Here is a 49,908-nt window from a genome sequence, read left to right on the forward strand (position 1 = left end):
CGCTCTTCTTGTCGGTCATCGCAGGTTATCCTTCACAGAACGGAGTAGGCGGCGTCGATCAGCCGCCGCGCGCGCGGGCCGTTGGTGCCCACCGCATGCATCTGGTTGCAGCAGTAAGAGAAGCCGAGTTTCGCATCGGGATCGCCGAACCCGATCGACCCGCCAAGACCGTGGTGGCCGAAGCTGCGCATATTCGGCCCCATGTACACCGCTTCCGGCGTGTTGAGCAAAACCCCCAGCCCCTGGTGATAGGGGCGTTCCTGCAGCAGTTCTGTCTGGTTGTGCTGCTCGGTAATCATGGCCTCAAGCCTGTCCTTCGACATCAGCGACACGCCATCGACCTCGCCCACGGTCGCGCCATAGATCCGTGCCACGCCGCGGGCATTGCCGTGGCCCGATCCGCTGGCGATCTCGCAGGTGCGCCAGACGGGGCTGTTCATCGTGGTGTGCCACGGCTCTGCGGGGTTCTGCAGGAAAGCGAAGCTGCGCAGCACGGCGCCATCCTGCCAGCCTTCGGGCGTGGTCGGCTTGTCCGGCACGGCCTGGTCCTTGGCCGCGAACAGCCGTGCGCCGGTGTTGGGCAGCACTTCGGCCACGTGCGCCTGTTCGCCCTCATCCATCCCGCCGATGGCATATTCGGCATGGAGCGGCCCGGTGACGTTCTCGCGCAGGAAGGGACCCACGGTCATGCCCGTCACCCGCCGCATGATCTCGCCCAGCAGGAAGCCCTGGTTGTGGACGTGATAGGCCGCACGGGTGCCCGGCTGCCACAGCGGCTCCTGTACTTCCAGGGCCTTGATATAGGCGGCATAATCGAAGAACCCGCCGGGATACATGGTGTCGGTGGTCAGCACCGGGATCGCCGCCAGGTGATCGAGGCACCAGCGCACAAGGATGTCCTGTTTCCCGTTCTGGGCGAATTCGGGCCAGTAATGCGCCACCGGCTTGTCGATATCGATCAGGCCCTTGTCGACGCACATGTTGAAGGCGATGCCGGTCACGCCCTTGGCCACGCTCATCATGCAGACGGTTGAATGGGCGTCCCATTCGCGGGTGCGGCCCGCATCGGCCCAGCCGCCCCACAGGTCCACCACGGTCTCACCATCGACCTCGACCGAGCAGCCCGCGCCCAGTTCCTCTTCCACGGTGAAATTTTCGACGAAGGCTTCCCACACCGGCGTGAACTTCTCGTCCACGATCCCGTTCAGGGTGTAGCTGCCGCCGCGCGCCTCGAAAGTTTCGCAGAAGTCGTAATGACCCAACAGTTCTCTCCCCGGTGCCGTCTAATGCGGCTCTAACGATCGTTAATGCTAGGCCAGCGGGGCGACAAGTGAAAGGGGCTTAGGCAGCAGAATCGCTCCACCCGTGGTCGAGGAACCGCACGGCGCAAGCCGCGAGGAAGGCCGCGCCCTTGGGCAGGGCGGCTTCATCCACCATCATCCGGCTGGAATGGATGCCGCAACAGCTTTTCCAGTCCGACCCGTCCTTGGCCACGCCGAGGAACAGCATCGCGCCGGGGACTTTCTCCAGCACATAGGAAAAATCCTCCGCCCCCATCAGCGAGTGCGGCAGGCGCTGCCAGCCGTCTTCTCCGCCCATGTCCTTGGCCACCGTTTCGGCCAGCGACACGGCGCGCGGATCGTTGAGGGTGACAGGGAAACCCGGTGTCACGACCACGTCAGCCTCGCAACCGTGGGCCCGCGCGGTGTGCTCAGCCACATCGACCAGCGCGGCGTGGACCGCCAACCGCCGTTCGGCCGACAGCGTGCGGATCGTGCCGCGCATGTGAGCCATGTCGGGAATGATGTTGTGCGCCGTGCCCGCCTCGATCATGGAAACCGTCACCACGGTCGCCTCGGCCGCGGAAAAGCGGCGGGTGACCATGGCCTGGATCGCCATTACGATGGCGGCGGCGGCAGGCACCGGATCGGCCGTATCGTGCGGCAGACTGGCATGGCCGCCGCGACCGGTGATCTCGATGTCGAACTGGTCGGCCGCCGCCAGCATGGCGCCATCCTTGCCCGCGAGCACGCCGTGCGGCGAATTGGGCATGATGTGGAGCGCGAAAGCGGCGTCGGGCCAGGGATCCAGCAGTCCGTCGTCAATCATGAAGCGCGCGCCGTGCCAGCCTTCCTCGCCCGGCTGGAACATGAAGCGGACCTCGCCCGCCAGCTCGTCCTGCCGCTCGGCCAGGATGCGCGCGGCGCCGGCCAGCATGGCGGTGTGGGTATCGTGGCCGCAGGCGTGCATGCGGCCGGGGATGGTCGAGGCGAACGGCAGGCCGGTGTTTTCCGGCATCGGAAGCGCGTCCATGTCGCCGCGCAGCAGGACCGACGGACCGGGTTTTGCGCCCTTCAGCGTAGCGACCGCGCCGGTGCACGACGTGCCTGTCCGCCATTCCAGCGGCAGGTCCGCGAGTTCGGCCCGCACCTTGGCGAGGGTCAGCGGGGTGTCGAGGCCAAGTTCCGGCTCGGCATGGATCGCGCGGCGCAGGGCGGTGATGCGCGGCTCAATGGCGCGCGCGGCTTCGAGGAGGTTTTCGGTCAGCATGGGCGGGTTGTATCGCGCCGCCGGTTGATGCGCCAGCCGCCATCGCAACCGGTGTATGGCCTGATGAACGGTTCCCCAAGTGCGACAGAAATGGGCCAGACACACATTTGGCGTGGCATTTTTCCCCTTGGCGTGGTTTAGGCGGTTCGACATGCATGGCGCCATCCATCTGTTCGACCGCCTGCCACAGGTCGACGTCCCGCAGCCGAGTGCCGAGGGACGTCCGATTGCCGCTGTCCGCAGCGAACCGCTGGTCGGCCTGATCCGCAATCCGCACAGCCACGGCAACGAAGGCTCGCCGGTCGATGTGGGCGACGTGCCGGGCGTGATTGTCGCCTCGCCATCGCGGCGCAACGAACTGCCCGAAATCCTCGCCAATTTCGCCGCCAAGGGCGTCGATTTCATCGCTATCGATGGCGGTGACGGCACGGTGCGCGACGTGCTGACGACCGGCGCTGGCGTGTTCGGCGAAAGCTGGCCGGCACTGATCATCATGCCCAGCGGCAAGACCAATGCCCTGGCCCATGACCTTGGCATCCGTTCGGGCTGGACCCTGGCCGAAGCGCTCGATGCCGCCCGCCGCGACAAGACCGTGGTGCGCCGTCCGCTGGTCGTCGCGCAGCATGATAACGAAAGCGCCCAGGTGCGCGGCTTCGTGTTGGGCGCGGGGGTCTATACCCAGGCGATCAGCCTGGGTCAGAATGCCCACGACTTCGGCGTTTTCAATGCTGCCGGAGTGGGTGTGACCGCGGCATGGAGCCTGTTGCAGGCCCTGTTCGGCAGCCCCGGCAACGTATGGCGCCGCGCCACCCGCATGCGGTTGCGCGATGCCACAGGGGCCGACCTGCCGCACGCTGGCGGCTCACCGGCGGACGAGCGTTATGCCCTCTTCGTTTCCACGTTGGAGACCTTCCCCGCTGGCCTGCGTCCGTTCAAGGGCATCGAGGCCCCGCTGCGCCTCGCCCTGCTCGACAATTCGCGCTGGCGGGTACTGCTGCGCCTGCCGCTGATCTTCCGCGGCAATGCCGGCAAGGGCACGCAGCGCATGGGCTATCAGGCACTGGGGCTGGAAGCGTTCGATTTCGATATCGGGGACCGGTTCATCCTCGATGGCGAGGCTTTCCCACCCGGTTCCTACCGTGTCACCCCCGGTCCGCGCCTGCGCTTTATCGTTCCGTGACAAGCTCTCTCGACGCGCGCCTCGCCACAGTGCTTGCACGCGAAGTTCATCCCGCCATCGCCCGTTTCGCCGCGCAACTTGCGCTGGATGCAGGCGCGGTGGCGGTGCTGTTCTACGGCTCCAACCTGCGCACCGGGTCGCTCGACGGAGTCATCGACTATTACGTGCTGCTCCCGGGCGAACCCGAAACCGGGCTGTGGCCCCGCGTCTCCTATCGCGAGTGGGAGAATGAAGGCGACATGCTGCGCACGAAGATCGCCACAATGACCCTGGCCAAGTTCGCCGAGGCCTGTCGCGGCGAAACCATCGACACCACGATCTGGGCGCGCTTTGTCCAGCCCAGCGCGCTGGTCCATGCCGCCGATGCGGCAACCGGGCAAGCCGTGGTCGATGCTCTTAAGCAGGCGGCACGGACAGCTGCGCGGGTGGCGACGCTTGTCGGCCCTGCCAGGGGAACAGAGGAAAGCTTCTGGCTGGCCCTGTTCCGCGCCACCTATCGCGCCGAATTGCGGGTGGAAAAGCCGGGCCGCGAAAAGGCGATTCTCATGGCCGAAGCAGACCATTTCTCGGGCCTGCTGCCGGCAGCCCTGGCCGCCGACGGGATCGCCGTGACCAGGGATGGCGAGTTGCTTGAACCCCGGCTGGACGATGACCGGCGCCGCGCCATCCGGCGCTGGTGGAAACGCCGTCGCCGCATGGGCAAGCTGCTGAACGTGGCCCGCCTGCTCTATGCCACGCAGACCTTCGATGGGGCCGGCCGCTATGCCGCGTGGAAGGTGGAGCGGCACACCGGGGTGAAGGTGGAAGTCACACCCTGGCGCGAGAAGCACATCTTCCTGTGTACGCCGGGCGTGCTGTGGGACATCTGGCGCGCCCGCCGGAAGGCCTGATCCCCTTACATATAGCGCATGTTGACGTTGATCGTGGTCACGCCCGACACGTCGAACCGCGTGCGGTTTACGCTGGGGCGACCGAGGTTGAGGATGTTGATCGAAGGATTGTTCGACATGGCCCCGCCATCGGTGCGGATATCCGTCCTGTCGTTGCCGTTGACGTCATGGCGCACGGCCACGGCATAGGAACCTGCACTGGGCACCGGCAGGCAGAAGGTCATCGACCCCGCGCGCGCAGGCACTTCGATCCGGTAAAGCCATTTGCCGCTGGTGAGCCAGTCTTCGCGCGTGCCGTGATAGATCTGCACCCGCATATTGCCCGAGGAGCTTTCGATCCCGGACACATTGACACGCACGGCCGGGCCTGCGCCGCGGCAGCGCGCCGGATCGTTGCGGATTTCCTGCTGGTAGGCGAGCGCCGGCGTGGCCGTAGCCAGCATGCCTGCGGCTGCAGCGGTAACGGCCAGGGCAGGTAGTGCGCGGCGGAAAGTGAAATGCATGGATGATCCTAACAAGGCAATTTCTGTCGTCGTTCGGGAAGGGCGCCAGGCCCCTTGTGGCGGGCCTGATGGCAATTTGCCAGTGAATGGGGTGTGAAGATGTTACTCAGGAAGGGGCAAACCGGTTCCTGGCCCCTCGCTGTCGCGTTCGGTCGTGTGGAAAATACCCCTTTGCGGGTTGTTGCGCGAATCAGGGCGGCCTATCGCTTGGGGCTATCATGACCGCACCACTCATTTCGCCATCGATCCTGTCTGCCGACTTTGCCCGGCTGGGGCAGGAAGTGCGTGCCATCGACGCGGCCGGCGCGGACTGGATCCATGTCGATGTGATGGACGGCCACTTCGTGCCCAACCTCACCATCGGACCGGGCGTGGTCAAGGCCCTGCGCCCGCACAGCGCCAAGCCGTTCGACGTGCACCTGATGTGTGCCCCGGTGGACCTGTGGATCGGCGAATTCGCCGCCGCCGGTGCCGATATCATCACCGTCCACCCCGAAGCCGGCCCCCACGTCCACCGCAGCGTGCAGGCCATCAAGGCACTGGGCAAGAAGGCCGGTATCTCGCTCAATCCCGCCACGCCTGCCAAGATGCTCGACTACCTGATCGAGGATATCGACCTGGTGCTGGTGATGAGCGTGAACCCCGGCTTCGGCGGGCAGAGCTTCATTCCCAGCCAGCTCAAGAAGATCGCCGCGATCCGCAAGATGATCGACCAGCGCGGGCTGGACGTGCTGATCGAGGTGGATGGCGGGGTGAATGCCGAGATCGCCCGCCAGTGCGTCGATGCGGGGGCTGACGTGCTGGTGGCGGGATCGGCCACCTTTACCGGCGGGCCCGAACGCTATGCCGCCAATATCCGCGCGCTGAAGGGCGAATAGGATGGATGACCTGTCGAACCGGCTGCACCACGCCTCGGACGACAGGTCGCCGGACCATACCGGTGACAACGATTCTGCCCGCGAAGCACCCCGCCAACTGGCGATTCCGCTGGGCGATGACCGGCCCGAACAGCTTGTGCTGAGCGAGGCGGACGTGGTGCCAGGCCAGCCGGTCCCAGCGGCCGCCGCGCCGCCTTCTCCTCCGCCTTCTCCGGGCCGCGCGCTGACCCTCAGCGATTTCAACCCGCCCGAGATCGGCGCGGGAGAGCGGCTGATCCGGCTGGCCTACCGGCTGGGCATCCCCGGCCACACACTTGCTTCGCCGTTCCGCAAGCCCCTGCGTCCCCGCCTGCTCGCCACGGTGGAAAGCCCGGTCGAGGGTGATCGCGTGGCCGGCATGGCCCTGCGCGCCGGGCATTTCCTGATCCACGGGGTCAAGGCCCCCATCGGCCAGATCGATTTCGCGCCCGCCGCCAAGCTGACCCCGCCGTTCGAGCGGGCGGTCCACGGTTTTACCTGGCTGCGCGACCTGTCGGCCAGCGGCACCCTGCCGCAGTGCGCGCCCACCGCGCAGCGCATCTTCTCCGCCTGGCACGCAGCCAATCCCCATCCCGGCCAGCGGGTAGGGCGCGGCGCGGCGTGGAAGGTGGACAACGCCGGCCTCAGGCTGATGGGCTGGCTGGTCCATGCCCCGCTGCTGCTGTCGGCCGGCAACCGCGACGAGCGGCAGCAAATCCTCGACATGATGGCCGAAACCGCCCGCTGGCTTGATCGCCATGTCACCCGCGCGGATGACCGGCTGGCCGAAGTGGCCGGCTGGTGTGCCATTACCGCTGCGGGCCTGCTGCTGCCCGAAGGCAAGCCGCGCCGCCTGTTCGGCGAGGCCGGGCTGGTCCGCGCCCTGGGTGACCTGGTGGGCGATGATGGCGGCGTGCTGTCGCGCAGTCCGCTGGGCCAGATGGAGGCCATCGCCCTGCTGGTGGACCTCGCCGCCTGCTACCGCGCGGTAAAGCGCGATCCGCCGCGCGCGCTTGAAACCATGCTCGGCCTGCTCGTGCCGCCGCTGCTGGCGCTGACCCATGCCGACGGGTCGCTGGGCAACTGGCAAGGTGCAGGCGCGGTGAGGGCCGACCGGCTCGCCGCGCTGATCGGTGCCAGCGGCGTGCGCACCCGGCCTTTGCGCGATGCACGGCAATGGGGCTACCAGCGGGTTTCGGCGCGTGGCGCAGGACAGGTGGCGGTGCTGCAGTTCGATACCGCGCCCCCGCCGCTTGCCCGCCATGCGCGCAATGGCTGCGCTTCCACCCTGGCGTTTGAATTCAGCCACGGCGACTATCGCCTGATCACCAATTGCGGCGGATCAGGCTTTGCCGGCGGCCAGGTGCCGACCCGGATCGAGCAGGGGCTGCGCGCAACCGCCGCCCATTCGACCATGGTACTGGGCGATGCCAATTCCACTGCCGTGCTGATCAACGGCAAGCTGGGTTCGGGCGTCAGCGAGGTCGAGGTCGATCGCCGCACCATCTCGCTTGACCGTTCCGGTTCGGGCTCGGGTTCGGGCCGGGGCGGCGCCACACGGATCGAGGCGAGCCATGATGGCTATGCCCAGCGCTTCGGCCTCGTCCATCGCCGCATCGTGATCCTGCGCGACGACGGCAGGGAACTGCGCGGCGAGGACCTGCTGGTGCCTTCGGGGCGCGGGGGCAAGCGCGGCAAGGTGCCGTTCGCCATCCGCTTCCACCTTGGCCCGCAAGTGAGCGCAAAGCTGGCCGAAGGCGGGCGCGGGGCCACCCTGTCGCTGCCCGATGGCAGTTACTGGCAGTTCCAAACCGGCGCCGCCAGCGTCGAGATCGAAGAAAGCCTGTGGGTCGATGGCGAAGGCCGCCCGCATGCCATAGAGCAACTGGTGATCCAGGGCCTGGTGTCGCGCGGTGGCGGCAATTTCGGCTGGCTCCTGAAGAAGATGGGATAGCATAGACAATGACTACGGTGGCGATCAGGCGGGCACTCCTTTCGGTGTCCGACAAGAGCGGTATTGTCGATCTGGCGCGCGCGCTGGCGGGCATGGGGGTGGAGCTGGTCTCGACCGGCGGGACGGCCTCCGCGATCCGCGATGCGGGCCTGCCGGTGAAGGACATTTCCGAACTGACCGGCTTTCCCGAGATGATGGACGGCCGGGTAAAGACGCTGCACCCCGTGGTCCATGGCGGCCTGCTGGCCGTGCGCGACAATGCCGAACACGTCGTCGCGATGGAGGCCCACGGCATCGGGCCGATCGACTTGCTGGTGGTCAACCTCTACCCCTTCGAGCAGACCGTGGCGCGCGGCGGCACGCGCGAGGAGATCATCGAGAATATCGATATCGGCGGTCCGGCCATGGTCCGCTCTTCGGCCAAGAACCACGACTTCGTCACCATCCTGACCGATCCCGCCGACTATCCCGAACTGCTGGAGCAGATGGAGCGTGATGGCGGCACTGCCCACGCCTTCCGCATCCGCATGGCGGGCAAGGCCTATGCCCGCACGGCCGCCTATGATGCCGCCATTGCCAGCTGGTTTGCCATGGCCGACGCATGGTCAAACCCGCTCGGCCCCGACGCGCTGAAAGCCACGCCCTTTCCCGATACCCTGCCCATGGCCTTCGCCCGCAAGGATGTGCTGCGCTATGGCGAGAACCCGCATCAGCAGGCGGCGGTCTATGTGCCGCGCGGGCCATCGACCCCCGGCATCCCGCAGGCGCGGCAGGTGCAGGGCAAGGCGCTGTCATACAACAACTATGCCGATGCCGATGCCGCGCTGGAACTGATCGCCGAGTTCCGCGACGCAGAGCCGACCGTGGCGATCCTCAAGCACGCCAACCCCTGCGCCGTGGCAACGTCCGGCAACCTAGCAGAAGCCTATCGCAACGCCTTCGACAGCGACCGCGCCTCGCCATTTGGCGGGATCGTCGCGCTCAACCGGGCGATCGACGGGCCGACCGCAGAAGCGATCACCGGCATCATGACCGAAGTGGTGCTGGCTCCGGGTGCTGGCGAGGACGCACTCGCCATCTTCGCGCGCAAGCCGAACCTGCGCCTGTTGCTGCTCGACAGTCTGCCCGATCCGCGCCGTCCCGGCCTGCAACTGAAGCAGGTAGCAGGCGGCATGCTGGTGCAGTCGCGCGATGGCGGTTCCATCACCGCGACCGACCTCAAGGTGGTAACCAAACGCGCGCCGACCGAGCGCGAGCTCACCGATTGCCTCTATGCCTGGACAGTCGTGCGGCACGTGAAATCGAACGCCATCGTCTATGCCCGCGACGGCGCGACGGCGGGAATCGGCATGGGCCAGGTCAATCGCCGCGATTCTGCGCGCACGGCCGCGATCCGCGCGCGAGAAGCGGCAGAGGAGGCCGGCTGGCCCGAACCGCGCACCGTGGGCAGCGTCATGGCGTCCGAAGCCTTCCTGCCTTTCCCCGATGCGCTCAGCGCCGCAATCGAGGCAGGCGCGACTGCCGTGATCCAGCCGGGTGGCGCGCTGGGCGATGACAAGGTGATTGCTGCTGCCGATGAGGCCGGGCTCGCCATGGTCTTCACCGGAATGCGCCATTTCCGCCACTGATGCGGCAAAGCGTTCCCGATAGTCGCCCAAGCACACAGCCTGAACGCAGCTAAACCGCCCGTTCAGTAGGTGGAAACCTGTGCGTGATATCAGGGGGAAACCAGTCAGACGAAACGAAAGGCAGCCATCATGGGCCTGTTCAACGGCGAATTTTACCGTTCATTCTTCCTCGGCTTCGGTGTAACTGCTGTTGTGCTGGCCATGAACATCATCCCCCAGCTTGGAGCTGCCTGACATGAAATTCAAAGCCACCATGCTTGCCTTCGCGCTCGCCGCCATGGCGCTGGTGGCGACCCCGGTCATGGCGGACGAGGTGTTCGACGCGCCCGTCGCCGCGCGCCAGGCGGATGAAAGCGGCATGCAGACCGCGATCTTCGCCGGTGGCTGCTTCTGGGGCATCGAAGGCATTTTCAGCCACACCCGCGGCGTGCAGAGCGCGGTGTCGGGCTATCATGGCGGCACGGCCCAGACCGCGCGCTATTCGCTGGTTTCCGCCGGGCGGACGGACCATGCCGAGGCAGTCCGCGTGGTCTATGACCCGTCGATCGTGCGCTATGACCAGCTGCTGCAGATCCTGTTCTCGGTCGGCGCCGATCCCACCCTGCTGAACCGCCAGGGCCCCGATCGCGGGCGGCACTATCGCACGGCCATCGTTCCGCTCAATGCCGAACAGCGCGCCGTGGCGACATCCTATCTTGCCCAGATGAGCCGTTCGGGCGTGTGGAGCGATCCCATCGTCGTCGCCATTGAAAACCCGATCCGCTTTTATGAGGCGGAGGAATACCACCAGGACTTCATGCACAAGAACCCCAACCAGGCCTATATCGTGCGCTGGGATGCGCCCAAGGTAGCGGCGCTGCGCGAAAAGTTTCCCAATCTCTGGCGCGCCGCGTTTCGCACCGGATAATTTGCCGCCGCGCCCCATTGCGCCTATATCGGCCCAATGACGGCACTGCAGCACCATGACCATCACCACGACCACAGTGGCCACGCCCTGATCGAGGAGGCCGAGCGCGTGCTCGAAGCCGCCGGTGAACAGTGGACCGCGATGCGCGCCGACGTGTTCGGTGTGCTGTCGGCTTACGACAAACCCGCCAGCGCCTATGACATTGCCGAAGGCGTGGGCCTGGTGCGCGGCAAGCGCGTGGCGGCCAACAGCGTATACCGCATCCTCGACCTGTTCGTGCGGACTAACCTCGCCAACCGGATCGAAAGCGCCAACGCCTATCTCGCCAATACCCATCCCGGCTGCCGCCACGACTGCATATTCCTGATCTGCGACGATTGCGGGCAGGCGAGCCATCTGGATGACGACAAGCTGACCGGCGCCTTGCGCAAGGCAGGCGAGGAAGCAGGCTTTTCCAACGTGCGTCCGGTGGTGGAACTGCGCGGCCTGTGTGCCGATTGCACCTCCTAATTGCCGTATTCTCGTTCATCGACAGGCACGCATTGGCACGGTAAGGCACTGCAATGACATTGCGTCCCGCAACCCCGCTGCTCGATACGGTCGCTACGCCGCCCGACCTCCGCAAACTCGAAGCCGGACAGCTGCGCCAGCTCGCCGATGAACTGCGGCAGGAGATGATCGACACCGTCGGCACCACCGGCGGCCACCTCGGCTCCGGCCTCGGTGTGGTCGAGCTGACCGTGGCGATCCACTATGTGTTCGACACTCCGACCGACCGGCTGGTGTGGGACGTGGGCCACCAGGCCTATCCGCACAAGATTATCACCGGCCGGCGCGACCGCATCCGCACCCTGCGCCAGGGCGGCGGCCTGTCGGGCTTCACCAAGCGCAGCGAGAGCGAGTACGATCCGTTCGGCGCGGCGCACTCGTCCACTTCGATTTCGGCGGGCCTCGGCTTTGCCATCGCCAACAAGCTCAATGGCGTGCCGGGCAAGGCGATTGCCGTGATCGGCGACGGCGCGATGAGCGCGGGCATGGCCTACGAGGCGATGAACAATGCCGAACAGGCTGGCAACCGGCTGGTCGTGATCCTGAACGACAACGACATGTCGATTGCGCCTCCGGTGGGCGGCCTGTCGGGCTATCTGGCGCGACTGGTAACATCGGGCCAGTTCCTGGGCCTGCGCGAACTGGCCAAGCGGTTTGCCCGTAAACTGCCCAAACCACTCCACGTGGCGGCTCGCAAGACCGATGAATATGCCCGCGGCATGGCCATGGGCGGCACCCTGTTCGAGGAACTGGGCTTCTACTATGTCGGCCCGATCGACGGGCACGATCTCGACCAGCTGATCCCGGTGCTGGAAAACGTGCGCGATGCGGCCGAAGGGCCGTGCCTGATCCATGTCGTGACCAAGAAGGGCAAGGGCTATGCCCCGGCCGAGGAAGCGAGCGACAAGTACCACGGGGTGCAGAAGTTCAACGTGGTGACGGGCGAACAGTCCAAGCCCACTCCCGGCGCGCCCGCCTACCAGAACGTGTTCGGCGAGACTTTGGCCAAGCTGGCGCAAAGCGATCCGAAAATCTGCGCCATCACCGCCGCCATGCCCAGCGGCACCGGAGTGGACCGCTTTGCCAAGGCCCACCCGACCCGCGCCTTCGACGTGGGCATTGCCGAACAGCACGCGGTGACTTTCGCCGCCGGGCTTGCGGCACAGGGTATGCGCCCGTTCTGCGCGATCTATTCGACTTTCCTCCAGCGCGCCTATGACCAGATCGTGCACGACGTGGCGATCCAGAACCTTCCGGTGCGCTTTGCCATTGACCGCGCCGGACTGGTGGGTGCAGACGGCGCGACCCATGCGGGCAGCTTCGATATCACCTATCTCGCCAGCTTGCCCAACATGGTGGTCATGTCGCCTTCGGACGAGGCCGAGCTGGTCCACATGACCTATACCGCATCGCTCCACGACAGCGGCCCCATCGCCTTCCGCTATCCGCGCGGCAACGGCACCGGCGTTGCCCTGCCCGAGGTTCCGCTGCAGCTCGAAATCGGCAAGGGCCGGGTAGTACGCGGCGACGAACGCGGCGGCAAGGTGGCGATCCTGTCATTGGGTACACGGCTGGCCGAAGCGCAGAAGGCGGCCGATGCGCTGGAGGCCAAGGGCCTTGCCACCACCGTGGCCGACCTGCGCTTTGCCAAGCCGCTCGACAGCGCGCTGATCCGCCGCCTTGCCACCACGCACGAAGTTGTCGTGACGGTGGAAGAAGGCAGCGTCGGCGGCCTGGGCGCCCATGTGCTGACTCTGGCGAGCGACGAGGGCCTGCTCGATGCCGGCCTGAAAATCCGCACCCTGCGCCTGCCCGACCTGTTCCAGGACCACGACGCACCGGACAAACAATATGACCAGGCGGGCCTCACCGCGCCGCATATCGTCGAAACGGTGCTGAACGCGCTGCGGCACAATTCGGCGGGGGTCGAGGAAGCGCGGGCCTAGTTCAGAGGCTGCGAGCCGCCTTCTGGAGGCTTGCCTATCATCACTATGGAACACGCATTCCGGCCAAGGCCTTGGAGATGATGGCAGTCTGGTTCGCGCAGATTTCGATCATCGTCCTGCTCTGTCTGGTCGCGCCGACTGCCGGGCTGCTGAGCTATGATTTCCTCTTTCTGGCGACGACCTGCGTCGCTCTCCCTTTGCTGTTCGCGCTACCGCACAGAAAGATCAGGAAAGTGCGCCAGCAAGGTCGGGAAGCCTTGTATCGGCGGATGATCGACCCTCAGCGATAGTCCTCTCGCGAAGTCACCCCCGCCCGCCCGGCTTCATACCCGCCGCTTCCGGCTCGCCCAGTTCGGCGCGGCCCGGCAGGTCTTCATCGGCATCTTCCAGCGTATCGAGGTGCATCCAGCGCTTCACGATGGGGCTGAGGGCCAGCACCGCCACGCCCACGCCAATGGCGATCCAGCCGATCTGGCCGTAGATCGCCAGGGTCAGTTCCTTCGACATCTCGCCGCTTTCGCCGCCGGTCGCTTCGCCGATCTTGCCAGCCACGAAGCTGCCCACCGCCGTCATATAGAACCACGCGCCCATGATGAGGCTGGCCATGAAAGTGGGAGCCAACCGGTTCATCGCGCTGAGGCCGACCGGGCTGAGGCACAGCTCGCCGGTGGTGTGCAGCAGGTAGATCAGGAAGATGAAGATCACCGGCGTCATCACTTCCATCCCCGCAGCCGTCGCGCCCCAGGCAAAGACCAGGAAGCCGAGGCCAACCTGGAACAGCGCCAGGGCAAACTTGGCCGGGGCCGATGGCTCCAGCCCGTGCTGGCCGAGCCATTGCCACAGCATGGCGAACAGCGGGGCGAAGAGGATGATGTAGATGGGATTGATCGACTGGAAGATCGCCGCCGGCACGTTGCCGATATCGGTATAGCGGTCGGTATAGAGGTTGAGGCTGCCGCCGCTCTGGTCGAACAGGCCCCAGAACACCGGGTTCAGTGCGATCAGGAACAGGATGGCGAAGATCCGCTCGCGCGGGTGCTTGGGCAGCTTGAAGGCCTGGAACAGGACATAGCCCAGCAGGCCAATGCCCGATACGATCAGCAGGGTCTGGATCGCCTCGCGGTATTGCATCAGCAGCCACATGACCCCGACCGATGCCACCGACACGCCATAGATCGCCAATGTCTTGGCACGTGTCAGCACGACCGGGGCCTCGCCCGCACCGCGCAGGGCCGCCTTGCCGAGCACGAAGACGATCAGGCCTGCCACCATGCCGATACCCGCGAGGCCAAAGCCATAGGCCCAGCCCATGACCAGCCCGAGATAGCCGACCAGGATCGTGCCCGCCGCCGCGCCTACGTTGATGCCCATGTAGAAGATCGTATAGGCCGCATCGCGGCGCACGTCGGTCCGCCGGTAGAGCTGGCCCACCATCACCGAGATGTTCGCCTTCAGGAAACCCGAACCGACGATGATCAGCGCAAGGGCCAGCCAGAACACGTTGATGGTCGGATCGTCCTGTCCGCCCGCGCCCTCGAACGCCATGAACAGGTGGCCCAGCGCCAGCAGCACCCCGCCGAACAGCACGGCCTTGCGCTGGCCGATATAGCGATCGGCCAGCCAGCCGCCGAGGACCGGGGTGATATAGACCATGGCGCCATAGGCCCCATAGACGACGTTGGCCTCGCCATCGGAAAACAGCCAGTGCGCAGTCAGATAGAAGATCAGCAGCGACCGCATGCCGTAGAAGCTGAAGCGCTCCCACATTTCGGCGAAGAACAGCATGTAGAGGCCCTTGGGGTGGCCGAATGCTTCGGGCTTGCGGCTGGCGGCGATCATCGCGCCCATGGTGAGGAACAGCGCCAGGATTACCGTGGCAATGGCGGCGACCCAGTCACCCTCGTTCCACAAGCCGATGTCTTTCATGCGCGGTCCTCATCCCGTCGATCTCGGGCGCCTGCGGCCCGCCAAAGCGCGCACCCTAGCGGTTGCGGTGGCCATGTGAAGCCACTTCGTTGCAAGAGAAACCGCCATCTGGCTGGCCACCGCAGGCTTGACCTGCGGCGCTGTATTATGGCACTGCATCACCCGATGAGCGAGACCAAGCCTGTTTACCTCCGCCTGCGCGAGAGGATCGCCGCAGCCATCATGGCCGGGGACTATGCCGAAGGGCAGATGCTGCCTTCGGTGCGCGCTTTCGCGGCGGAACAGGGGGCCAATCCGCTCACCGTGGCCAAGGCCTATCAGCAGTTCCAGGCCGACGGTCTGATCCGCGTCCAGCGCGGCGTGGGCATGTTCGTGCGCGAAGGGGCGGCAGATCGCCTGCGCCAGTCTGAACGCGAGCAGTTCATGGCCGAGGAATGGCCGCGGATCCGGCGGCGCATGGCGCGGCTCGACATCCGCCTGGCTGACCTGGCCGACCTCGTCTGACGCCGTCACGCAAGATCACTGCGGCCAAGCATTATCCCTCCGTAACAATCAGTTAAAAATTTGTCTTGCTGCAACATGAACAGACAATTGCGCGAACGTGCCGCATCTGTCATGTTGACGCGCTCTTGCAGGCATTGCCTTGGGGGTCGCACGGTGCATGCGCAACTATCGAACAACACGGACGTTTAGTCCGGTCTGAAGGTGCGACCATGATAAGATCAGAACTTCTGCAATCGCTATGCGCCGACAACCCTGACCTGAGGCCCGAGGAAATCGAGCAGGTGGTGGATATCTTCTTCGAGGAGATCACCACCCGCCTGGCCGAAGGGGGCCGGGTCGAACTGCGTGGCTTCGGCACGTTCTCCACCCGCGGGCGCGATGCCCGTACCGGGCGCAACCCGCGCACCGGCGATGCGGTGGACGTGCCGGCCAAGCGCGTGCCCTATTTCAAGCCGGGCAAGGAAATGCGCGAGCGGCTGAACGCCGACAGCGAGTAATCGCCTGCCCGCCAAAGGCCACGAAAAAGGGGCGCGGATCGATGTGATCCGCGCCCCTTTTTCTTGGCTCAGCGCCAGATGGGGGTGCCCGACCACTTGGCCGGGCACCCCCACCTGATCAGAAGCGGCGTTCCAGCGCGACCGAGAAGGTGCGCGGACGGCCCGGCACACCGGTGACAACGCCAAGGGCATTGGCCGTCGTGTCGCTGACCGACATGAAGTAGTACTTGTCGAACACGTTCTGCACTTCGAGCGAAGCGCGCCAGTCGCCATCCGCCGTGGTGTAGCTGAGGCGCGCGTTGCCGAGGAACCGGCCATCGACCCGTGCCCACGAGGTGTTCTCCGCGTTGGAGAACGTGCCCCCCTGGTACGATCCGTCGAAGCGGCCGCTGATCGTGCCGGATTCGATTTCGTGATCGTACTGGATGCCGAAGGCATAGGCGACTTTCGGGGTATACGGCGTGATGTTGTTGCCGTTGATGCCGGTGCCCACCAGGTTGCCAGCGCCATCGACGGCCGAGGTATACTCGAAATCGAGGAAGCTGATCGAACCATCGAGCGACAGGCCGTCAGCCGGATAGATCGCCAGTTCGAGTTCGGCACCCTTCACATCGGCCGAACCGATGTTCTCCGGTCGCAGACACGGTGAAGGCAGGCTGGATTCCGGACAGATCTGCTTGCCCAGCGTGATGTTCTCGTACTTGTTGAGGAACACCGCACCGTTCAACCGCACTGTGCGATCAAGCAGGTCGGCCTTGAAGCCGCCTTCGTAGGTCGTCAGCGTTTCCGGATTGAACGGCAGGGCCTGGTCACCCACGAACGGACGCGGGTTCACGCCGCCGCCCTTGAACCCGGTCGAGACCGAGGCATAGGCCAGCAGTTCATCCGAGAAGCGGTAATCGGCGACAACGCGCCAGTCCCACCGGTTGCCGCGGAAGGCACCCGGGACGTTGAACAGGCCGTTGAGGATGCAGTTGGGCGAGCTGTCGAGCGAGCTGACCACGGCACCGGGCGGTCCGATCGGGCTGCCATCCGGGTTGAACCCGGCAAAGCCGCCCGGATTGGAGAAGCACAGCGCCGCGTTGGGCAGGGTGCCATCCGGGTTGCTGCGGAAGTAGGTGTAGATCTTTTCGTCCTTGGTATAGCGCAGGCCGCCGGTCAGGCTGAAGCTGTCGGTGGGACGCAGGGTCAAGGTGCTGAACACCGCCTTCGTCGTGCTCGGCGTGGTATCCGGGCCGTGGATGAAGTCGATCGTGTGGCCCACATAGTTCAGGTCCACGCGCGCGGTATAGGTGCCGTTCTGGTCGAGGTAGTACCCGCCAACGGTGCCTTCCAGCATGCCGTTGAGCGCATCGAAGTTCAGGCGGACTTCCGAGCTCCACGCCTCATGGTTCAACTCGTTGTCGAGCTGCGCTACGGGGATCGGCGTGTTGTCCTGGTCCTGGCCCCACTTGGAAACATAGGTGCGGTACGAACCGATATAGACCAGCTGGGCATTGTCCGAGATGTCGAACGTCAGGTTGCCCGACACGCCCCAGCCTTCGAACTCCTGGATCGGCAGCGCGAAATAGGGCTTGAAGGGAGCCTGCGGATTGGGCTCCATGCCATCCATGAAGTTGGCATAGCTGACGAAACGCGGGTCATAGCCCAGGCTGCGCAGGTTGGCGGTGTCGCAGCTGTACTGCCCGGCAGGAACGAAGCGACAATCGAGCGTGACGGCATTGCCGTCGGTGCCACGAAGCCACGGGATCAGTTCGCCCTGCGAACCGATCGAGACCGAAGGGTTGGGATCGAACGGATCGAACAGTTCGGCCGACCCGCCAGCCGGCACGGTGTTGCCCGCGGCGATCAGAACGGTCGGACCCGCGCTGGAATTTTCGCGGGTGTAGTCACCCGAGATGTTGATCTCCAGCCGGTCGCTCGCTTCCCACCGCAGGGCGGCACGGCCCGCGACCAGGCTTTCGTCGCCCATGGTGCTGTAGTCGGGGTTGCCACGACCGCGCGCCAGGTTCGACGGCACATTGTCGTTATGCAGCATGCCATAGTCCAGCATGTCCACATAGCCATCGCGGCTGCGGCTCATGCCCGAGATGCGGACTGCCACGTTGTCGGTCACGCCGATGTCGGCCATGCCGCGCATCGAAATCATGTCATACGAACCGTATTCGAGGCGGAACGAGCCCGAATTGTCGCCACGCGGACGCTGCGAGAACAGCTTGATCGCGCCACCGATGGAATTCTTGCCCGCCAGCGTGCCCTGCGGACCGCGCAGGACTTCGATGCGGTCAAGGTCGATCAGTTCGAGCAGCGAAGACGACAGGGTTGGGATGAACACGTCGTCCACATAGACGCCGATGCCCGGATCGAGCGCGAAGTTGAAGTCGGTCTGGCCGACGCCGCGGATAAAGGCGATCAGGCCCGAGCCGCCGTTCTGCGGCTGCGGACGCAGCGACACGTTCGGCGCCTGGGCTGCAACCTGGGCAATGTTGGTCTGGCCGCGTGCTTCGAGCATCTCGGCATTGACCGCGGTAATCGCGATCGGGGTGTCCTGCAGGTTGGCTTCGCGGAATTCCGCGGTCACCACGATGACATTGGAGCGATTGCTATCGCTATCACTGTCCTGGGCGTGGGCTGGCGCGGCCATCCCGGCCACAATGGCCAGCGACGACACGACGCTGAGCGTCTTGAACTTCATCAGGTATCCTCCCCTTGCTGCATCCTTTGTGGATGCGGCTTGTTTGCTTGTAGCGACCCGTGCCCATCCCATGATTGGATGATGCCCAGGCTCGAATTCGGAAAGGGAAGTTTGCCGCGCACATGCCAGTGGCCGCATTCTCCTCTCCCACCTTCAACATTACCATTTGTTACAATTGCGGCAAGCATTGTGCGCCAGCGAAAATCCAAATAGCTATCGCTGTCGCAATCGGGCAACACCGTGATGCAAATCATAATAGTGCATACAATTACGCCTTGTAACGGATAACAAGTCCGTCCTCGGCGGACCGGGGAGGGAATATGACCGACACGACCAGCCCGCCAGGCGGCGTGCACCTGCGCGGATACGAACTGACAGTGCTGCTGCTGCTGGGCCTGGCCTATGGCTTTGCCTATTTCGACCGCATGGCGATGACCTTCCTCGGCCCCTACGTGCAGGTCGAGATGGGGCTGTCGAACGAGCAGCTTGGCTGGCTCGGCTCCGGCCTGTCGCTGACCTGGGCGCTGGGGGCCTATTTCGTGGGGCGCTGGTCGGACCTGATCGGCAAGCGCAAGCCGTTCCTGCTGGCGGCCCTGGTAATCTTCTCCTTCGCCTCTGTCATGTCGGGCCTGGCCTGGAGCTTCGGTTCGCTGCTCGCCAGCCGCATCGTGATGGGCGCGGCGGAGGGGCCGTTCCTGCCGATTTGCCTCGCCATCATGGTCGCCGCCAGCGCGGAAAGCCGCAAGGGCCTGAATGCGGGCGTGGTGCAGAACGTGTTCGGATCGATCATCGGCACGGCGCTCGCGCCCATCGTGCTGGTCTGGATCGCCGAGACCTGGGACTGGCGCGTGGCCTTCTATGTATCGGGCATTCCCGGCCTGATCCTGGCCGTGCTGATCTGGCGCTTCATCAAGGAGCCCGAGGCACCCCCGCAGCCCGCCGAGACCGCACCTGTCCAGCGCCCCTCGTTCGGCGCGCTCCTGGCCCGCGAAGGGCGCGAAGTACGCTCGCTGATGGCGACGCGCAACATCGCCCTGTGTTCGCTGGTGAGCATCTTCGGCGTGGGCACGGTGGTGGTCGGATCGATCTTCATGCCGCTCTATCTTGGCGGGCCGCGCGGCATCGAGCCGGCGACCTGGGCAGGGATGATGTCGGTGCTCGGCTTCTCGCCTGCCGTGGGCGCGGTGGCTGCGGGCCTGCTGTCCGAGAAGGTAGGCCGCAAACCCGCGCTGGTCCTGTTCTGCGCCCTGTTCGCCATTGCCCCGGCCACGCTATTGTGGGTCGATGGTTCGCCCACCCTGCTGGCGGCAATGATGTTCGCCAGCTGGATGGGCCTCGGCTCGTTCCCGCTGTTCATGGGGGTGATCCCGGCGGAAACGCTGGGCCGCCTGCGCGCCGCCACGGCGATGGGCGCGGTGGTGGCCGTGGGCGAGATCTTCGGCGGCTTCGCCCTGCCGCCGATCACCGGGCGGCTGGCCGACAATTTCAGCCTGGACGTAGCGCTCTATGTCCAGATGGTCCTTGGCTTGCTTGCTGCGCTGGCTGCGCTGTTCGTGGCCGAAACCAACCCGCGGATCACCGGGCGGTCGGCAATCGCCTGAAGCGTCAGGTCCGGTCCCATCGCCGGGCGGTACCAAAAGTGATTGCCGACAGCACGGCCGGGACCGCCATGATCATGCAGACCGAAGCGATCGTCAGGGTCATCGGGAAGCTCATGCCGGCGATCTCGAACGCGCCGGTCTCGCGCGTGTTGAGCAGCAGGCCACCGATATAGGGCCCGCCCACCGCTCCCACCCGCCCGGCGGTGGTCGCAAAGCCCAGCCCGGTGGCGCGCAATTGCGGCGGGAAGGCATAGGTGATCGTCAGCCAGTTCGCCGTGGCAGAACCGAACAGCATGCCCCCGATCAACGGCGCGAGCAGCACCAGCGCGCCGGGATTGCCCGACAGCTGGCCGAAAGCGGCGATCGAGGCACCCAGGCCCAGCATGGTGAACCACATGACCCGGCGCACCCCCCACAGGCCGCACAGGTAGCCCGCGGTCAGCCCGCCCGCGATCCCGCCAAAGGATACCCACTCGGAAAAGTTGGCGCCGGTCACGCTGGAACCGGTGCTTTCGGCCACCAGCGGAGTGCCCCACTGGAGGATAAAGTACCAGGCGAACATGTTGAGCGAATGGGCAAGAAACAGCTTGAGCAGTTCGCGCACGTGGAAGCCTTGCGAAATTTCCGCCAATACCGCGTCTTTCGATCCCGCCGGCTTGGGCGGCAGGCTGTCGATCCGGGCAATGCTCATCCGGTCGAGCATCCGGTTGGTCTTGGCCAGCGCCCCCTTGGGTTGCCGGTTGAGCAGGAAATCGAGGCTTTCAGGCAGCAGCACAAAGGCAATCGGGAACAATAGCGCCGACAGCGCTGCGCCGGTCCAGAAGATGACCCGCCAGTCGAGCCCGTCAAGCGTGGTGGCGGCCACAGAGGCGCCGATGATCACGCCGACCGGATAGGCGCTGGCCACCGCGCTCGCGGCAAATTCGCGGCGCCGGAAGCTGGCATATTCGAGCGCGATCATCCCTACCGTACTGGTCATCCCGCCGATGCCGACCCCTGTCAGAATCCGCGCGGCGACCATCTCGGCATAGCTTTGCGACAACGCGGCCCAGGCCATGCCCACGCTCATCAACAGCAGGCAGAACAGGATCGCAGGCCGCCGGCCCCACTGGTCCGCCACCGGCGATACCGACAGTGCGCCAATCGCCATGCCCACCAGATGCATCGCGAACAATGTGCCGAGCGCTGCATCGGACAGGCCCCATTGCGCCTTCAGTGCTGCGCCCGCCAGCGAGATGGCGAGGATATCATAGCCGTCGATCATGTTGACGAGGATGCAGATCGCCACCACCAGGTATTGCGCCGGAGTCATCCGGCGGTTGCCCAGAATTTGCCGCGGATCGTCCGCCGGAAGCGGCGCTTGCGCACCTGCCTGCATCGTGGCCACTTTACTCTCCCCACCCTACCGCTCGACGGCGGCTTGGATTGCTTGCTATGCTGCGCGCACGAACCCGTCAAAAGAATAAGGGCGCGAGAGGAATGACCATGGCCGGGAGCGGGATCGGGGCAAGGGCCCGCGATATCACCGCGACGATGAAATATGTGCAGCGCGGCGAGAAGGCCACGTTCTATGCCGGCGACCGCGAACGCAGCTACTGGCCGGGCGAGGAGCACCATGTCACGATCCACGACATGCGCCCGCAGCTTGGTGACCTGGCGCTGGAGCGTAACGGCTTTGCCGTGGCGGAAGGCTCCAGCGGCATTGCCGACTACACCGATCCGGACCAGCTCGCCCGCTATTGCCGCGATACCGAAGAGCTGGTCGGCCGCATGACGGGGGCCCGCAAGGTCATCAGCTTCGGCCCGATCCTGCGCACCAGCAGCGCGGGCACCCACGGCCACAACCAGCCGGCCTTCGGCGCCCATGTCGATTATGGCGCCAGGACCGTGGCAGATTTCTCGCGGAAGATCCTGGGCGATGAAGAAGCCGCGCCATTGCTGGCGGGCCGCCACATGCTGGTCAACGTCTGGCGCCCCATCGCGCCTGTCGAAAGCACGCCGCTGGCCCTGTGCGATGCCCGCTCCGTGCGCCGCGAAGACCTGTTCGACAGCGAGATCGTGGGCGGGCTCGGCGGGCTCGACTTCTCGCTGTGGGGTTTCAACCTGGCCTGGACGCCCGATCACAAGTGGTACTGGCTGCCGCAGATGCAGCCGGACGAGGCCATGGTGTTCAAGCTGTTCGACAGCGATAGCGATGCCGTGCAGTTCACCGCCCACTCCGCTTTTGAGGACCCCACCGCCGCTGCCGACGCCGCCCCGCGCGAGAGTGTGGAACTGCGGACCATCGCCTTCCTGGATTAGGTCTGCGCGACGACAGGCGGCGGCAACCGATACGATCGGGCTTCCGGGTTGCAAATCAACGTTTGTGTGAAACCAAGAATGACGGCATGGTAATTTGCATGATGATATCCAACGCAACCAGAATCGTCCGCCTCGCCCTCTCCACCATGTTCTGTTCGCTGCTGCTTGCTTGCGGCGGCCCGACCGAGGCTGACCAGGCGGCACAAGACGGCATTCTGCTGGTCGGCAATGGCTCGGAGCCCAAGGGTCTCGACCCGCACCTGGTGACCGGCGTTCCCGAATCAAGCCTGCTGCGTGCCCTGATGGAAGGGCTGGTGGCGCCCGATGCAGACGATGACCTGGCACCTGCCCCCGGGGTTGCCGAAAGCTGGGAGAGCAACGACGATTTCACCGTCTGGACCTTCAACCTGCGTGACACGCAGTGGACCAACGGCGATCCCGTGCTGGCCAGCGACTTTGTCTATTCATGGCAGCGCATCCTCAGCCCCGCGCTGGGTGCCGAATATGCCGAGATGCTCTATGTCATCAGGAATGCAGACGATTTCCACCAGGGCCGCACCGAGAATTTCTCGCAGGTTGGCGTAAGGGCAATCGACGATCGTACGCTGGAAGTGACCCTGGAAGGCCCCACACCGCATTTCCTCGGCATGCTGATGCACACCAGCTTCCTGCCGGTGAATCCCCGGGCGGTTGAAGAGCACGGCGGCATGACCGATCGGCAGAGCGGTTGGTCCACGCGCGAGAATTACGTCGGCAACGGGCCATTCCAGCTCAAGGAATGGGTCACCAACCAGGTGATCGAGGTCGAGCGCAATCCCGCCTACTGGGATGCCGCCACCGTCCAGTTGAACGGTATCCGCTTCTATCCGATCGACAATGTCGGAACGGAAGAGGCGATGTTCCGCGACGGGCGCCTGCATCTGACCAACACGGTCTCGCCCGACAAGATTCCCTCCTTCCAGTCCGAAATGCCCGACCGTTTGCGGATCGAGCCCTATCTCGGATCATACTTCTACCGCATCAACACCACGCGCCCGCCGTTCGACGATGTGCGGGTCCGGCGCGCGCTGGCGCTGGCGATCGACAAACAATTGCTGGTCGATCGGGTAACGCAGGGCGGGCAGACTCCGGCTACCGGCTTTACCCCTTCGGGCATTGACGGATATCCGGCATCCGACGCCGTACAGTTCGACGTCGCCGAAGCACAGCGCCTGCTGGCAGAGGCCGGTTATCCCGGCGGACAGGGCTTCCCCAATGCGGAAATCCTGATCAACACCAACGAAGGGCATCGCAAGATTGCCCAGGCCCTCCAGGCGATGTGGCAGAGCACGCTGGGCATCAACGTCGGCATCTACAACCAGGAATGGAAGGTCTATCTCGATAGCCAGTCAAACCTTGATTACGACATCTCGCGCGCCGGATGGATCGGGGACTATGTCCACCCCACCTCGTTCCTCGACATCTTCACCTCGGGCAACGGCAACAACGACACCGGCTGGGCCAACCCGCAGTATGACGCGCTGATCGGCCGGGCCCGCGTGGCGCAGAGCGAGGATGAACGGATGGACCTCCTGCAGCAGGCCGAGGCTATCCTGCTGGAAGAAATGCCGATCGTGCCGATCTACTGGTACACCCGGGTCTATCTGAAGGATCCGCGGGTCCAGGGGTGGGAGCCCAAGCTGCTCGACAACCATCCCTACAAGCACGTTTCGCTGCGCGTGGACTGATAGCACGATGGCCCTCTTAAAGGCGCTCGCCTCATGGTGAAGTTCATCGGTTTACGCCTGCTGCAGGGCGCCATCGTCCTGCTGGCGATCTATGCTGTCACCTTCTTCCTGGTGGCCATGACGCCGGGCAGCCCGTTCAGTTCGGAACGGGCCATTCGCCCGGAAATCCTCGCCCAGATCGAGGCATTCTATGGCTATGACAAGCCTGCTCTCGAGCGGTTCTGGCTGTCGCTGGTCAATATGCTGCAGGGCGAATTCGGCCCGAGCGCCGTCTATGCCAACCGGTCGGTGACGGACATTATCGGCGAGGCTTTCCCCGTATCGCTGCAATTGGGCGGGATGGCCCTGGTGATCGCGCTGCTGCTGGGCATCCCGGCGGGCATCATCGCCGCGGTCAAGCGCAACACCTGGCTCGATTACCTGCCGATGTCGCTGGCCATGGCGGGCATCTGCCTGCCCAGCTTCGTGATGGGGCCGATGCTGGCGCTGCTGTTTGGCATCATCCTGCGCTTGCTGCCGGTAGCAGGCTGGTTCGGACCGGAATACTGGATCCTGCCCGCGGGCACCCTGGGACTGGTCTATGCCGCCTACTTTGCCCGCCTGACCCGTGGCGGAATGCTGGAAATGCTCAACCAGGACTGGGTTCGCACGGCCCGGGCCAAGGGCGTTCCGGAGCGGCAGATCATCTTCAAGCACTGCCTCAAAGGCGGGCTGATCCCCGCGATCACCTTCCTCGGCCCGGCACTGGCCGGGATCATCTCGGGGTCCTTCGTGGTGGAAACGATCTTCCAGGTCCCCGGCCTTGGCCAGTGGTTCGTGCGCGGGGCGCTCAACCGCGACGATTTCCTGATCCTCGGGCTGACCTTGCTGTTTGCCGCGCTGATCGTGGTGATGAACCTGCTGGTCGATATCGCGCAGGTGGCGCTTAATCCCAGGCTGAAACATGGCTGATCTGGCATCGAAACTTCCGCTTTCCCCCGCTCCCATCACACCGGAGCAGTTGGAACAGGGCTCGTCGCTGTGGAGCGACGCCTGGGCGCGGCTGCGCAAGAACAAGCTGGCACTGGGCAGCCTGTTCATGTTCATCCTGATTGGCCTGTTCTGCGTCGTGGGGCCGTGGCTTTCGCCTTATGACAGCCAGGCGCAGAACCTGTTCGCCGGGGCCGAGGGGCCGTCAGCCGATCACTGGTTCGGCACCGATACGCTGGGCCGTGACCTGATGGTGCGCGTGATGGAAGGCGGCCGCATCTCGCTGCTCGTTGGCCTGGTCGCTACCAGCGTTTCGCTGCTGATCGGCGTGGTTTACGGCGCCACTGCCGGATATATCGGCGGCAAGGTCGATGCGGGAATGATGCGCTTTGTCGACCTGCTCTATGCCCTGCCGTTCACGATCTTCGTGATCCTGCTGATGGTGGCATTCGGCCGCTCGTTGTGGCTGATGTTCGTCGCCATCGGCTGTGTCGAATGGCTGACCATGGCGCGCATTGTCCGTGCCGGGGTGATCGACCTGAAAAAGCAGGAGTTCGTCGAGGCGGCAGTTTCGCTCGGCCTGTCCAACCGCCGCATCATCCTGCGCCACCTGATCCCCAACGTGCTGGGTCCGGTAATCGTGATCGCTACCCTGACAGTACCGGCCGTGATGCTGCTCGAAGCCTTTCTCAGCTTCCTCGGGCTCGGCGTGCAGCCGCCCAATGCCAGCTGGGGCGTCCTGATCAACGAAGGCCAGCAGAACATGGAAATCTTTGCCTGGCTGCTGATCTTCCCGGCCTTCTTCTTCGCGCTCACGCTGTTCTGCCTCAACTTCCTGGGTGACGGCCTGCGCGATGCCCTCGACCCCAAAAGCGCAGGAGACTGAGCAACATGGCCTTGCTCGAAGTTTCCGGACTGACCACCCATTTCCACACCCGCAATGGCGTGGTGCGCGCGGTCGATGGCGTGTCCTTCTCGGTCGATCGGGGCGAGACCCTGGGCATTGTCGGCGAATCCGGGTCCGGCAAATCGGTCACCTGCTATTCGCTGCTGCGCCTGATCCCCGAACCGCCCGGCCGCATCGAAAGCGGCACCGCGATGTTCGACGGGCAGGACCTGCTGCAAATGACGCAGGCGCAGTTGCGCCAGGTGCGCGGCAAGCGGATCAGCATGATCTTCCAGGATCCGATGACCTCGCTCAATCCGTACCTGCGCATTTCGACCCAGCTGGTCGAGGCATTGCAGGTCCACAGCGATATCGATGACAAGGCAGCGCTCGCCAAGGCCATCGCGGCGCTGGAGGAAGTCGGCATCCCCGAAGCCTCGCGCCGCGTGCGCAGCTATCCGCACGAATTTTCCGGCGGCATGCGCCAGCGGGTGATGATCGCGATGGCGCTGATCACCGATCCCGACCTGCTGATTGCGGACGAGCCGACCACGGCGCTGGACGTGACCGTGCAGGCTCAGATCCTCGAAATCATCCGCCAGCGGCAGGAAAAGCTCGGCACCGCGGTCATCCTCGTCACCCACGATCTGGGCGTGGTGGCGGGCACCTGCGACAAGGTGAACGTGATGTATGCCGGCCGGATCATGGAAAGCGGCACGGCAGAACAGGTGTTCTACGAAGCGCGCCATCCCTATACCCGCGCGCTGCAGAAGACGATCCCGTCGCTGCAGAAGAAGGGCCAGAAGCTGTTCACTATTCCCGGCCTTCCGCCGGATCTTGCCAAGCCCATCACCGGTTGCGCGTTCTATCCCCGCTGCCCCTATCCCAAGGTGGCAGGGCCGGTAGGCGATGTGCCCGTGCTGCGTGACCTCGGCAATGGCCACTGCCATGCCGAATGCCATTTCTGTGACAGCACAGCGCCCATCGAAAGCGTGCTGCCCGAAGACCTGGCAGAAGACGCGGTGGTCGGCGATGCAGCGCCGGCAGAAGGCGGCGCGGCATGAGCGCGGCAATCGGCGATCCCGCCACCGATTTCCTGGTGCTGCAGGACGTGCGGACCCATTTCGACCTGGGGCGCGATTTCCTCACCCGGCAAAGCAAGGGTGTGGTGAAAGCGGTCGATGGCGTCTCGCTGACAGTCCGCAAGGGCGAAGTGCTGGGACTGGTGGGCGAATCCGGCTGCGGCAAATCGACCCTCAGCCGCACGATCATGCAGTTGATCCGCCCGACTTCCGGCCAGATCTGGCTGGAAGGCGAGGAATTGAGCGCCATTTCGGATCAGGACATCCGCGAGACGCGCAAGAATTTCCAGATGATCTTCCAGGATCCCTACGCCTCGCTCAACCCGCGCATGACGGTGATGGATACCCTGGCAGAGGCAATCCGCACCCGGCATCCGGGCCTGAATGCCGAAGAAATGCGCGGCCGGGTTTCAGACCTGCTGCGCACAGTCGGCCTCAATCCGGTCCAGATGAAGCGCTATCCGCACGAGTTTTCCGGTGGCCAGCGCCAGCGCATCGCGATTGCCCGCGCCCTGGCACCCGAGCCCAAGCTCATCATCGCCGACGAACCGGTGTCCGCCCTCGACGTTTCGATCCAGTCGCAGATCCTCAATCTGCTGAAGCGGCTGGTTCGCGAGATGGGGCTGACGATGATCTTCATCTCGCACGATCTGTCGGTCGTGCGCTATGTCGCGGACCGGATCGCGGTGATGTACCTGGGCCATATCATTGAGCTGGGCAGCGCCGAGGCGGTGGTGGACAAGCCGCTGCACATTTACACCAAGGCCCTGATGAGCGCCATTCCGCTGCCCGATCCCAGGGCGGAGAAGGCGCGGACGCGGATCATCCTGCCGGGCGATCTGCCATCACCGCTCAACCCGCCAAGCGGCTGCGTGTTCTGGCCCCGCAGCCCGGTCGAACATGACGAGCGCCTGAAAACCGTCCCGCCCGGTTTTGCCGAGGTCTATCCCGATCACTGGGCGGCAGACTGCCCCTTCTGCGTGGAAAAACCGGCCTGAACCCCGCGTCCAAACCTCAGGAACTTCTGTAATTGCTTGCGTGCCGAGCTGTCAGCCTTTGACCACTTGCTGGTCGATCACGCCGAAGTGCCGGCCATACGCGAAATGATGCAGCACCATGCTGCCGTCGGTTCGGCACCGATACCTACGATGACGAGGTCAGCTCCAGGACCTGCACCCAGCGGAGAATGACTGGACGACGGATCGACGAAGATCAACCCGGGCACTTTCAGCCGCCGCTTCAAGGCCTGCACGAAAGCCGCAGCGTCATAGCCGTCAATCACGCGGTGGTCGCAGCTCATCGACAGGTTCATCATCTGTCGGGGGACGAAGCGGCCATCCTGCCACACGGGGCGGGTGACGATCTTGTTTGGGCCGATGATACACACTTCCGGCCGGTTGAGGATCGGCGTCGCCGCGATCCCGCCCAGCTTGCCGAGCGAGATGACGGTGATGGTCGAACCGCGAAGGTCATCGCGCGCAATGGTCCCCGATCGCGCCAGTTCGGCGCGTGTCGCCAGCGCGGCAGCCAGCTTGTCGAGAGACAGCGCATCGGCGTGCTGGATCACCGGCACCATCAGGCCCGCATCGGTCTGTGCCGCCACGCCCACGTGCACGCTGCAAAAGCGGCGGATTATCTGGCTGTCGTCGTAGTAATGCGCGTTGAACTGCGGCAGATCGCGGCGATCAGCAGCGGCAGGATCGTCTGCTTGGAGGCGCGGTCCGCAGCATTGAGTTCGGCGCGCAGTCGTTCCAGCTCGATCATGTCGATTTCCTCGACACAGGTGAAGTGCGGAATGGCGCGCTTGGCCTCCTGCATCTTCTGCGCGATCATCCGGCGCATACCGACGACTGGCAGTTCCTCGTCCTTCAGCGAGGGGGTGCAGGCCGGGCCGGGATCTGCGCGCGGGGGCGTTCTTGCCGCCAGCATGAACGCTTCAAGATCGGCATTGCGCACCCGCTGCCCCTGATGCGGCACGCTGGCGAGATCGACCCCAAAATCGCGCGCGCGCCGCCGCGCCAGGGGCGAGGCCAGCACCTTGCCTGCGTCGGGCGGCGGTGGGGATGGCGCCGGTGAGGGTGGCGGAACCGGCGGAGGCGATGCAACTGCTGCCACCTCCACAACCGGTTCAGCAGCCACTTCCGGTTCCCCCGCACCGGTCCCTTCGGTCTCGAACACCAGCAGCACCGTGCCCACGCGAACCACGTCACCAACCTGCGCCTCCTCGTTGCTCCCCAATGAGGTCCTGCCCTAGTTCAGGCGCCACTGGCCGGGAGTTATGAGGTACCGGTTCTTGAAGGCGCGGGTGAAATGCGCGACATTCTCGAAGCCGTTGGCAAAGGCAATCTGCGCGATCGGCTGATGGAAACCCTGGGGGTTGCGGAGGTCTTCCGAAGCACGTTCTAGCCTACGACTCCATATCTGGCGAGAGATGGACCGACCGAGCTGCTGCTGCATGATCGCATCCAGCCGGCGACGGCTGATCCGCTGATCGCGCGCAACGGCTTCCGGCGACAGGTCCTGTTGTTGCAGGTTTTGCTCGATGAAATCTATAGCGCGGCGGATGCGCCAGTCGGTCGGGGACAGCTTGCCCTCGGGCAGGCTGGCGAGGCCCAGCATCTGGATCACTCCGCCAAGGGCGGCGTTGCGTTGCGCATCGCCAAGCTTCGGAGCATCCTTGCCAAGTCGCAAAAGCAGGTCTGTGAGCAGGCTGGTGCCCGTGTCCGACGAAGACAGCGTTTGAGCAACCAGGCGTTGAAGAAGAGGATGTCGACCCAGTGCCTGCGCACGCGGCAGGCGCAGAAAGTAGATCCTCCCCCATTCTTGCGACACAATCCTGAATCTGCTGCTCTCGTCCAGAAGGCAGATATCGCCCGGCTCCACGACGGCTTGGAGGCCATTCTGGTGGACCTGTGTTGCACCCTCGACTTGCACCATTACGGAAAGGAAGGCGTTGCGCGTGCAGGACGATTGGGTTGGATGGAAATCCACGTCAGCAGCTAAGCTTTCCACTTCGAACAAGTCACCAGCACCCAGCGGCACGCGTTTGATCGATCCGCCTGACGGCAGAGGAGAATCCAGCGTAACCGTGATCCCGGGCCAGGAATCCCGCGCTGCTGAGTTCCACATCAAGGTGCGGCGATTTTGATCGACCTCTCGCAAGTCGATAACCGAGTCAGCCTCTGGCAGCAGCCCGGCTTCCACTTGCGGCAAGCCATTTCTCCACATCAGTCAACGCATCCCAGCCTTAAGTAACGTAAGGTAATTCGCAGGGTTTGGCGTGTTGTAGCCCTGCCCGCCGAGAGGCCGCAAGCCGTTCGGAAGAAAGAAGTGAGGCAGCCTCAGCAGGGCGACCCGTGCACTGCACGGCAAGCGCCTGCTGTGGGAATGATAAAATGTGGGGAGAGATATCGATGTCCAGAAGAGTTTTCACGGGTCGCCGTGCAGGTCTGCTATTGCGCATTTCGGGCCCCGCGTTGGCCGTCGGCCTGGCCATGACGGCCGTTCCCGCGCTGGCGCAGTCGGGCACAGAATCCGAAAATGACGTGATCGTCGTGACCGCACAGCTGCGCGAACAGAACCTGCAGGACATCCCGCTGTCCATTACCGCTGTCAGCGGTGAGCAGCTCGAGGCGCGCAGCCAGACCACGCTGACCGATATCGCGGCCCAGGTGCCCAACCTACTGCTGCAAAGAAATCCGGCCGGCCAGGGCAATTCCGTACGCGTTTTCATTCGCGGCGTCGGCCAGTCAGATCAGAGCCCCTCGGTCGAGCCGGGCGTGGGCACTTATATCGACGATATCTATTATGGCACGGTCCTGGCCAGCGCCTTCGACCTCACCGATCTGGAACGGATCGAAGTCCTGCGCGGACCGCAGGGTACGCTTGCCGGCATGAACACGCTGGGCGGGGCGATCAAGGTCTATTCCCGCAAGCCCGAAGGCGAAGGCGGCTATGTCGAGGCAACGGTCGGCACGATGGGCCGGGTCGACGTGAAGGCCAGCGCGGACTTCTCGATCGTGCCGGACGCGGTGTTTGCGCGTATCACCGGCGTTACCCGCAATCGCGATGGCCATGTCACCCGCTATGACTATGGCTGCCTCAACCCGACCGATCCCGATGTGGTTTCCGGCGCCCTCCCCAGCCTGGCTTCAGGCGGAGACTGCGTGCTGGGTGAAATGGGCAACCAGCAGATGTACGCCGTTCGCGGATCGCTGCGGATCGCACCTGTGGATAGCCCGTGGGAAGTGAACCTGGTGGCCGATTACACCAAGGACTCCTCGGAAACCCAGGCCTCGGTCCTGATCGCCAGCGCAGAATCGGCCAATGCCGGTTCGGCTGCTCCGGTGAACCGGTCGGGCCTGTCGATTCCCTACCAGGGCGCGGCCTACGATGACCGCTTCGTGACCTACGGGACCTATCGCCGGGCCAATTCGGTGCTCAACGATCCCTACGCCAGCTATGCCAACTTCTTCGATCCGGGCGTAATGCATTCGGCCATCGGTGCCCCTCCGGGCCCGCCGTCGGGCTATATTGCAGGCGACTCGCTCGGGCCGTTTATCGCTCCTTCGGCAGGCGGAGCAGAAGCCTGGGGCCTTTCGGCCACGATCGACATCGAGCTATCGGACAACATCGCGCTCAAGTCGATAACCGGCTATCGCCACATGTTCAGCGAAACCGGATCGGACAACGACCATTCGCCGATCGTGTTCATCATGGACGATTCCGACTATTCGCACGAACAGTTCAGCCAGGAATTGCGTCTCAACGGCGTGTTCCTCGACGATCGCCTCGATGTAGTCCTGGGGGCATTTTACTATGACGCCGCCACCCGCTACAACGCGCGGATCCATACGCCGTTCTCGGGCTTCTGCGCGGCTGCCACACCCTGCTTCTCGTTCATCAACGACGACACGGCAGATCTCACCTCCTATGCGGGCTTCGCCAATGTCGCCTTTGCCCTGACTGACAGGCTGACGGTGGAAGGCGGCTTGCGGATAAGCCACGAGAACAAGGAATACCTCTACAACCGCCTGAACCCGGACGGCAACGGCGACTACCTGCCGCTGAGCAATCCGGGCAATCCGCTGACCGGGTTTGTCGGCATTTACGAGGAAACGATCACCGATTACCGCGCCGCGGCGTCCTACCAGGTGACCGACGACCTGATGGTCTATGGCCAGTTTTCGACCGGCTTCAAGGGCGGCGGCGTGGCGCCGCGGCCCTATGTCTTCCAGCAGATCCGCCCGTTCGGCGCCGAAAAGCTGAGGGCCTACGAAGTCGGCTTCAAGGCCGAACCTTTCGATCGTGCCATGCGATTGAACGGCAGCCTCTTCCACATGGACTACTCTGGCTACCAGGGCACGCCCACCACTTGCCTGGGGCTCGACGACCAGCCCCTGCCGGTCGATGCGGGCGGCGTGCCCGGCCTGTGCGGCCAGTACCTGAACATCGGCGATGCACGGGTGCGCGGGTTCGAACTGGAAACCACCATCCGCCCGGTCGCCGGCCTGTCGATCGACGGGGCAATGAGCCTCACGGATTTCGAATTCACGTCGATCAACTATCCCACGACCGCCATCATTGCCGGAGCCAAGCGCCCCGGTATCGGCGAATTCAAGTGGAGCGCAGGCATCCAGTACGAAGCCTGGCTGGGCGACAATGTCGGTTCGCTCACCCCGCGCATCGATGTGAACTACACGCCCGGCTATTGCGGCAATTTCAACTGCGATCCGAACGTCACGGTGGACAGCTACACGCTGGTCAATGCCCGCCTGACCTATCGTTCACCGGACGAGGAATGGTCGGTTGCCCTGGAAGCCACCAACCTGTTCGACAAGTTCCATTACCTGAACAAATTTGCCACGTTCTACGTCAACGGCCAACCCGGCCGTCCGCGAGAAGTTGCGTTGAGCCTGCGCAATCGGTTCTGATGGTCGGGGCCCGGGGTTACAGGCAACCCTGGGCCCCGTTCCTCCGTTGCCAGCCCATATCGACGAAGACGGTTTGCTGCTTCGAACCGGGCGCAAGTCCGGGATCGACCGATCCCGGGCGCAAGTCCGGGATCGGTCGACAATTGCTTAGGATGAACAACGCCGGGGTCAGTCCATTGGCCCCACCTCGCCCTTCCCCTCACCGCCAAAAACGCTTCGCATCAAGCAGGACTTCGATGGAATCGGCGGCTGCCGCAAGGAGGCGATGCTTGTCCTTCTTCCGGAACAGGGCAGGAGCTTGTGGGTGGTCTGCCAGGTCGAGCCGCGCAAGCAACGCTGGTCCGGTTGCAAGATCATTGAGGGCACCGAGCTGATCCTGAAGATCCTTCAGCGCCTGCATGAACTTCCGGTGGCGGCGCAGCTCGTGCTTTTGGACAAAGAGTGACGCGAAGAAATCCGCCGCATAGTGCAGCTTCTTGGCCGCCTTGCGAACCTCGTGCCGTGCAGGGTCGTCCAATTGTTCAAGGCAGCGCCCACCTTTCCTGACCTTGCGATGGTATCGGTCCAGCGCTGCTGATGCGACCTCGCGGACTGACAGGTCAAGGGCGCCGGGATCAGGCCGCTTCTCCCATTCCCCGACGGCAAGCCATTCGGCAAGATCGAGCATGAGCTTCCTCGACCGGGCAGTCGATAGCGAGTGGACTGCCTTGGTATAGGCATTTGCCCTCTCTTCAATCAGTCGCTCGCGCAGCGACCCTTCGCAAGAACGTTCGACCAGCACATCAAGATCGCGCGCCTCCCCCAAAACGCCCGCCAGCCAGCGCACCTCGCCAACCAGGGCAGCAGACCTTTCATCGGTCAGCATGGCACGGTGGATCGAGAAGGCCGAGCGCAGACGGCGCAAGGCCACGCGGGCCTGATGCACGGCCTCGGGATCCTGGTTCTCAAGGATCAGCGGTTCATTAAGCCGGAACTGCCTGATGCAGGAACGGACGATCACCTGGAATGCCCCGGCAGCAGTCATGTCCGGAGCCAGCACAATCGGCTCGGCCTTGGTGGCCCCGGGCAGAGGACCAAGCAGGCGGTAGCCACGCTCCGCCTTGCTCAACACACCAAGCCGCACCGGCGCGGCCTTCGCAATCCGTCGCGAAAGGGCGAACAGAGTGGCAAAGTCACCGGACTTCTGTTCGAGCTCGACCTCGCAAAAGAATGACTCGCGCTCGCCCGCGATGATGTGTCCGCGATCGATAGCAATCTCGATCCCGTCCACTTGCCAGATCCGTCGCTCATTCTCGATGGCAAAAACCGGGGCGAGATCGGCGATGCGATCTTTGAGCAAGCCCGCGATTGGGTTCGAGCCTTCGAGAAGGGGGTGATCGTCCTTGACGCCGCATTCCCACTCCTGACGCGTGAAGAGGCCCGCTGCGGCACCGGCATCCCGTTTGACCGTTTGCACGCGCTTCGTGCCAACACGCCGAATGCGCAGGGAAAGCCCCTCCTTAGCAAGTTCGTGTTTCGGCGTGTCGAAGTAGATCGTGCGCTGACGAACGGTATCCTGGGCGGCACCGAAGAGCCTGGCTGCGTCAAGAGCGTCAGCTGCCTCGCTGCTCAGTTCTAGCTTGAGTTCAACTTCTTCGAGTGCGCCAGAAGTCATTTCTGCAGTCCTCGTCAAATGCCGTTCCGGTATTCAGCGGCATTCAAGGAACGCCGCCCCCGCTTGTGCAATACCAGATCGGGCACGTTTCCTTGCATGGCTTGCGGGTCGCGTCCCGATTGGCGACGGTCCGTGGATCAGGTTACTGCGGGTGAGTTTGCTGCGGGTGCTGGAGGTTCTCGTTGCATGGTGTCTTCTGCCCGGCTTGCTCCTTCAGTGCTTCGGACGGCTGGCAGCACGACGCCGGGATTTGGCTTCGTCATAGGAATCGAGCACGGCGCGCATCTTGGCCATGGCTTTCTCGCGCTCCCTGTCATCCTGCATCCGGGCGAGGCGGGCCTTCAGCGTGGTGGACAGGTCGGCATAGGCGTTCTGCCAGTCGCGCCCGGTGGCATGGGCAAGGTCGGCGCGGCCGGTCTCGATCCGTTTGGCGTGCCTGCCTGAAGGAAGTTCGAAGCGCTCCCCGATATGGGGCAAGCGAACCTCCAAATCCGGAATCTCGCGTTGCAGTACGCGGCGTAGCGCCTCGACTGCCTCAGTCTCACCGTGGTCGAGGAACAGGCTTCCGGCAATCGGCATGCGTTCACCGATCCATTCAACCAGTTCGGACTGGTCGGCATGGGCTGAATAGCTGTCGATCTGGCGGATTTGCGCGCGCACCCGCACATCCTGGCCGGAAATCCGCACGTTCTCCGCCCCTTCCAGGATAACCCGTCCCAGCGAGCCCTGGGCCTGGAAGCCGACGAACAGCACGGTTGCATCCTTGCGGTGCAGGTTGTGGATCAGGTGGTGGCGGATGCGCCCGGCCTCGCACATGCCCGAGGCGGCCATGATGACCGCGCCGCTGATCGAATTGAGGCGGATTGATTCGGCCACATCGTTGACGAAATTGAACGCCGGATGGTCGAAGATGTTGCGGCCGCCGGTGTCCTCCAGCCCATGGGCATAGCGTTCGAACACGCCGGTAACGCGGTTGGCCAGCGGCGAATCGACGAAGACGTGGGTGTGCGGGATCCGTCCGCTGTCGATCAGGGCGCCAAGGTCGAGCAGCAGTTCTTGCGTGCGTTCCAGGGCGAAGATCGGGATGACGAGATTGCCGCCGCGCGCCTTGGCGGCCAGCACCTCGGCTTCCAGCACCTGCCGTCGCTCGTCCAGCGTCACCCGCTCGCGCTCGCGGTTGCCATAGGTTGCCTCGCAGACCACATGGTCGAAACCGGCGGGGCCGTGTGGATCGTGGTAGAAGGCCTTGTTATCAGGCCCCAGATCGCCCGAACAGATCACCCGCGTGCCGCCTGCCTCCAGTTCAACGGAAGCTGCACCAAGGATATGCCCGGCGTTCCACAACCGGGCGCGGAAGCCCGGCGCGGGTTCGAACCACTCCTCCTGCCGCACGGCCCGGCATCGCTCCCATGCCCGCATGGCGTCGTCGGCGGTATAGGCAGGGGCAAACGGAGCATCGCCCGCCCGGTCGCGCCGCCGGTTGCGCCGCTCCGCCTCGAATTCCTGGATGCGGCCGGAATCGGCCAGCATGTGTTCCAGCAGGTCCACCGTTTCCCCGGTGCACCAGATCTCGCCTTTGAAGCCCTGGTTTACCAGCTTGGGCACCATGCCGCTGTGGTCGATATGGGCATGAGTCAGGATTACCGCGTCGATCGATGACGCGTCGAAGGCGAATGGCTCGACATTCAGGTGTTCGAGCGTGCGTGAGCCTTGGAACATCCCGCAGTCCACCAGCACGGCCCGGTCGCCCAGCCGGAATTCCATGCAGGAACCGGTCACGGTCTGCGCCGCGCCGTGGAATTTGAGAGTGAGTTTCGTATCGGTCATTCTGCCTCGTTCCCGGCCCAGCCGTATGCGGTGATTGTTTCTGCCAGCAGCCCGGCAATGGCGATGTCGGCGCAAGGACCGGCCACGGTATCGGTGGCCCTGACCGAAGCGATGCCTGCCGCGCGCAGCCGGGCGAGGTCATCCGGCCCGGCCAGGCAATGCGTGGCCATGGCATCGACTGTTGCTGCTCCCGCCCCATGCAAATGGCGGGCGGCCTGGGCCAGTGTCTCCCCGCTCGAGATGAGATCATCGACCAGCACGAAGTTGCGACCGGCGAATTGCTCGATCCCGTCGAAGCGGATGGAAACCGCGCGATCGCCATGGCGCTGCTTTTCCCCGATGAGGAATTGCAGACCGGCGGCATCGGCTAGGGCGGAAACCCATTGGCGCGATTCGCTGTCGGGTCCGACCAGCACCGGATTCGCAACACCGGTCAGAGACTGCGCCAGCAGGGGGCAGGCAGAAATTGCCACGGCGGGAATGCCCGGCATGACCTCCCCCAATGAAGCGATGCGGTGGAGGTGCGGATCGACTGTCAGCACACCGTCGAAATGGTCCGCCAACAAGGCCCCGATCACCCGCTGACTCACCGCTTCGCCGGGCCGGAAAGCAATGTCCTGCCGCATATAGCCGAGGTAGGGCGCGACCAGGATCACTTGGCCAGCTCCGTTGTCGCGCAAGGCCGATGCAGCCAGCAAGACTTCCACCAGCCTGGCATTGGGATTGTCGAGCGAGCGGTAGAGGATCGCGGCGGAAGCCGAGGGGGCCACCCGCACCCTGCTTTCACCGTCGGGGAAGCGATGGACCTCAATAGCCCCGGCTGTCGCACCCAACGCTTCGGCCAGGCGCAGGGCTGGCGTGGCGCATTCATCGAAATAGTGGACGATGGCGGCCATCAGGCGATCTCGTAGCCGGAATCTTCGGCGGCCAGATCGGCGGCGAAATCCAGCCCCGCCTGCGTATTGGCATGAATGCGGTAGAGCGCCTCGCCACTGCGGACCATCGCGCCAACCTTGTGCAGCAGGTCGATGCCCGCGCCCTTGTCGAGCGGAGCCCCCGCCTGCCGGGCAACCCGCGCAATCCGCTCGCAATCGATGCTGGCCACGCGGCCACCCTTGGGGGCCTTGATCTCATGCTTCAGCGAGCCTGCCGCAAGAACAGCGCTGGCGCGCCCCTGGGCGTCGATCAGGCGCTCCATCGCGGCCAGCGCCGCACCCGAGGCCAGCAGTTCAAGCGCGCGGGCAAAGCCCTTGCCGCCCTCGATCGCGGGATCGAAATCCAGCACGTGCCCGGCCAAAGCCAGGGACCGATCGCGCAGGTCTTCAGGTGCGTCGGGTTCGTTGCGCAACACGGCCATCACATCACGTGCTTCCAGCACCGGGCCGATGCCGCGACCGACCGGCTGGGAGCCATCGGTGAAGATCACATTGACCACCAGCCCCATGTGGCGCGCGACATATTCAAACAGCTTGCGCAGGCGAACGGCATCGGTCTGCGAGCGGATCTTGGCGGTCGGACCTACCGGAATGTCGATCACCAGGTGGGTCGATCCGGCAGAAACCTTCTTGGAGATGATCGAGGCTACCATCTGTTCGATCGTGTCCAGCCGCAGGGGCCGCTCGACCGAAATCAGCACGTCGTCCGCCGGTGACAGGTTCACCCGGCCGCCCCAGGCCAGCACGGCATTTTCTTTCGCCACGATGGTGGTCATTTGCTCTGCCGACAGGTCGACATTGGCCAGCACTTCCATCGTATCGGCCGTGCCGCTGGGCGAGGTAATCGCCCGTGAAGAGGTTTTGGGGCAGACGAGGCCATGGGCGGCGATGATCGGGATCACGATCATCGAAGTGCGATTGCCGGGAATGCCGCCGATGCAGTGCTTGTCGACCACCAGCGGGGCGTCCCAGTGGAGGTTGTTGCCGATATCGACCATGGCCCGTGTCAGGGCCAGAGTTTCGGCCGTGCTCATGAATCCGGCGCAGGCCACCAGGAAGGCGGCAATCTCCATCGGGGAATAGCGATAGACGGCAATGTCACCGATGATTTCCGCAATCTCGCCGTCGCTCAAGGTATGCCCGTCGATCTTGCGGCGGACATGCTCGAGGCTGGCAGGCGGGCGGGCCTGGGCGATCTCCACTTCGCTGTCTTCGGCCAGGCCCATGCGGCGAAAGGCCTGTTCACCCAGCCCGATTTCACCTGCCGCGATGATGGCGGGATCGTCGGTCACGGCCAGGGTGGCAAGTATTTCCCGCCCTTGTCCCGAAATACGGATCTTGCGCAAGGCCTGGAATTGCTCGGCGGAATAGCCGTTGCCGTGCCGCAGCAGGAAAGCTGTGTTTTCCGGATGGGTGTCGATTGGCACCTGCCGTATTTTCAGCATTGAGTTCCTCCCAGGTCAGTCACGCGCTTTTTACCAAGCGTCGCGCAATCCATTTCTCCGCTTCCACCACTACCAGCAGCAACACCCCGATGGCGATGATGATCATGCCGTCTTCCCATGCCACCGGGCGGCTTCCGAAGATGCGGTGCATCACCGGGGCATAGGTGAACAGCAGTTGCGCCGCGATGACGATGGCCACTGCCCCCAACACCGCAGGCGTGCCCAGTACCCCCTGCCAGGTCAACGACGATCCATGCACATAGCGCACGCTGAACAGGTAGAAGATCTCCATCACCACGATCGTGTTGACGGCCATTGTGCGCGCAGTCTCCACGGCAAGGCCTTCTGCGGTGGCGTAGGCGTAAATGCCGAAGGTTCCCGCCACCATCAGCAATGAAACAAACACGATGCGCCACAGCAATCGCCCGGTCAGCATTGCCTGGCCCGCAGGTCGCGGTGGGCGGCGCATCACCCCTTCCTCGGGCGGCTCGAAGGCCAGCGACAGGCCCAGCGCCACCGCGGTGACCAGGTTGATCCACAGGATCTGGACCGGGGTGATCGGCAGCGTCAGGCCCAGCAGGATCGCGGCCAGAATGGTCAGCGCTTCGCCGCCATTGGTCGGCAGGGTCCATGAAATGACCTTGGTCAGATTGTCATAGACGGTGCGGCCTTCGCGCACTGCCGCCACGATAGAGGCGAAGTTGTCATCCGCCAGCACCATCTCGCTGGCATCCTTGGCGGCCTCTGTACCCTTCTGTCCCATCGATACGCCTATGTCGGCGCGCTTCAGGGCCGGGGCATCGTTTACCCCGTCGCCGGTCATGGAGATGACCGAGCCATCCCGCTGGAGCGCTTCGACCAGCCGCAGCTTCTGTTCGGGATTGGTGCGGGCGAACACCACTGCCATCTGCGCTTCGGCATCGAAAGCGGCATCGTCCAGCTTGTCGAGATCATCGCCGGTCAGCGTGCGCGGATCGTCGCCCAAGCCGAGCTGGATGGCGATGGCGCGGGCGGTTACGGCATGATCGCCGGTGATCATCTTGACCCTGATGCCCGCGCTTCGGCAGTCCGCGATGGCGTCGATCGCTTCGGGCCGGGGCGGGTCGATCAGCCCTACAAGACCCAGCAGCGTAGGGCTATCCAGCACATCTTCGTGCGAAACGGTGGCGGTTCCGGGCGGCATCGCGCGCCGCGCAATCGCGATGACCCGCTGGCCCAGCGCGGCAAGGGCATCGACCTGCGCCAGCCAATGCGCCGTGTCGATGGGTTGCGCGCCGCCAGCACTCGCAACGTCAGCGCACATCGCGATGACTGCTTCCGGGGCACCCTTGATGAACAGCTGCGGATCGTGTCCGGCACGCGCATTGAGCGTTGCCATATAGCGGTGCCGGGCATCGAACGGGATTTCGGCCAGCCGGGCGAATTCGCCGCGCGCTGCCGCGTCGTGGTGCCCGGCTTTGCCGGCCAGGGCCACCAGCGCGCCCTCCATCGGATCGCCATCGACAATCCAGCGCCCCTCGGCTTCCCGCAGCGATGCATCGTTGCACAGCAGGCCAGCTAGGGTCAGCTCCTCGAGCAGCGGCTCGGCGGCGGGATCGAGTGCCGCGCCATCATCGGCGGCGAAACTGCCGGTGGGGGCATAGCCGACCCCATCGACCCTGATCGCCCCATCGCCGGTCACCAGGCTGGCGACGGTCATCTCGTTGCGGGTCAGCGTACCGGTCTTGTCCGAACAGATCACCGAGACCGCGCCCAGCGTCTCCACCGCAGGCAGGCGACGGATAATCGCGTTGCGCCGGGCCATGCGCTGGACACCGATGGCCAGCGTGATGGTCATTACGGCCGGAAGGCCTTCGGGGATGGCAGCCACAACCAGCCCGACCATCGCCATGAAGGCATCGTCCATCGCGTAGCTGTCGCTCAGCCAGGCATAGCCGAACACCAGCACGGCGATGCCGAGCACCACCACGGTTACCTGGCGGGCGAAATGGTTCATCTGCCTGATCAGCGGCGTGGCAAGCTGTTCGACATTGCCGATCATGGTGCTGATCCGGCCGAGTTCGGTCTGCGCGCCAGTGGCGACCACAACGCCCGTCCCTTGCCCGGCGGCGACGAAACTTCCGGAAAAGGCCATGGAAAAGCGATCGCCCAGCGGCACATCGGCGGCGACGGGCGCCACCTGCTTGTCCACCGGAACCGATTCCCCGGTCAGGATCGCTTCGTCCGCCTTCATGCTGCTCGCCTTGACCAGCCGCAGGTCGGCAGGCACCCGGTCGCCTGCTTCGAGCAATACGATGTCGCCCGGGACAACCGCGTCGGCGGCGATGGTCAGCCGCTGGCCTCCGCGCAGCACCGATGCGTGCGGATCGATCATCGCGCGGATCGCCTCCATCGCGTTTTCGGCGCGGCCTTCCTGAACAAAGCCGATGGCAGCGTTGAGCAGGACGACGGCAGCGATCACCAGCGCATCGGTCATATGGCCGATGGCAGCTGCCAGGACCCCGGCGGCAATCAGGACATAGATCAACAGGTTGTGGAACTGCAGGACAAACCGCATCAAGGCGCTGCGTCGCGCACCCTGCGGCAGCCGGTTTGGGCCGTATTGATCCAGCCTGCGCTGCGCCTCCGCCTCTTCAAGGCCGTTGGCCTGCGCTTCGAGCTGCTGCAGCACCTCACCGGCTTCCAGCGCGTGGAACCGCGCTGCTTCGAGTTCTGGATTGCCAGGAAGAGGGGCGCGATCACTCATCGGTCAACCTTCCCCTGTTTGGGCCAGGCAGGCAACCATCCCTTGCGCAATCGCCAGTTCCTCATCCGCAGGGATTACGTGAACGGTGACGCGGGAGGTGGGCAAGGATATCACGCCCCAGCCCGCCTGGTTGGCAGCCGCGTCGACTTCCACCCCCAGCCATGCCGCGCCGGCGCATATCCGCTGGCGGATGACAGGCGAATTCTCGCCGACGCCGGCTGTGAATACCAGGCTATCCAGCCCGCCCAACGTGGCGACCAGCGACCCGATGGCGCGCACGGCGCGGTACAGATAAAGGTCAACAGCCTCTGCCGCCTGCGGTGCAGCGCTTTCCAGCAGCACCTGCATGTCGCCCGAAATGCCCGACATGCCGAGCAGGCCGGATTGGTTATAGAGCAGGTCTGACAGCGCGGCAGCGTCCATGCCCTTGTCATCCATCAGGTGGAGCAGCACGCCCGGATCGATGGCCCCGCAGCGGGTCGCCATCATCAGTCCGTCGAGCGCCGAAAAGCCCATCGTGGTCGCGACACTGGCACCGCGATCCATTGCGCACAGGCTGGCACCACTGCCCAGATGGGCCACGATTGACCGTCCTCCGGCTCGTGGGCCATCAAGTTCGCGTAATGTCTGCGCTACATGGGCGTAGGACAGGCCGTGGAACCCATAGGCGATGATCCCCTGATCAGTCAGCTCGCGGGGGAGCGCATAGAGTTTGTCGAGCCGGGGTCGGTCGGCGTGGAAGGCGGTGTCAAAACAGCCGATCTGTACAGCCTGCGGCAACCGCTCTGCGGCAAAGCGGACGATTGCCAGATTATGCGGCTGGTGGAGCGGTGCCAGCGGCACCAGATGTTCGAGCCGGTCGAGCGCTTCGGCATCCAGCCTCACAGGCCCAGTAAACAGGGTGCCGCCGTGGACAATGCGATGGCCGACAGCAGCTATTCCTTCGAGCAGGCCCAGCCGGTCGAGCTCGTCGAATACCAAGGTGGCTGCGGCGGGCAGATCGACCGGACCTCTGGTAACAGCGCGCGTTTCGACCGATGTACCGTTCACCCTTAACGACAGATGCGGTGCCGAACCCATCCGCGCAAGGCTACCCTCCGCGAGCCGCGCCATCGACGCGCCCCCGCCGTCAAAAAGCGCAAACTTCAGGCTGGAGGAACCAGCGTTGAGAACCAGCAGGCGGTCGCTCATCGCGGCGGCTTCAACCGCTGGTGTGCCGCCACAAGCAGTGCTGCGGCGCAGGACGCGAGGCGCGTAGGCGTATCGTCCGCGCGGCTGGTCAGGATGATCGGCACCCGCGCCCCCACCACGATCCCGGCCGACAGCGCTTCTGAAAAATAGGTCAACTGCTTGGCGATCATGTTGCCCGCTTCGATATCGGGCGCAATTAGCACGTCGGCGCAGCCGGCTACTTCGGAAACGATGTGCTTGGTGGCCACGGCAGCAGGCGAAATCGCGTTGTCAAAGGCCAGCGGCCCATCGACCAGACCGCCGACAATCTGGCCGCGATGCGCCATCTTGGCGAGCGAGGCCGCATCGGTGGTTGCCACCATTGCCGGATGCACTGTCTCGACCGCCGCCAGTACCGCGACGCGCGGCATGAGAATGCCAAGGGCGATGGCGCAGTCGATAGCGTTCTGGACGATATCCCGCTTGGCGGCGAGATCGGGCGCTATGATGATCGCCGCATCGCTCACCAGCAATAGCCGAGGGTAATCCGGTACTTCGAAGATGAACACGTGGCTCATCCGCCGGTCGGTCCGCAATCCGTTGTCGCGATCGACCACCGCGCCAAGCAGTTCGTCGGTATGCAGGCTGCCCTTCATGATCGCGCCGACCTTCCCGTCGCGCGCAAGGCGGCAGGCCTCGTCTGCTGCGGCATGACTGTGCTCGACAGGGACCAGTTCGAACGGCGAAATGTCCAACCCGGCGGCATCGGCTACTGTCCGGATCTTCGCTTCCGGGCCGACCAGAACCGGATCGATCAGGCCACTGTCCGCCGCCGCAAGCGCGCCCCCGAGCGATGCTGCGTCGCACGGGTGGACGACCGCGCAGCGCACCGAAGGGCGATTGGCCGCCAGAGCCAGGATATCGGCGATGCAGCGCGGCGGCGAGAGGATGTCGTCGACCGGATCACTCATGGAGTAAGAGCGATTTTCAGCACACCATCGCGCTGGTTGGCGAACAGGTCATAGGCCGCCTCGATATCGTCCAGCTTGAAGCGGTGCGTCACCAGCGGCCGGGTATCGAGCCGCTGCGATGCGATTACGTCCATCAGCCGCCCCATCCGCTCCTTGCCGCCAGGGCAAAGCGCGGTGGTGATCGTATGGTCGCCCAGGCCAGCGGCAAAGGCATCGAGCGGGATGGTCAGGTCACTTGAATAGACCCCCAGCGACGATAGCCTACCGCCCGGTCGCAGGACGCGCAGGGCGGCGCTGAAGGTCTGCTGCAGACCCAGCGCCTCGATGGCGACATCGACCCCGCGACCGTCGGTCAGCCGCATGATCTCGGCCACCGGATCGCATTTGCTGAAATCCACCACGTGGTCGGCACCCATCTGGCGGGCAATTTCCATGCGCGCCGGGACCGCTTCCACGGCGATGATCGTGGTCGCGCCCATGAGCCGGGCTCCGGCAGTGGCGCACAGGCCGATGGGCCCCTGGGCAAAGACCGCCACCGTATCGCCAATCCGCACCTGACCGCGCTCAGCGCCCGAAAAGCCGGTGGACATGATATCGGGGCACATCAGCACCTGCTCGTCGGTCAACCCGTCGGGGATCGGCGCGAGGTTGGTCATGGCATCGGGCACCAGCAGGTATTCGGCCTGCGACCCATCGATCGTGTTGCCAAAGCGCCAGCCCCCCATCGCCTTGTAGCCGTGCTTGGTCCCTGCTCCGTCCTGCGAATGCTGGCCGCACAGGCAGGCGGCGCTGTGGCCGCTGGGCGTGATGGCCCCGGCAATCACCCGCTGGCCTTCGCGAAAGCCTTGCACCGCCGACCCCAGCTTCTCGATCACGCCGACCGGTTCGTGGCCGACAGTCAGGCCCCTGGCGACAGGGTATTCGCCTTTGAGGATATGCACGTCGGTGCCGCAGATCGTGGTCGTGGTGATCCTGATCAGCGCGTCGAGCGGGCCCACATCGGGGACAGGCTTGTCGTCGAGCACGATTCGACCGGGCTCGGCAAATATGGCGGCTTTCATCATCTGCGGCATGGTTCAGGCTCCCTGTGGCGAAGGAAGACTATAGCATAGTTTGCGGGCCGCTATTGGATCGAGGTCAATTCGAGCAAATTAGCTGCAACCCGCTCACCCACCGCAGCAGCATGCCGGACTCCTGTTCCGCGGGGTGCTGCGGCAATAGGAACAAAAATCAGTTGGAGGCGGTGCGCCACCGTCGAGGCATGAACAGCTTTCGGTCAGGCGAATCTGGCCGGAGTCGCTGCAGCCGCCGCTCAAACTCTAACGTTGCGCAGTTCAGGGCTGAGTCTGGGCTGTGTGGCGCGTGACCCAGTCCAGAGCGAACCGGTCTCCCATGCAAATTCCCATTTCCCAGCCTGTTTTTCCCGTTTTCAGGGCAATTTAACGGGAATATCCGCATTTCAATCATTTTGCCGAACTGTTGGGGCTCTTAACCAGCTGATCTTAGGTCGATAATTGCGGAGATTTCCCGTGAACCAGAAACGGGAATAAACTCCCGAACAAACCGGAAATCCCCACCGGCAACGCCGTTGCAAATCGGGAATGCACGATGCTCAGCGTTCGGGGGGCTGCGGGAGCCTGTCCAGAGTCGAGACAGTGGCCGTGGAAATTCCACATTGGCATCATTCACCGGTCCGCGTATGATGGACTTCCTTGTCGAGAGGACCACCACGGTGAGACCGTGCCTGTGTGATCGACAAGGATCATGCATGTCCGGGCTCACCTTCCACGACCCTCCCGGGTCACCTCGAAGGACAAGGCCATGACTGCATCTACCAACCGCAAGAAAACCCCGAGCCGCAAGCTCGCCGTACCGGACCTTGGTCCCATCGAGCAGATCCCGCCAGAGCTGCTGCGCCCCTATGCGCGCAACGCCCGCACGCACAGCGAACGCCAGGTGGCATTGATCGGACAGTCGATCGAGACCTTCGGCTTTACCAACCCTATCATCGCCGATGAGGACGGAACGATCATTGCCGGCCACGGTCGCTGGGAAGCTGCACGCCTGCTTGGCCTGACGACGGTACCGGTACTCCGCTCCAGGCATATGACGCCGGAGAAAGTGAAGGCCTACCGGATCGCTGATAACAAGCTGGCGGAGCTATCTGGCTGGGACATAGACCTGCTCAAGCTTGAGTTTGACGAGCTGAGCGCCATCGAGCTGGAGTTCAGCATCGAGGTCACCGGCTTTGCACACCCCGAGATCGATATGATCGTTGATGAACCGGCCACGGCGAGGGGGCCAGATGATGGCCCCCGCGATCCGCTGGATGCCGACATCCCTGAACCTCCCGTCAACCCGGTCAGCCAGATGGGCGACCTATGGCTGATGGACGGACACCGGCTGCTCGTGGGTTCATCGCTTGATCATGAGTACTTCACAGTGCTGATGGCCGGGCACCAGGCCACCATGGTCTTCCAGGATGGTCCATATAACGTCCCCATAAAGGGCCATGTCAGCGGTCTGGGTAAAGTCCAGCATCGCGAGTTCGCGATGGCCTCGGGCGAGATGAGCAAAGCCCAGTTCCAGGCTTTCAACGCCTCCAATCTGAAAGCCATCGCCCCGCACCTGGTTGACGGAGCCATCCTTGCGATGTGCATGGACTGGCGCGGTTCGCTACCGCTTCAGCTGGCAATGGAGGAAGCTGGGCTCGACCTCATCAATCTCGCGGTCTGGGTCAAGAGCAACGGGGGGATGGGCAGCCTGCTACGCTCGCAGCACGAACTAGTGTTTATCGCCAAGCACGGGAAAGCCAGCCACATCAACAATGTCCAGCTGGGCAAGTTCAAGCGCTACAGGACAAATGTTTGGCGGTACCCCGGCGTCAATACGTTCGGCCGCGGTCGGATGGAACAGCTTACCGCGCACCCCACGCCCAAACCGGTGCCGCTGGTGGCCGACGCCATCCGCGATGTCAGTAACCGCGGCCAGATCGTGCTCGACAGCTTCATGGGTTCGGGCACGACCCTCCTTGCTGCCGAGCGAACCGGCCGGATTGCCTACGGCATGGATATCGATCCGGGCTACGTCGATGTCTCGGTGGCGCGCTGGGAGGCCATGACCGGGAAGTCGGCGGTGCTCGAGAGTACCGGCAAGACCTTTGCCGAGACCTCATCCGAGCGAGCCCCCACTTCGCTTGACAACAAATCTCGGGCATAATGCACTGATATTGTGCAACTATATCCTAGAAACAGTCTTGCGTAGATCCCACTTCCCGGATAGAAGGTTGACGCCGTCGCGATATACCCGCGCGGCCGTGCACTACGCGCATTCTCACGGAAGCCAGCGGTCCCGCACGACACACCGGCTGAAGCCCTCCCGGACGGAAGGTCTTCGGTCACCCCATCCGGGGAACCGTGTCGGCCGTAGCTTCTGTGTTCAGAACACGACGATCTCGGTTCCCTTCAAAATGAGAAGGTCGAACCATGACTGATCAGCCAGACAAGCCAAGTGGCAAGATTGGGGAGCATCCCCCAGTCGGTTCCGCGATCAATCCGCGCCCCCGCATCCGTGCCGTTCGGCAACCGTCTCCGGGGACTGTCCCGCCCGACAAACCAGCGCCGTCGAGTGTGGCATCCCGGCAGGAGGACAAGAGCACTCGCCGAACGAAAGCCACAAAGGACGAGAACGGCAAATGGCAACCAACGGGTGATTATCCGGTCGGGTTCTGCCGAACTCCGATGGCCACCCGCTTTTCCGGCACACCAGGACCCGGCCGGCCCAAGGGCTCGATGAGCTACGATGTCATGCTGCGCAAGCACCTTGCGAAGATGCGCAAGGTACGGATCGACGGCAAGGAAAGGACCGTCACCCAGGGCGAGCTGGTGATAATCACCACTGTGCGCGACGCCATGGAAGGCAAGAGCAAGGACGCACGCAAGCAGATCCTTTCCGACATGCTTCGGTTGTCGCCGCCGGATCAACATGACGCATCCGCCTCAGCCAGGGACCATAACGAAGCGGACAGGCTGACCTTCGACGAGTTCTATCAAACGGTGCGCGACGAGGTGCTGGCAGATCTTGGGATCCAGCCAGGGGATGAACCCGGCGATGCGGGAGAGGGCTCATGATCGACATCGTCCAGATCTGGCGCCGTTCCTTCCCGTTCTTCCTGCGCGAAGTTTTTCGTCAACTCCATCCCGGTGACCCGCCGCTCGAACTCACCTGGTACCTGCAGGCAATCTGTCACTCGCTTGACCAAACCTACACCGGTGATGTCCACCGCCTGGTCATCAACGTTCCGCCCCGCTTCGGCAAATCGATCACCACCGCGGTCGGTTTCTGCGCGTGGCTGCTCGGACAGGATCCGACCCTCAAGATCCTCGTCGGTACCTACAACGAGGATCTTGCCCGGCAGCATGACCAGCAGCTGCGCAAGATCATGGAAAGTCCCGAGTATCGCCGAGCATTTCCCGGGACCGTGATCGACCGCAAGCAAACCCGGATGCTCGACCTTCGCACCACCAAGGGAGGCTTTCGCATGGCGGTGACCACTGGTGGCACCGCCACCGGCTTCGGCGGCGACTACATTATTCTCGACGACTGCATGAAGGCGCAGGATGCTGGGAGTGAGGCGGAGCGGGCGCGGGTCGAACAATGGTATCGTGGGACCATCGGCACCAGGCTGAACAATCCGCAGCTTGGCGTGATCATCTCAATCCAGCAGCGCCTCCATGAATATGATCTCTCGGCGGTTATGCTGGAGAACGGAGCGACGCATCTCAACCTTCCTGCGGTTGCCCCGACGCAGCAGACGATTGCACTCGGTCGTGGCAAGTTCCACGTGTTCCAGCCAGGCGATTTGCTTGATCCGGTCCGTTTTGGCCAGGCGGCACTCGCGAAGCTGCGCACCGACATGGGGCCCCGCAACTACAATTGTCAGTTCCTGCAGGACCCGACCCCGCCGGGCGGCAACCTCGTTCGCCTTGAATGGTTCGGGCGTTATGACGAACTCTTGCCGCGGCACCACTTCAGCAAGGTCGTGCAGAGCTGGGACACGGCCGCAAGTACTGAACCGGGCAGTGCATATTCGGTCTGCACTACCTGGGGCTACCTCGATCGCCGCTGGTATCTGCTCGACGTCTTGCGCGAACGCCATAACTATTGGGATCTCAAGCGGGTGGTGATCCGCCTCTGGCGCCAATGGCAGCCGGATATGGTCATCATCGAGGACGCCAGCACCGGCTCATCACTATGGTCTGAACTGAGTGTGGAAGGCCCGTTCAGACCCATCATGTGGCGCGCCAACATTTCCAAGGAGGAACGCCTGATCGGCCAGACCGGCCAGATGGAAGCCGGCAAGATCGTTATTCCGTACGAGGCGCCGTGGCTGCAGGAGTGGTGCCGTGAGCTACTTGCGGCACCCAACTGCCGGTTTTGGGACCAGGTCGACAGCACCACCCAGTTTCTTGAATTTGCGCTGTCTCGCAAGGGGTGGATCGATGCAGAGTATGATCCGAAGACCGGTCGCAAGCTTCGGATCATCAGGCGTGAGGGGCGGCGGCGAGGTTGACGTCATCCTGTGTGAAGGCCATTTGCGTTTGGAATGATCCTCAGGCGGGAATATTTGCCTTTTGCCCCAGAAAGTTTGAAATAAAATTTGCGTTCAGGAAAGGAATCGCCCTGCATATGCGCACATTTGGCAAGCTGAAAGAGATCTCCACCGATCAAACGTGTGGGATTAAGCTTCCGTCTCCGGACTTACGCTGTGCGAAAAGGGTGAGTGGGCACCGCACCTGACGGTCAAGCCCTCGTCATAATCGTCAACGAAATTAAGGAAGCCTCGGGTCGTTGTGCTATCGTCATGTACAATCTGGGCTATTCCTGTCCCATAATTCAGATCATTTTGCGCTCGATAGATGACGATCGGCTCCATGAAATGGTGGTCGGCCGTACCCGCTACACTTCAAGCCCTGCACTGCGAACGAACCAGTCAGGATTTGAGGGCCGAGTGGTCAATATCTTTAACGGAGGCTT

39 protein-coding genes and 1 pseudogene (1 of these 40 running past the window's edge) are annotated in these 49,908 nt (G+C 64.0%); 23 read left to right on the forward strand and 17 right to left on the reverse strand.

Annotation, left to right across the window (positions count from 1 at the left end):
- The 3 genes from M3P36_RS04220 to M3P36_RS04230 all read right to left on the reverse strand — a co-directional run.
- On the reverse strand, positions 1-19 hold the 5' end (the start) of the coding sequence (locus M3P36_RS04220; RefSeq protein WP_349630537.1) for a carboxymuconolactone decarboxylase family protein. 404 nt of this gene lie to the left of the window's left edge; only the first 19 of its 423 coding nucleotides appear in the window; it begins with the start codon at positions 17-19; its stop codon lies off the left edge, out of view.
- Between the two features lie 13 nt (positions 20-32).
- On the reverse strand, positions 33-1,262 hold the full coding sequence (locus M3P36_RS04225; RefSeq protein ID WP_249701255.1) for a serine hydrolase domain-containing protein: 1,230 nt from the start codon (positions 1,260-1,262) through the stop codon (positions 33-35).
- A gap of 79 nt (positions 1,263-1,341) precedes the next feature.
- Positions 1,342-2,550, reverse strand: coding sequence for a M20 metallopeptidase family protein (locus M3P36_RS04230; RefSeq protein ID WP_249701266.1), 1,209 nt, complete (start codon positions 2,548-2,550; stop codon positions 1,342-1,344).
- A 151-nt stretch (positions 2,551-2,701) separates the two neighbouring features.
- Here M3P36_RS04230 and M3P36_RS04235 point away from each other — a divergent pair, with 151 nt between their 5' ends.
- Both M3P36_RS04235 and M3P36_RS04240 read left to right on the forward strand, forming a co-directional pair.
- Positions 2,702-3,730, forward strand: coding sequence for a diacylglycerol/lipid kinase family protein (locus tag M3P36_RS04235; protein ID WP_249701280.1), 1,029 nt, complete (start codon positions 2,702-2,704; stop codon positions 3,728-3,730).
- Positions 3,727-4,620 (forward strand): hypothetical protein, encoded by an 894-nt coding sequence (locus tag M3P36_RS04240; RefSeq protein WP_249701295.1) that lies wholly within the window; start codon positions 3,727-3,729, stop codon positions 4,618-4,620. Before M3P36_RS04235 ends, M3P36_RS04240 begins: the two co-directional genes overlap by 4 nt.
- A 5-nt stretch (positions 4,621-4,625) precedes the next feature.
- Here M3P36_RS04240 and M3P36_RS04245 read toward each other — a convergent pair whose 3' ends face one another.
- Entirely contained in the window at positions 4,626-5,123 is a 498-nt protein-coding gene (locus tag M3P36_RS04245) for a DUF2141 domain-containing protein (RefSeq protein WP_249701308.1), read from the reverse strand.
- Positions 5,124-5,341: 218 nt separating this feature from the next.
- On the opposite strand from M3P36_RS04245, the gene rpe reads away from it, so the two are divergent.
- The 7 genes from rpe to M3P36_RS04280 all read left to right on the forward strand — a co-directional run bounded on the left by rpe (position 5,342) and on the right by M3P36_RS04280 (position 13,293).
- Positions 5,342-6,001 carry a ribulose-phosphate 3-epimerase gene (gene rpe / locus M3P36_RS04250; RefSeq protein WP_249701335.1) on the forward strand — a complete coding sequence of 220 codons (660 nt, stop codon included), beginning with the start codon at positions 5,342-5,344 and terminating at the stop codon, positions 5,999-6,001.
- Between the two features lies 1 nt (position 6,002).
- Positions 6,003-7,973: a heparinase II/III family protein gene (locus M3P36_RS04255; protein ID WP_249701350.1), complete on the forward strand. Its 1,971-nt coding sequence runs from the start codon at positions 6,003-6,005 to the stop codon at positions 7,971-7,973.
- Positions 7,974-7,981: 8 nt separating this feature from the next.
- Entirely contained in the window at positions 7,982-9,601 is a 1,620-nt protein-coding gene (purH, locus tag M3P36_RS04260; RefSeq protein WP_249701361.1) for a bifunctional phosphoribosylaminoimidazolecarboxamide formyltransferase/IMP cyclohydrolase, read from the forward strand.
- Positions 9,602-9,836: 235 nt separating this feature from the next.
- Positions 9,837-10,508 carry a peptide-methionine (S)-S-oxide reductase MsrA gene (gene msrA / locus M3P36_RS04265; RefSeq protein ID WP_249701363.1) on the forward strand — a complete coding sequence of 224 codons (672 nt, stop codon included), beginning with the start codon at positions 9,837-9,839 and terminating at the stop codon, positions 10,506-10,508.
- A gap of 36 nt (positions 10,509-10,544) precedes the next feature.
- Entirely contained in the window at positions 10,545-11,018 is a 474-nt protein-coding gene (locus M3P36_RS04270; protein ID WP_249701365.1) for a Fur family transcriptional regulator, read from the forward strand.
- Positions 11,019-11,071: 53 nt separating this feature from the next.
- Positions 11,072-13,003 (forward strand): 1-deoxy-D-xylulose-5-phosphate synthase, encoded by a 1,932-nt coding sequence (gene dxs, locus M3P36_RS04275; protein ID WP_249701367.1) that lies wholly within the window; start codon positions 11,072-11,074, stop codon positions 13,001-13,003.
- 77 nt (positions 13,004-13,080) lie between these two features.
- The gene (locus M3P36_RS04280) at positions 13,081-13,293 is read left to right on the forward strand and encodes a hypothetical protein (RefSeq protein WP_249701381.1); all 213 of its coding nucleotides are present in this window, start codon (positions 13,081-13,083) and stop codon (positions 13,291-13,293) included.
- A 13-nt stretch (positions 13,294-13,306) separates the two neighbouring features.
- Here the strand turns inward: M3P36_RS04280 and M3P36_RS04285 are convergent, their stop codons facing one another.
- Positions 13,307-14,929 carry a peptide MFS transporter gene (locus M3P36_RS04285; RefSeq protein WP_249701388.1) on the reverse strand — a complete coding sequence of 541 codons (1,623 nt, stop codon included), beginning with the start codon at positions 14,927-14,929 and terminating at the stop codon, positions 13,307-13,309.
- Positions 14,930-15,076: 147 nt separating this feature from the next.
- Here M3P36_RS04285 and M3P36_RS04290 point away from each other — a divergent pair, with 147 nt between their 5' ends.
- Both M3P36_RS04290 and M3P36_RS04295 read left to right on the forward strand, forming a co-directional pair.
- On the forward strand, positions 15,077-15,433 hold the full coding sequence (locus tag M3P36_RS04290; protein WP_249701397.1) for a GntR family transcriptional regulator: 357 nt from the start codon (positions 15,077-15,079) through the stop codon (positions 15,431-15,433).
- Between the two features lie 209 nt (positions 15,434-15,642).
- Positions 15,643-15,930: an integration host factor subunit beta gene (locus tag M3P36_RS04295; RefSeq protein WP_249701414.1), complete on the forward strand. Its 288-nt coding sequence runs from the start codon at positions 15,643-15,645 to the stop codon at positions 15,928-15,930.
- A gap of 118 nt (positions 15,931-16,048) precedes the next feature.
- Here the strand turns inward: M3P36_RS04295 and M3P36_RS04300 are convergent, their stop codons facing one another.
- Complete coding sequence (locus M3P36_RS04300) at positions 16,049-18,625, reverse strand: TonB-dependent receptor (RefSeq protein WP_249701416.1); 2,577 nt, start codon at positions 18,623-18,625, stop codon at positions 16,049-16,051.
- A 320-nt stretch (positions 18,626-18,945) separates the two neighbouring features.
- On the opposite strand from M3P36_RS04300, the gene M3P36_RS04305 reads away from it, so the two are divergent.
- Positions 18,946-20,226 carry an MFS transporter gene (locus M3P36_RS04305; protein ID WP_249701418.1) on the forward strand — a complete coding sequence of 427 codons (1,281 nt, stop codon included), beginning with the start codon at positions 18,946-18,948 and terminating at the stop codon, positions 20,224-20,226.
- Between the two features lie 4 nt (positions 20,227-20,230).
- Here the strand turns inward: M3P36_RS04305 and M3P36_RS04310 are convergent, their stop codons facing one another.
- Positions 20,231-21,604, reverse strand: a complete 1,374-nt coding sequence (locus M3P36_RS04310; RefSeq protein ID WP_249701840.1) for an MFS transporter — start codon at positions 21,602-21,604, stop codon at positions 20,231-20,233.
- A 101-nt stretch (positions 21,605-21,705) separates the two neighbouring features.
- Between M3P36_RS04310 and M3P36_RS04315 the strand changes: the two genes are divergently transcribed.
- The 6 genes from M3P36_RS04315 to M3P36_RS04340 all read left to right on the forward strand — a co-directional run bounded on the left by M3P36_RS04315 (position 21,706) and on the right by M3P36_RS04340 (position 28,189).
- Positions 21,706-22,527: a CmcJ/NvfI family oxidoreductase gene (locus tag M3P36_RS04315; RefSeq protein ID WP_249701430.1), complete on the forward strand. Its 822-nt coding sequence runs from the start codon at positions 21,706-21,708 to the stop codon at positions 22,525-22,527.
- Positions 22,528-22,625: 98 nt separating this feature from the next.
- Complete coding sequence (locus tag M3P36_RS04320) at positions 22,626-24,254, forward strand: peptide ABC transporter substrate-binding protein (protein WP_249701438.1); 1,629 nt, start codon at positions 22,626-22,628, stop codon at positions 24,252-24,254.
- Positions 24,255-24,287: 33 nt separating this feature from the next.
- Positions 24,288-25,205 (forward strand): ABC transporter permease, encoded by a 918-nt coding sequence (locus tag M3P36_RS04325; protein ID WP_249701441.1) that lies wholly within the window; start codon positions 24,288-24,290, stop codon positions 25,203-25,205.
- Complete coding sequence (locus M3P36_RS04330) at positions 25,198-26,109, forward strand: ABC transporter permease (RefSeq protein ID WP_249701456.1); 912 nt, start codon at positions 25,198-25,200, stop codon at positions 26,107-26,109. The genes M3P36_RS04325 and M3P36_RS04330 overlap by 8 nt, the downstream gene beginning before the upstream one ends.
- A 5-nt stretch (positions 26,110-26,114) precedes the next feature.
- On the forward strand, positions 26,115-27,173 hold the full coding sequence (locus M3P36_RS04335; protein WP_249701463.1) for an ABC transporter ATP-binding protein: 1,059 nt from the start codon (positions 26,115-26,117) through the stop codon (positions 27,171-27,173).
- The gene (locus M3P36_RS04340; protein WP_249701465.1) at positions 27,170-28,189 is read left to right on the forward strand and encodes an ABC transporter ATP-binding protein; all 1,020 of its coding nucleotides are present in this window, start codon (positions 27,170-27,172) and stop codon (positions 28,187-28,189) included. Before M3P36_RS04335 ends, M3P36_RS04340 begins: the two co-directional genes overlap by 4 nt.
- 77 nt (positions 28,190-28,266) lie before the next feature.
- On the opposite strand, the pseudogene M3P36_RS04345 reads toward M3P36_RS04340, so the two are convergent.
- Positions 28,267-29,396 (reverse strand): annotated as a pseudogene (locus tag M3P36_RS04345) (dihydrolipoamide acetyltransferase family protein).
- 45 nt (positions 29,397-29,441) lie between these two features.
- Positions 29,442-30,395: a helix-turn-helix domain-containing protein gene (locus tag M3P36_RS04350; RefSeq protein WP_249701856.1), complete on the reverse strand. Its 954-nt coding sequence runs from the start codon at positions 30,393-30,395 to the stop codon at positions 29,442-29,444.
- A gap of 290 nt (positions 30,396-30,685) precedes the next feature.
- Here M3P36_RS04350 and M3P36_RS04355 point away from each other — a divergent pair, with 290 nt between their 5' ends.
- A complete protein-coding gene (locus M3P36_RS04355) occupies positions 30,686-33,124 on the forward strand; it encodes a TonB-dependent receptor (RefSeq protein ID WP_249701467.1) in 2,439 nt (812 codons plus the stop codon).
- A gap of 199 nt (positions 33,125-33,323) precedes the next feature.
- Here M3P36_RS04355 and M3P36_RS04360 read toward each other — a convergent pair whose 3' ends face one another.
- The 8 genes from M3P36_RS04360 to M3P36_RS04395 form a co-directional block, all read right to left on the reverse strand.
- The gene (locus tag M3P36_RS04360) at positions 33,324-34,778 is read right to left on the reverse strand and encodes a CYTH and CHAD domain-containing protein (RefSeq protein ID WP_249701486.1); all 1,455 of its coding nucleotides are present in this window, start codon (positions 34,776-34,778) and stop codon (positions 33,324-33,326) included.
- Between the two features lie 213 nt (positions 34,779-34,991).
- Positions 34,992-36,605, reverse strand: a complete 1,614-nt coding sequence (locus M3P36_RS04365) for an MBL fold metallo-hydrolase (protein WP_249701489.1) — start codon at positions 36,603-36,605, stop codon at positions 34,992-34,994.
- Complete coding sequence (locus M3P36_RS04370; protein WP_249701490.1) at positions 36,602-37,501, reverse strand: ribose-phosphate diphosphokinase; 900 nt, start codon at positions 37,499-37,501, stop codon at positions 36,602-36,604. Before M3P36_RS04370 ends, M3P36_RS04365 begins: the two co-directional genes overlap by 4 nt.
- The gene (locus M3P36_RS04375; protein WP_249701492.1) at positions 37,501-38,985 is read right to left on the reverse strand and encodes a thymidine phosphorylase family protein; all 1,485 of its coding nucleotides are present in this window, start codon (positions 38,983-38,985) and stop codon (positions 37,501-37,503) included. The genes M3P36_RS04370 and M3P36_RS04375 overlap by 1 nt, the downstream gene beginning before the upstream one ends.
- Positions 38,986-39,004: 19 nt before the next feature.
- Positions 39,005-41,731 carry a cation-transporting P-type ATPase gene (locus M3P36_RS04380; protein ID WP_249701509.1) on the reverse strand — a complete coding sequence of 909 codons (2,727 nt, stop codon included), beginning with the start codon at positions 41,729-41,731 and terminating at the stop codon, positions 39,005-39,007.
- Positions 41,732-41,734: 3 nt separating this feature from the next.
- Complete coding sequence (locus M3P36_RS04385) at positions 41,735-42,922, reverse strand: acetate/propionate family kinase (protein ID WP_249701513.1); 1,188 nt, start codon at positions 42,920-42,922, stop codon at positions 41,735-41,737.
- The gene (locus M3P36_RS04390; RefSeq protein WP_249701523.1) at positions 42,919-43,872 is read right to left on the reverse strand and encodes a bifunctional enoyl-CoA hydratase/phosphate acetyltransferase; all 954 of its coding nucleotides are present in this window, start codon (positions 43,870-43,872) and stop codon (positions 42,919-42,921) included. Before M3P36_RS04390 ends, M3P36_RS04385 begins: the two co-directional genes overlap by 4 nt.
- Positions 43,869-44,945: an NAD(P)-dependent alcohol dehydrogenase gene (locus M3P36_RS04395; RefSeq protein ID WP_249701537.1), complete on the reverse strand. Its 1,077-nt coding sequence runs from the start codon at positions 44,943-44,945 to the stop codon at positions 43,869-43,871. Before M3P36_RS04395 ends, M3P36_RS04390 begins: the two co-directional genes overlap by 4 nt.
- A 748-nt stretch (positions 44,946-45,693) precedes the next feature.
- Between M3P36_RS04395 and M3P36_RS04400 the strand changes: the two genes are divergently transcribed.
- The 4 genes from M3P36_RS04400 to M3P36_RS04415 form a co-directional block, all read left to right on the forward strand.
- Positions 45,694-47,091, forward strand: coding sequence for a site-specific DNA-methyltransferase (locus tag M3P36_RS04400; RefSeq protein ID WP_249701547.1), 1,398 nt, complete (start codon positions 45,694-45,696; stop codon positions 47,089-47,091).
- Positions 47,092-47,612: 521 nt separating this feature from the next.
- Positions 47,613-48,002 (forward strand): DUF5681 domain-containing protein, encoded by a 390-nt coding sequence (locus tag M3P36_RS04405; protein ID WP_283773333.1) that lies wholly within the window; start codon positions 47,613-47,615, stop codon positions 48,000-48,002.
- A complete protein-coding gene (gene terL, locus M3P36_RS04410; protein WP_249701562.1) occupies positions 47,999-49,444 on the forward strand; it encodes a phage terminase large subunit in 1,446 nt (481 codons plus the stop codon). The genes M3P36_RS04405 and terL overlap by 4 nt, the downstream gene beginning before the upstream one ends.
- A 210-nt stretch (positions 49,445-49,654) precedes the next feature.
- Positions 49,655-49,908 (forward strand): hypothetical protein (locus tag M3P36_RS04415; RefSeq protein ID WP_249701579.1); only part of this gene is annotated, 254 nt, incomplete at its 3' end.

The sequence above is a fragment of the Altererythrobacter sp. KTW20L genome, assembly GCF_023501975.1.
GTDB lineage: Bacteria > Pseudomonadota > Alphaproteobacteria > Sphingomonadales > Sphingomonadaceae > Alteraurantiacibacter.

What these genes read in the sequence shown, in the direction of transcription:
- M3P36_RS04230 (WP_249701266.1), bottom strand. Translation starts at nt 2,550, where the DNA reads ATGCTGACCGAAAACCTCCTCGAAGCCGCGCGCGCCATTGAGCCGCGC.
- M3P36_RS04235 (WP_249701280.1), top strand. Translation starts at nt 2,702, where the DNA reads ATGCATGGCGCCATCCATCTGTTCGACCGCCTGCCACAGGTCGACGTC.
- M3P36_RS04245 (WP_249701308.1), bottom strand. Translation starts at nt 5,123, where the DNA reads ATGCATTTCACTTTCCGCCGCGCACTACCTGCCCTGGCCGTTACCGCT.
- rpe (WP_249701335.1), top strand. Translation starts at nt 5,342, where the DNA reads ATGACCGCACCACTCATTTCGCCATCGATCCTGTCTGCCGACTTTGCC.
- M3P36_RS04255 (WP_249701350.1), top strand. Translation starts at nt 6,003, where the DNA reads ATGGATGACCTGTCGAACCGGCTGCACCACGCCTCGGACGACAGGTCG.
- purH (WP_249701361.1), top strand. Translation starts at nt 7,982, where the DNA reads ATGACTACGGTGGCGATCAGGCGGGCACTCCTTTCGGTGTCCGACAAG.
- msrA (WP_249701363.1), top strand. Translation starts at nt 9,837, where the DNA reads ATGAAATTCAAAGCCACCATGCTTGCCTTCGCGCTCGCCGCCATGGCG.
- M3P36_RS04270 (WP_249701365.1), top strand. Translation starts at nt 10,545, where the DNA reads ATGACGGCACTGCAGCACCATGACCATCACCACGACCACAGTGGCCAC.
- dxs (WP_249701367.1), top strand. Translation starts at nt 11,072, where the DNA reads ATGACATTGCGTCCCGCAACCCCGCTGCTCGATACGGTCGCTACGCCG.
- M3P36_RS04280 (WP_249701381.1), top strand. Translation starts at nt 13,081, where the DNA reads ATGATGGCAGTCTGGTTCGCGCAGATTTCGATCATCGTCCTGCTCTGT.
- M3P36_RS04285 (WP_249701388.1), bottom strand. Translation starts at nt 14,929, where the DNA reads ATGAAAGACATCGGCTTGTGGAACGAGGGTGACTGGGTCGCCGCCATT.
- M3P36_RS04290 (WP_249701397.1), top strand. Translation starts at nt 15,077, where the DNA reads ATGGCACTGCATCACCCGATGAGCGAGACCAAGCCTGTTTACCTCCGC.
- M3P36_RS04295 (WP_249701414.1), top strand. Translation starts at nt 15,643, where the DNA reads ATGATAAGATCAGAACTTCTGCAATCGCTATGCGCCGACAACCCTGAC.
- M3P36_RS04300 (WP_249701416.1), bottom strand. Translation starts at nt 18,625, where the DNA reads ATGAAGTTCAAGACGCTCAGCGTCGTGTCGTCGCTGGCCATTGTGGCC.
- M3P36_RS04305 (WP_249701418.1), top strand. Translation starts at nt 18,946, where the DNA reads ATGACCGACACGACCAGCCCGCCAGGCGGCGTGCACCTGCGCGGATAC.
- M3P36_RS04310 (WP_249701840.1), bottom strand. Translation starts at nt 21,604, where the DNA reads ATGCAGGCAGGTGCGCAAGCGCCGCTTCCGGCGGACGATCCGCGGCAA.
- M3P36_RS04315 (WP_249701430.1), top strand. Translation starts at nt 21,706, where the DNA reads ATGACCATGGCCGGGAGCGGGATCGGGGCAAGGGCCCGCGATATCACC.
- M3P36_RS04320 (WP_249701438.1), top strand. Translation starts at nt 22,626, where the DNA reads ATGATGATATCCAACGCAACCAGAATCGTCCGCCTCGCCCTCTCCACC.
- M3P36_RS04325 (WP_249701441.1), top strand. Translation starts at nt 24,288, where the DNA reads ATGGTGAAGTTCATCGGTTTACGCCTGCTGCAGGGCGCCATCGTCCTG.
- M3P36_RS04330 (WP_249701456.1), top strand. Translation starts at nt 25,198, where the DNA reads ATGGCTGATCTGGCATCGAAACTTCCGCTTTCCCCCGCTCCCATCACA.
- M3P36_RS04335 (WP_249701463.1), top strand. Translation starts at nt 26,115, where the DNA reads ATGGCCTTGCTCGAAGTTTCCGGACTGACCACCCATTTCCACACCCGC.
- M3P36_RS04340 (WP_249701465.1), top strand. Translation starts at nt 27,170, where the DNA reads ATGAGCGCGGCAATCGGCGATCCCGCCACCGATTTCCTGGTGCTGCAG.
- M3P36_RS04355 (WP_249701467.1), top strand. Translation starts at nt 30,686, where the DNA reads ATGACGGCCGTTCCCGCGCTGGCGCAGTCGGGCACAGAATCCGAAAAT.
- M3P36_RS04360 (WP_249701486.1), bottom strand. Translation starts at nt 34,778, where the DNA reads ATGACTTCTGGCGCACTCGAAGAAGTTGAACTCAAGCTAGAACTGAGC.
- M3P36_RS04365 (WP_249701489.1), bottom strand. Translation starts at nt 36,605, where the DNA reads ATGACCGATACGAAACTCACTCTCAAATTCCACGGCGCGGCGCAGACC.
- M3P36_RS04370 (WP_249701490.1), bottom strand. Translation starts at nt 37,501, where the DNA reads ATGGCCGCCATCGTCCACTATTTCGATGAATGCGCCACGCCAGCCCTG.
- M3P36_RS04375 (WP_249701492.1), bottom strand. Translation starts at nt 38,985, where the DNA reads ATGCTGAAAATACGGCAGGTGCCAATCGACACCCATCCGGAAAACACA.
- M3P36_RS04380 (WP_249701509.1), bottom strand. Translation starts at nt 41,731, where the DNA reads ATGAGTGATCGCGCCCCTCTTCCTGGCAATCCAGAACTCGAAGCAGCG.
- M3P36_RS04385 (WP_249701513.1), bottom strand. Translation starts at nt 42,922, where the DNA reads ATGAGCGACCGCCTGCTGGTTCTCAACGCTGGTTCCTCCAGCCTGAAG.
- M3P36_RS04390 (WP_249701523.1), bottom strand. Translation starts at nt 43,872, where the DNA reads ATGAGTGATCCGGTCGACGACATCCTCTCGCCGCCGCGCTGCATCGCC.
- M3P36_RS04395 (WP_249701537.1), bottom strand. Translation starts at nt 44,945, where the DNA reads ATGCCGCAGATGATGAAAGCCGCCATATTTGCCGAGCCCGGTCGAATC.
- M3P36_RS04400 (WP_249701547.1), top strand. Translation starts at nt 45,694, where the DNA reads ATGACTGCATCTACCAACCGCAAGAAAACCCCGAGCCGCAAGCTCGCC.
- M3P36_RS04405 (WP_283773333.1), top strand. Translation starts at nt 47,613, where the DNA reads ATGGCCACCCGCTTTTCCGGCACACCAGGACCCGGCCGGCCCAAGGGC.
- terL (WP_249701562.1), top strand. Translation starts at nt 47,999, where the DNA reads ATGATCGACATCGTCCAGATCTGGCGCCGTTCCTTCCCGTTCTTCCTG.